This is a genomic window from Evansella clarkii, from assembly GCF_002019695.1.
Lineage (GTDB): Bacteria > Bacillota > Bacilli > Bacillales > Salisediminibacteriaceae > Evansella > Evansella clarkii.
Window position 1 is genome coordinate 1,307,475 of the sequence record NZ_KV917376.1, and the last position, 57,671, is coordinate 1,365,145.

The 57,671-nt window shown below is 44.7% G+C and carries 50 protein-coding genes; 43 read left to right on the forward strand and 7 right to left on the reverse strand.

From position 1 onward, the window contains the following. Positions 1 to 271: 271 nt before the first annotated feature. Positions 272 to 670, reverse strand: coding sequence for an HU family DNA-binding protein (locus tag BK582_RS06185; RefSeq protein ID WP_169910860.1), 399 nt, complete (start codon positions 668 to 670; stop codon positions 272 to 274). A 25-nt stretch (positions 671 to 695) separates the two neighbouring features. Continuing rightward, positions 696 to 836, reverse strand: a complete 141-nt coding sequence (locus tag BK582_RS26820; protein ID WP_169910862.1) for a hypothetical protein — start codon at positions 834 to 836, stop codon at positions 696 to 698. Positions 837 to 1,243: 407 nt separating this feature from the next. On the opposite strand from BK582_RS26820, the gene BK582_RS06190 reads away from it, so the two are divergent. The 3 genes from BK582_RS06190 (at position 1,244) to BK582_RS06200 (ending at position 4,400) form a co-directional block, all read left to right on the forward strand. Next, positions 1,244 to 1,654, forward strand: coding sequence for a YwiB family protein (locus tag BK582_RS06190; protein WP_169910863.1), 411 nt, complete (start codon positions 1,244 to 1,246; stop codon positions 1,652 to 1,654). Then, positions 1,651 to 3,321 (forward strand): arginine--tRNA ligase, encoded by a 1,671-nt coding sequence (argS, locus tag BK582_RS06195; protein ID WP_078593472.1) that lies wholly within the window; start codon positions 1,651 to 1,653, stop codon positions 3,319 to 3,321. Before BK582_RS06190 ends, argS begins: the two co-directional genes overlap by 4 nt. Positions 3,322 to 3,611: 290 nt before the next feature. Then, entirely contained in the window at positions 3,612 to 4,400 is a 789-nt protein-coding gene (locus tag BK582_RS06200; protein WP_078593473.1) for an alpha/beta fold hydrolase, read from the forward strand. A gap of 453 nt (positions 4,401 to 4,853) precedes the next feature. Here BK582_RS06200 and BK582_RS06205 read toward each other — a convergent pair whose 3' ends face one another. Both BK582_RS06205 and cls read right to left on the reverse strand, forming a co-directional pair. Continuing rightward, positions 4,854 to 6,806 carry a heavy metal translocating P-type ATPase gene (locus BK582_RS06205; protein ID WP_078593474.1) on the reverse strand — a complete coding sequence of 651 codons (1,953 nt, stop codon included), beginning with the start codon at positions 6,804 to 6,806 and terminating at the stop codon, positions 4,854 to 4,856. Positions 6,807 to 7,081: 275 nt separating this feature from the next. Further along, complete coding sequence (gene cls, locus BK582_RS06210; RefSeq protein WP_078593475.1) at positions 7,082 to 8,284, reverse strand: cardiolipin synthase; 1,203 nt, start codon at positions 8,282 to 8,284, stop codon at positions 7,082 to 7,084. 345 nt (positions 8,285 to 8,629) lie between these two features. Here cls and BK582_RS06215 point away from each other — a divergent pair, with 345 nt between their 5' ends. The 12 genes from BK582_RS06215 (at position 8,630) to BK582_RS06260 (ending at position 24,198) form a co-directional block, all read left to right on the forward strand. After that, complete coding sequence (locus BK582_RS06215; RefSeq protein ID WP_078593476.1) at positions 8,630 to 10,735, forward strand: (Fe-S)-binding protein; 2,106 nt, start codon at positions 8,630 to 8,632, stop codon at positions 10,733 to 10,735. 380 nt (positions 10,736 to 11,115) lie between these two features. Beyond that, positions 11,116 to 12,297, forward strand: coding sequence for an acetyl-CoA C-acetyltransferase (locus BK582_RS06220; RefSeq protein ID WP_078593477.1), 1,182 nt, complete (start codon positions 11,116 to 11,118; stop codon positions 12,295 to 12,297). Positions 12,298 to 12,375: 78 nt separating this feature from the next. Beyond that, the gene (locus BK582_RS06225) at positions 12,376 to 13,227 is read left to right on the forward strand and encodes a 3-hydroxybutyryl-CoA dehydrogenase (RefSeq protein ID WP_078597822.1); all 852 of its coding nucleotides are present in this window, start codon (positions 12,376 to 12,378) and stop codon (positions 13,225 to 13,227) included. A gap of 73 nt (positions 13,228 to 13,300) precedes the next feature. Further along, complete coding sequence (locus BK582_RS06230; RefSeq protein ID WP_276328228.1) at positions 13,301 to 14,434, forward strand: acyl-CoA dehydrogenase; 1,134 nt, start codon at positions 13,301 to 13,303, stop codon at positions 14,432 to 14,434. Positions 14,435 to 14,497: 63 nt separating this feature from the next. Beyond that, the gene (locus BK582_RS28030) at positions 14,498 to 14,632 is read left to right on the forward strand and encodes a hypothetical protein (RefSeq protein ID WP_276328196.1); all 135 of its coding nucleotides are present in this window, start codon (positions 14,498 to 14,500) and stop codon (positions 14,630 to 14,632) included. A gap of 108 nt (positions 14,633 to 14,740) precedes the next feature. Beyond that, a complete protein-coding gene (locus tag BK582_RS06235) occupies positions 14,741 to 15,883 on the forward strand; it encodes an acyl-CoA dehydrogenase (protein ID WP_078593479.1) in 1,143 nt (380 codons plus the stop codon). 105 nt (positions 15,884 to 15,988) lie between these two features. Beyond that, positions 15,989 to 16,117 carry a hypothetical protein gene (locus tag BK582_RS28035; RefSeq protein WP_276328197.1) on the forward strand — a complete coding sequence of 43 codons (129 nt, stop codon included), beginning with the start codon at positions 15,989 to 15,991 and terminating at the stop codon, positions 16,115 to 16,117. Positions 16,118 to 16,383: 266 nt separating this feature from the next. Next, on the forward strand, positions 16,384 to 17,352 hold the full coding sequence (meaB, locus tag BK582_RS06240) for a methylmalonyl Co-A mutase-associated GTPase MeaB (RefSeq protein WP_078593480.1): 969 nt from the start codon (positions 16,384 to 16,386) through the stop codon (positions 17,350 to 17,352). A gap of 1 nt (position 17,353) precedes the next feature. Then, complete coding sequence (locus BK582_RS06245) at positions 17,354 to 18,001, forward strand: TetR/AcrR family transcriptional regulator (RefSeq protein ID WP_078593481.1); 648 nt, start codon at positions 17,354 to 17,356, stop codon at positions 17,999 to 18,001. A 19-nt stretch (positions 18,002 to 18,020) separates the two neighbouring features. Then, positions 18,021 to 21,272 carry a fused isobutyryl-CoA mutase/GTPase IcmF gene (gene icmF / locus BK582_RS06250; RefSeq protein WP_078593482.1) on the forward strand — a complete coding sequence of 1,084 codons (3,252 nt, stop codon included), beginning with the start codon at positions 18,021 to 18,023 and terminating at the stop codon, positions 21,270 to 21,272. A gap of 369 nt (positions 21,273 to 21,641) precedes the next feature. Then, complete coding sequence (rpoE, locus tag BK582_RS06255) at positions 21,642 to 22,166, forward strand: DNA-directed RNA polymerase subunit delta (RefSeq protein ID WP_078593483.1); 525 nt, start codon at positions 21,642 to 21,644, stop codon at positions 22,164 to 22,166. A 424-nt stretch (positions 22,167 to 22,590) separates the two neighbouring features. Beyond that, a complete protein-coding gene (locus BK582_RS06260; RefSeq protein ID WP_078593484.1) occupies positions 22,591 to 24,198 on the forward strand; it encodes a CTP synthase in 1,608 nt (535 codons plus the stop codon). 224 nt (positions 24,199 to 24,422) lie between these two features. Here BK582_RS06260 and BK582_RS06265 read toward each other — a convergent pair whose 3' ends face one another. Beyond that, entirely contained in the window at positions 24,423 to 24,959 is a 537-nt protein-coding gene (locus tag BK582_RS06265) for a DUF2529 family protein (RefSeq protein ID WP_078593485.1), read from the reverse strand. A 274-nt stretch (positions 24,960 to 25,233) separates the two neighbouring features. Between BK582_RS06265 and BK582_RS06270 the strand changes: the two genes are divergently transcribed. The 11 genes from BK582_RS06270 to htpG all read left to right on the forward strand — a co-directional run bounded on the left by BK582_RS06270 (position 25,234) and on the right by htpG (position 37,799). After that, entirely contained in the window at positions 25,234 to 25,596 is a 363-nt protein-coding gene (locus tag BK582_RS06270; RefSeq protein ID WP_078593486.1) for a response regulator, read from the forward strand. A gap of 399 nt (positions 25,597 to 25,995) precedes the next feature. Then, positions 25,996 to 26,859 (forward strand): class II fructose-bisphosphate aldolase, encoded by an 864-nt coding sequence (locus BK582_RS06275; RefSeq protein WP_078593487.1) that lies wholly within the window; start codon positions 25,996 to 25,998, stop codon positions 26,857 to 26,859. Between the two features lie 180 nt (positions 26,860 to 27,039). Next, complete coding sequence (fsa, locus tag BK582_RS06280) at positions 27,040 to 27,687, forward strand: fructose-6-phosphate aldolase (RefSeq protein WP_078593488.1); 648 nt, start codon at positions 27,040 to 27,042, stop codon at positions 27,685 to 27,687. 339 nt (positions 27,688 to 28,026) lie between these two features. After that, entirely contained in the window at positions 28,027 to 29,313 is a 1,287-nt protein-coding gene (locus BK582_RS06285; protein ID WP_078593489.1) for a UDP-N-acetylglucosamine 1-carboxyvinyltransferase, read from the forward strand. Between the two features lie 49 nt (positions 29,314 to 29,362). Then, positions 29,363 to 30,328: a class II fructose-bisphosphatase gene (gene glpX, locus BK582_RS06290; RefSeq protein WP_078593490.1), complete on the forward strand. Its 966-nt coding sequence runs from the start codon at positions 29,363 to 29,365 to the stop codon at positions 30,326 to 30,328. A gap of 555 nt (positions 30,329 to 30,883) precedes the next feature. Beyond that, positions 30,884 to 32,158, forward strand: a complete 1,275-nt coding sequence (rho, locus tag BK582_RS06295; RefSeq protein ID WP_078593491.1) for a transcription termination factor Rho — start codon at positions 30,884 to 30,886, stop codon at positions 32,156 to 32,158. A gap of 176 nt (positions 32,159 to 32,334) precedes the next feature. Continuing rightward, positions 32,335 to 32,580 carry a type B 50S ribosomal protein L31 gene (locus BK582_RS06300; protein WP_078593492.1) on the forward strand — a complete coding sequence of 82 codons (246 nt, stop codon included), beginning with the start codon at positions 32,335 to 32,337 and terminating at the stop codon, positions 32,578 to 32,580. A 907-nt stretch (positions 32,581 to 33,487) separates the two neighbouring features. Further along, the gene (locus BK582_RS06305; RefSeq protein ID WP_078593493.1) at positions 33,488 to 34,108 is read left to right on the forward strand and encodes a thymidine kinase; all 621 of its coding nucleotides are present in this window, start codon (positions 33,488 to 33,490) and stop codon (positions 34,106 to 34,108) included. Positions 34,109 to 34,319: 211 nt separating this feature from the next. Next, entirely contained in the window at positions 34,320 to 34,793 is a 474-nt protein-coding gene (locus BK582_RS06310; protein ID WP_078593494.1) for a hypothetical protein, read from the forward strand. Positions 34,794 to 35,101: 308 nt separating this feature from the next. After that, positions 35,102 to 35,617 carry a DoxX family membrane protein gene (locus BK582_RS06315; protein WP_078593495.1) on the forward strand — a complete coding sequence of 172 codons (516 nt, stop codon included), beginning with the start codon at positions 35,102 to 35,104 and terminating at the stop codon, positions 35,615 to 35,617. 298 nt (positions 35,618 to 35,915) lie between these two features. Continuing rightward, positions 35,916 to 37,799 (forward strand): molecular chaperone HtpG, encoded by a 1,884-nt coding sequence (htpG, locus tag BK582_RS06320; protein ID WP_078593496.1) that lies wholly within the window; start codon positions 35,916 to 35,918, stop codon positions 37,797 to 37,799. A 996-nt stretch (positions 37,800 to 38,795) separates the two neighbouring features. Here the strand turns inward: htpG and BK582_RS06330 are convergent. Then, positions 38,796 to 40,127 (reverse strand): CoA-disulfide reductase, encoded by a 1,332-nt coding sequence (locus BK582_RS06330; protein ID WP_078593498.1) that lies wholly within the window; start codon positions 40,125 to 40,127, stop codon positions 38,796 to 38,798. 349 nt (positions 40,128 to 40,476) lie between these two features. On the opposite strand from BK582_RS06330, the gene prfA reads away from it, so the two are divergent. From prfA to BK582_RS06395, 14 genes are all read left to right on the forward strand, one after another. Next, positions 40,477 to 41,547 carry a peptide chain release factor 1 gene (gene prfA, locus BK582_RS06335; protein WP_078593499.1) on the forward strand — a complete coding sequence of 357 codons (1,071 nt, stop codon included), beginning with the start codon at positions 40,477 to 40,479 and terminating at the stop codon, positions 41,545 to 41,547. Between the two features lie 6 nt (positions 41,548 to 41,553). Continuing rightward, positions 41,554 to 42,441, forward strand: coding sequence for a peptide chain release factor N(5)-glutamine methyltransferase (gene prmC, locus BK582_RS06340; protein WP_078593500.1), 888 nt, complete (start codon positions 41,554 to 41,556; stop codon positions 42,439 to 42,441). Positions 42,442 to 42,909: 468 nt separating this feature from the next. Continuing rightward, positions 42,910 to 43,527: a stage II sporulation protein R gene (gene spoIIR / locus BK582_RS06345; protein WP_078593501.1), complete on the forward strand. Its 618-nt coding sequence runs from the start codon at positions 42,910 to 42,912 to the stop codon at positions 43,525 to 43,527. Between the two features lie 471 nt (positions 43,528 to 43,998). Continuing rightward, positions 43,999 to 44,436 carry a GNAT family N-acetyltransferase gene (locus BK582_RS06350; protein WP_078593502.1) on the forward strand — a complete coding sequence of 146 codons (438 nt, stop codon included), beginning with the start codon at positions 43,999 to 44,001 and terminating at the stop codon, positions 44,434 to 44,436. 236 nt (positions 44,437 to 44,672) lie between these two features. Beyond that, positions 44,673 to 45,722 (forward strand): L-threonylcarbamoyladenylate synthase, encoded by a 1,050-nt coding sequence (locus BK582_RS06355; protein ID WP_078593503.1) that lies wholly within the window; start codon positions 44,673 to 44,675, stop codon positions 45,720 to 45,722. A gap of 123 nt (positions 45,723 to 45,845) precedes the next feature. Beyond that, a complete protein-coding gene (locus BK582_RS06360) occupies positions 45,846 to 46,376 on the forward strand; it encodes a manganese efflux pump MntP (RefSeq protein WP_078597824.1) in 531 nt (176 codons plus the stop codon). Positions 46,377 to 46,744: 368 nt separating this feature from the next. Beyond that, entirely contained in the window at positions 46,745 to 47,425 is a 681-nt protein-coding gene (locus BK582_RS06365) for a low molecular weight protein arginine phosphatase (RefSeq protein WP_078593504.1), read from the forward strand. A 23-nt stretch (positions 47,426 to 47,448) separates the two neighbouring features. After that, a complete protein-coding gene (locus BK582_RS06370) occupies positions 47,449 to 48,741 on the forward strand; it encodes a methyl-accepting chemotaxis protein (protein WP_078593505.1) in 1,293 nt (430 codons plus the stop codon). 284 nt (positions 48,742 to 49,025) lie between these two features. Next, on the forward strand, positions 49,026 to 49,157 hold the full coding sequence (locus BK582_RS28040) for a hypothetical protein (RefSeq protein ID WP_276328198.1): 132 nt from the start codon (positions 49,026 to 49,028) through the stop codon (positions 49,155 to 49,157). 54 nt (positions 49,158 to 49,211) lie between these two features. Beyond that, positions 49,212 to 49,658, forward strand: a complete 447-nt coding sequence (gene rpiB / locus BK582_RS06375) for a ribose 5-phosphate isomerase B (protein ID WP_078593506.1) — start codon at positions 49,212 to 49,214, stop codon at positions 49,656 to 49,658. 312 nt (positions 49,659 to 49,970) lie between these two features. After that, the gene (locus tag BK582_RS06380) at positions 49,971 to 50,546 is read left to right on the forward strand and encodes a TIGR01440 family protein (protein WP_078593507.1); all 576 of its coding nucleotides are present in this window, start codon (positions 49,971 to 49,973) and stop codon (positions 50,544 to 50,546) included. 313 nt (positions 50,547 to 50,859) lie between these two features. After that, positions 50,860 to 52,125: a serine hydroxymethyltransferase gene (locus tag BK582_RS06385; protein ID WP_078593508.1), complete on the forward strand. Its 1,266-nt coding sequence runs from the start codon at positions 50,860 to 50,862 to the stop codon at positions 52,123 to 52,125. Between the two features lie 141 nt (positions 52,126 to 52,266). After that, a complete protein-coding gene (locus BK582_RS06390; RefSeq protein WP_078593509.1) occupies positions 52,267 to 52,761 on the forward strand; it encodes an RNA polymerase sigma factor in 495 nt (164 codons plus the stop codon). Further along, positions 52,758 to 53,918 carry an anti-sigma factor gene (locus BK582_RS06395; protein ID WP_078593510.1) on the forward strand — a complete coding sequence of 387 codons (1,161 nt, stop codon included), beginning with the start codon at positions 52,758 to 52,760 and terminating at the stop codon, positions 53,916 to 53,918. Before BK582_RS06390 ends, BK582_RS06395 begins: the two co-directional genes overlap by 4 nt. A 611-nt stretch (positions 53,919 to 54,529) precedes the next feature. Here BK582_RS06395 and BK582_RS06400 read toward each other — a convergent pair. Continuing rightward, positions 54,530 to 54,808, reverse strand: coding sequence for a hypothetical protein (locus BK582_RS06400; protein ID WP_078593511.1), 279 nt, complete (start codon positions 54,806 to 54,808; stop codon positions 54,530 to 54,532). Positions 54,809 to 55,075: 267 nt separating this feature from the next. On the opposite strand from BK582_RS06400, the gene BK582_RS27620 reads away from it, so the two are divergent. The 3 genes from BK582_RS27620 to wecB all read left to right on the forward strand — a co-directional run bounded on the left by BK582_RS27620 (position 55,076) and on the right by wecB (position 57,563). Beyond that, positions 55,076 to 55,291 (forward strand): hypothetical protein, encoded by a 216-nt coding sequence (locus BK582_RS27620; protein ID WP_078593512.1) that lies wholly within the window; start codon positions 55,076 to 55,078, stop codon positions 55,289 to 55,291. Continuing rightward, positions 55,258 to 55,887, forward strand: a complete 630-nt coding sequence (gene upp / locus BK582_RS06410) for a uracil phosphoribosyltransferase (RefSeq protein WP_078593513.1) — start codon at positions 55,258 to 55,260, stop codon at positions 55,885 to 55,887. Before BK582_RS27620 ends, upp begins: the two co-directional genes overlap by 34 nt. 521 nt (positions 55,888 to 56,408) lie before the next feature. Beyond that, positions 56,409 to 57,563 carry a non-hydrolyzing UDP-N-acetylglucosamine 2-epimerase gene (gene wecB, locus BK582_RS06415; protein WP_078597826.1) on the forward strand — a complete coding sequence of 385 codons (1,155 nt, stop codon included), beginning with the start codon at positions 56,409 to 56,411 and terminating at the stop codon, positions 57,561 to 57,563. Positions 57,564 to 57,671 lie beyond the last annotated feature (108 nt).

The following is a 57,671-nucleotide window of genomic DNA, read 5'->3' on the forward strand; positions in this document are numbered from 1 at the left end:
AAATTCAATTTAATTTAGCAATAAATGGTATATAATACAAATAAATACCATATTATCACAAATGTTAAATTTTTCTATATAAATGTCGTTTATTCAAATAATGCAAAATAAAACCATATATGTTATAGGGTAGGAGGAGCGAAATACCCCTCCTTCGCCTTATACCTCTCGAAACGTACGAGGTAGAACATTTCAGACCCTTACATTTTAAGTTCCAGACCTAAACGAAAAACACCGCCCCTTTTAAAAAGGAGCGGTGCCATGAGTTTGTTTATTCAGATGGTGCTTCTCTATTCATTCGCTGTTTGGCTATTTCCTTACGACGCTCGCGCAGCCGTTTTGCATACGCAGGACTTGTTCGAAACGCCATCGCTTCTCGCTCCGGCACGTCGTATTCCTCTCCGGTAACGGGGTTTCTGCCGACACGGGGGGATCTCCTTGATAAGTACCAACTACCCTTCCCGTGCATTTTTACCTCATTCCCGTTTTCAAGTTCCTCACATATGCTGTCCCACATGGCATCGAACGCGACCTTGATCGTATCTTTATGAATACCTGAGCGCTCTGAGGCCCGTTCTTCGATGTAATTTTGATTGCGCACATGGCCGCCATCATCTACGAATGGTTTTTCATCACTCTTTTGGGTGTTCTCTCTCTCTTCTGCACTCATGTGCACCACCCTCCTTTCAGCTATATCATAGTTCCGGACCATCATCTTCCAGTTCGACATCCCGCTCATCGAACCCGTAATCATCCCCGGCAGTTGTCTTTTGATACGACTGACCTCGACCTCGGATGTACGTATCATAGGACTTGCCGTAGTTGTTACCTTTCATTTCTTGCGCTGCCAACTCCTCTTGCTTTACTTGCTGATATGATCGGCGAGTAGGCACCTAAGGGCAACTTTAAAAACCCCTTGTCTGGCAAGGGGTTTTTGTTTTTGGGTAAGAAATTAACGTGATGTCACTATGAAGCGTGCCATAGTGACAGTTGGGTGCATGCAACTTTCTCCAAAAATAAAGTAACTTTGCTGTAAAATTGGGTAAAGCTTGATGGAAACAGGCAAAATTAGATATAATACTAAAGTTATCCATTAACTATTCATGGTGAAATGAGGGGCCCCCCATATTTATCAACTTGCTGGCAATGGGGGCACCACATAAAAACTAGAAGCACAACATCTTTTTTAAAAGAAACGGGGGATTACATGGAATCCGCAAAAGGGTTACCCGTTGCAGTATTAATGAACACGACAATAAGGGACAGCGGGAGAAAGGACACCACTGAAATTAAAGCAGAAGGACTGCTTTTTCAGAAAGGTGCTTCTGTATTTCTCCGTTTTCAGGAACCTGACGAAGAAGCAGGAAAAACGGTCCAGACCATTAAAATAAAGAACGAGGAAATGTCCGTTATCCGCAAAGGTGCGGTTACAATGAACCAGCGTTTTATCCAGGGTGCCGAAACGGAAGGGATGTATCACAGTCCGTATGGGCCGATGGAAATGATCACAAAAACTAAAGAAGTTTATTATAACTGGAACAGCACAAGTAAAACAGGAAAGCTCAGGCTGCGCTATAATCTCAGGCTGCAGGGAGGAAATGCAGGGGATTATGATATGCGCGTAACTATAAGGGAGGTATCAGAGCGCTCATGAACCAGGTAGAAAAGCTCAAAGCACAATTGAAGCAGGAAATCGTCAATGCAGTTGTAAAGGCTGGGCTGGCGGAAAAAGAAGAGCTGCCGGAAGCAGTGATTGAAACGCCGAAAGAAAAGGAACACGGGGATTATGCCACGAATATGGCAATGCAGCTTGCAAGGATCGCCAGAAAAGCACCACGGCAAATTGCCGAAGACATAAAGGAACATTTTGATGCAGAAGCAGCGAATGTTACAAAAATTGACATTGCAGGTCCCGGCTTCATTAACTTTTTTGTAAAGAAAGATTATTTAACAGATGTAGTAGCTGAAGTACTGGAAAAAGAAGAGAATTTTGGCAGCAGCGACTTCGGACAGGGTAAGAAAATCCAGGTGGAGTTTGTATCAGCCAACCCGACAGGAACATTGCATCTCGGTCATGCGAGGGGCGCTGCAGTAGGGGATTCCCTCTGCAACATTCTCGAAAAAGCAGGCTATGAAGTTGCCCGGGAATATTATATAAACGATGCAGGCAACCAGATTGACAATCTTGCCCGTTCCATTGATGCAAGATACTTTCAGGCACTTGGCGAAGATAAGCCAATGCCGGAAGACGGTTACCAGGGAAAAGATATCATTGGTTTCGCGGAAGAAATCGTTGATATTTACGGAGACAGATTTAAAGAAGCCGATGAAGAAGGGCGGCTCGAGTTTTTCAAAGAATACGGCCTGAAGCGGGAGCTTGATAAGCTGAAGGAAGACCTTGCTGATTTCCGGGTGAATTTTGATACATGGTATTCAGAGACCTCCCTTTATACTTCACAAAAAGTGGAGGCTGCTCTTGAAGAACTAAAGGATCGTGGCGAAACCTACGAAGAGGGAGGAGCTCTCTGGTTCCAGTCTACGAAATACGGGGACGATAAGGACAGAGTTTTAGTGAAAAGCGACGGCTCTTACACGTACTTAACACCTGATATTTCTTATCATAAAGATAAGTTTGCCAGAGGTTTTGAAGAGCTTATTAATATCTGGGGAGCAGACCACCATGGGTATATACCAAGGATGAAAGCGGCGGTTCAGGCCCTTGGCTATGATCCGGAACAGCTCCAGGTACAGATTATTCAAATGGTAAATCTGTTTGAGAACGGCGAAAAGGTTAAAATGAGCAAACGTACAGGTAAAGCTGTAACAATGCGTGACCTGATGGAAGAAGTAGGGATCGATGCTACCCGTTACTTCTTTGCTATGCGTGCAGCGGACACTCACCTTGATTTTGACATGAGTCTTGCAAAATCCCAGTCCAATGAAAACCCGGTTTATTACGTTCAGTACGCTCATGCGAGAATCTGCAGTATGCTTCGCCAGGCGGAGGAAGCAGGATTTAAGCCTGAAAAAGGGGCGAACCTTGAAAGGCTTACTGCGGAAAAAGAAATCGATCTGATGAAAAAAGTAGGCGAGTATCCGGAAGCGGTAAACGATGCTGCGAAAAAACGGGCTCCGCACCGCATTGCTAATTATGTTTATGAGCTTGCGCAGGCGCTTCACAGCTTCTACAATGCGGAAAAGGTTATTAACGAGAATGATGACGAGCTGACAAAAGCACGTCTTGCCCTCATGGAAGCAGTACGAAGAACGCTCCAGAACGCACTCAAACTTGTAGGCGTGGAAGCACCGGAGAAAATGTAATTTTAAAATAGGCTTTGTGAAAGCCCGGTGTCGAATTTTTACACAGTGTTGATTGTAGCGAAAGGGGGCGAGACGCCTTCGGGAATAGCATTGGCTGAAGATCCCCTCGGAAGCCAAAAAGGCTACCGAGGTAGCTGATGCAATGCCCGAGGCAAGCGAGCGTCCTGAAGTGAAAATCAACATTAAAGTACAGAGCTTAAAATAAAAACCGGCTGAGGCATGCTTCAGCCGGTTTTTCCCATTCATAAACAGTAAAAACAGGCAAACACTAACTGGCAGAGGTGATAACTATGCCAGTGACCCGGAAAAGAATTTACTATGAAACAGCAGGGCAGGGACCAGCAGTTTTATTTATCCACCCGCCAGGAATGGGGCATATAACTTTCCGCCGGCAAAAAGAAGAACTAAGCAGGAGTTTTAAAGTGATTGCTATGGACCTGAGAGGCAATGGGCGAAGCAGCCTATACAACAGCAGGCCTCTGACAATGGAGACAATAGCTGAAGACATTATAAGTGTTCTTGATCACGCGAGGATAAAACAGGCATATATTTGCGGCTACTCCAACGGCGGGTCAATGGTGCTTGAAGCTGCTATCAATTATCCTGATCGTTTGAAAGGAGTTATTCTCCTTGGGGGGTTTCCGGAAGTGAACAGCTTCCTGCTGCGAAATGAGTTTAAGCTTGGAATCTGGGCGGCGGAAAATAAATGGATGGGGTTGTTAGCAGGAGTACTTGCAGGAGCCCATGAATGGAAAAGCCTGAAAAATATGTGGCAGCTTGCTTCCTATGTGAAACGGACCCCTCCGGAGGTGCTGGAAGAATATTACCGGATTGGCCTGGAATATAAAGCTACGGACCGACTTGGAAAAATTCAGTGCCCGATGCTTCTTGTTTACGGCCAGCGGGCAGATTATCTGCATCATTACCGGAAATTATTTTCCAGGAAGATGAGGGCGCCGCTGGATATGATTCTCGTTGGGAATGTAGCTCATCAAACCCCGACCAGAAAAGGTTCAGCAATTAATAAAATAGTGAAAGATTTTATTATAAAGCATGAGGCAACCCCCACCCTCCAGTGAGGAGAGGCGGGGGTTATTGTTTTGTCGGTGATTATTCAGGACAAATTAAAGTAAGAATGATGAGATTTGTCCAGCATTTTTAGTTTGCTGGACAAATTCGAGGGTCGATGGTTAGATTTGTCCAGAGTAATGAATCTGCTGGACAAATTTAAATGGAAAGGGTGAAATTTGTCCAGAAAACCAAGGGAATCAGAGGATTTTATCCATTAAATTCCTTTTTACTGGACAAATATCCCCTATAGTAAAGAGATTTGTCCGGCATTCTTAGTTTGCTGGACAAATTCAAGGGTCGATGGCAAGATTTGTCCAGAGTAATGAATTTCCTGGACAAATTTAAATGGAAAGGGTGAAATTCGTCCAGATTGCCAATACGTCAGTGAAAGCCGGCAGCCAAACAACCGACCTATAACAGCCCCCGCCCTCCAGTGAGAGGAAGCGGGGACGCCGGTCGCATTATACCTTCAGCAACCTTAATCCGTTTAAAATCACAAGGATGGTACTCCCTTCATGGCCGATGACACCAAGTGGCAGAGAGACTTGCTGTGCGAAGTTACCGCTGATCAGCAGCAGAATTACCAGCACTGAAAAAGTAAGGTTCTGAAGAACGATCCTGTTGAGCCTTTTTGAAAGGGATAATGTTAAACGGATTTTGTTCAGCTCGTTTTTCATCAGCACCAGGTCGGCTGTATCAATCGCAACATCACTGCCTGAGCCCATGGCTATTCCAATGTCCGCCTTAGCAAGGGCAGGGGCGTCATTTACACCATCTCCCACCATTATTACAGAATTATATTGATTCTTCAGCCTGTCAACTTCCCGGACTTTATCCTGTGGAAGGCTCTCGGAAATCCAGCTGTCCACTCCTGCCTCCTTAGCGATCGAAGCAGCTGTTGCCTCATGATCTCCTGTTATCATTACAGTCTTAATTCCCAGTTCATGAAGCTCGGCCAGTGTTTCCTTTACCCCCGGCCGAATTGTATCCTTTACAGCAAAGGCTCCGGCAAGCATGCCGCCTTTTGAAACATAAATAACTGTTTTACCATCCCTCTGCCATTGTTTTTCACGGTCGAGCCAGCCCTCTGAAAGCGGCCTCAGCCCTTCCCGGTCCATAAGAGCGACACTCCCAATGAGCCACTGTTCCCCGGCTGCAGTTCCTTCCACTCCGTATCCTGTAATATCGAGGATCGAATCCACCACTGGCAGCGGCGAATTGCTGCCTTGCCTGGAAAAATCACTCAGGGCTTTGGCGAGGGGGTGATTAGACTGCCTTTCCACAGCGTATACAACAGAATAAAACTCCTCTTCCGACAGGGTGTCTTCAATATGGACATTAATTACCTGCGGGTGCCCGGAAGTTATCGTTCCGGTTTTATCAAAAGCAATAACATCCGCTTTAGAAAGCTGCTCAAGGAAGACCCCGCCTTTCATTAGTACACCGTTCCTTGCCCCGGTGGAAATAGCGGAGAGAAGGGCGGGCATCACTGAAGCTACGACTGCGCATGGAGAAGCAACAACGAGGAGAACCATCGCCCGGTAAAAAGTTGTCTCAAAGTCCCAGGCGAAAAAGAAATATGGAATAACAATCATCAGGGCAACTGCTGCCAGTACAGCGATAACGTAAGGTCCTTCCACTTTTTCGATCCATTGCTGGGCAGGCGGGCGTTCTTCCTTTGCCTGCTGGACGAGACGAATCATTTTCTGGAAAAGAGAATCAGAATTTTCCTTCTTTACTTCTACAGTCATCGACCCCTTGCCATTAATTGTACCGTTAAAAACGCTGGCGCCTGAGTTTTTGAAAACCGGCACGGCTTCCCCAGTTAGGGCAGCCTCATCCACCGTTGTTTCTCCGGAAAGGACAATCCCGTCAACAGGAACCCTTTCCCCTGGACGGACCAGCACCTTGTCACCGATACTTATTTCCTCAACAGGGATAGTCCTTGTTTCCCCGTCCGCCCCCAGGACAGCAGCTTCATTTGGAGCAAGCTTGATTAATGAAGACAGGTCTTTCTCGCTTTTTTGCCATGTATAGGTTTCCAGTGCTCCACTTAAAGAAAAAATGAAGATGAGTATGGCACCCTCGCCCCAGTAGCCGATCGAAGCGGCACCAACAGCAGCGAGAATCATGAGGATTTCCACGTTCAGAGAGCGGTCCTGCAGAAGATCGAGGATTCCTTCCTTTGCTTTATAATAACCGCCCACAGCAAAGGAGGTGATGTAGAACAATACAGCAACTGTGGAGTAACCCGACAGATCAATTAAATATCCAGCAAGTAAAAATAATCCGCCAAGCAGCGCGAAAATGAGCTGCTGGTGCTTCTTTACAGTTGATAAGTAACTGTTGGCTCCGGCAGTTTCACCTAATAGGAGTTGCTTCTTTTTTTCAAACGTTCTTTGCTGTTCCATCATAAATTCCCCCTTCATTTTCCTCCAGGAGGCAGCGACTGTCCCGGAAGGTGCTTTATGTTTAACCATCAGGACCCGGCAAAAAGGAGTATTACATGTTGAACAGGGAACAATTGAGAATCAGAATCAAAATCAATACACTCTAAAAAGCAGAAATGCTGCAGCCTGGCGGGCAGGCAGCAGCTATTTTCTTAAGCATATATATAATTACGAAGAGATACAATAAGACTATGCAGAAAGTTGTGAATTCTTTCGTAAGTTTTAAAAATACCCCCCCTTTACATAAAGGGGGATATGGCGGTGGCTAGCGCCTCTTTCGCTTTATCGCCAAAGGTTCGGTTATTCACATGCTCCATCGTAATTTTCTCACTGCTGCCATAAAAGTCTTTTTCAATCTTGCTTTTTACCTCACGGACCCAGTCGCCATCATAAATAATGCAATTGATTTCAAGATTGAGGTGGAAGCTGCGCATATCAAAATTGGCAGTACCGATATCCGCAATTGTGTCATCAATGATCATCGCTTTCGAATGGTAAAAGCCTTCGTAAAACTGCCGGATTTCCACCCCGGCTTTAAGGAGCGGTTCAAAGTAAGGAAACGCGGCGTCTTTTACAAGGGGATGGTCGGGATATTTGGGAATGAGAATCTGCACATTTATTCCTTTTTGTGCCAGTTGAATTAAATGATCCCTCATCTCCACACCTGGAACAAAATATGGTGTGCCTATCAAAACGGAATGTTTCGCCTTACTCAGCATTTTCATCATCGATTCTTTTACATGGGCCCCGTCAGTTGCTACAATCCGGGCCTTTAATTTACCTTCAGGCAGGGGAGGGAAGTAACGTGGATCCTCATGCAGGTCTTCCCCGGAAGATTTTCTCCAGTCACGAATAAATTGTGTCTGGAGGTCGGCTACCGCTTCGCCTGTCAGGTATAAATGATAGTCTCTCCAAGGACCTTTAGAGGGGTCCTTGCCCAAATACTCATCCCCCACATTATAGCCGCCGACGTAGCCGGCTTTGCCATCAATAACAGTAATTTTTCTGTGGTTTCTTTCATTCAGGCTGTAAAATAAATAAGGGAAAGAAGGGGACTGGGTTTTTGCGAACTTTACTCCGGCACTTCTGAGCCTTTTTATTTCTTTCCTGGTGATCGCCAGGCCAACCCAGTCGACCATCAGACGCACTGTAACCCCTTCTCTGGCCTTTTTTTTCAGCCTTGTAAGCATTTCGTAGCCTATTTTGTCATCCCTGAAAATATAGAAATTCACATGAATGTGGTCTTCTGCAGTCTCTATTAACTGAAACATATGCTTAAATAATTCGTCTCCGTGGCCGATAAATACAGCATCAGTACTGCGAACAGGAGCTTCTTTATAAGGCTGGATTTCTGACTGGTGTTTTTTCTGCCCCAGACGCAGGTCAATTACTACCCATAAAATGAAAGCTAGAATTATAGCGAAAAGTATGATAAAAACCACAGCGTGTGTCCTCCTAAATAGAGCGTTTATTGTAAATTGCGTGATTACAGGTATAATATTCAGTTATATTTATTCCCTTAAGTCAAACAAATCAACCTTATGGAATATAACGGAAATAAAGCAGGAAGATTTATTTAGAAAAAAACCATATGAATGAATACTCATTCATATTTTTATGTGTTATAATAGTTTTTGAATTTCACTTATTTTCAGAATAGGGTTATTTTTCACCCCGGCACTGTGGCATGATTGGGGAGGAGCCTTGTTCATATAACATCAGGGGACTGCAAAGGAGGAGTCGGTAGGAATGTTATTACTTAATGCGGACAGGAAGGAGAGGTTTAAATGGAACCGATTATAATCAATTGGATTCTTTTTATCCTTGTAACAGGTTATGCAGTTTATTTATTCGCCTCGCTTGTTAAAACGAGATATGAATATATAAAGCTTGGGAAAAAAGCAGAATTCACCATGGACACAAAGCAGCGCTGGGAGGCTGTGATGGTCAATGTGTTCGGGCAGAAAAAATTATTGAAGGATAAGAAGAGCGGAATCATTCACGTATTGTTTTTCTACGGATTCCTGCTTGTACAGTTCAGTGCTATCGACGTGATCTGGAAAGGGCTTAACCCAGGATCGCATCTGCCTCTTGGGCCAGTGTATCCATTCTTTACATTTTTTCAGGAAATTGTCGTATTGCTGATTCTTGTAGCAGTCGTCTGGGCTTTCCACCGTCGTTATGTGGAAAAACTCGTTCGTCTGAAGCGTAATTTCAAAGCCGGTCTTGTACTTATTTTCATCGGAGGCCTGATGATTTCCAAGCTTTTTGCTAAAGGAATGGAAATGCTCTGGCTCGGTAAGTCAGTAACAATGTGGGAGCCGATTGCGGCCGGGATTGCAACCGTTTTCAGCGATATCAGTCCGACAGCGGCCGGGGCAGCATTCTTCGTTTTCTGGTGGCTGCACCTGTTATTCCTTCTCACTTTCCTTGTTTACATTCCGCAGTCGAAGCATGCTCACTTGATCGCAGGCCCTGCAAACGTCTATGTAGGTCCGACACATAAGAGAGGACAGCTGACTCCAATTAATTTTGAAGACGAGGAAGCTGAGAAGTTCGGGAAAAATGAAATAGAAGACTTTGACCAGAAGCAGCTTCTTGATTTATATGCATGTGTGGAATGCGGTCGCTGTACAAACATGTGTCCTGCAACAGGAACAGGAAAAATGCTTTCTCCAATGGACATCATCGTAAAAATGCGTGACCACCTTACTGAAAAGGGAGCAGCAGTTACTTCACGAAAGCCGTGGATGCCTGAATTCGCATTCAATAATACAAAAGGCAACCAGCTTGCAGCGGCAGGAGCAGGAGGAGCAGAGGCAGCGGCTGCTGTGGACCCTTATGATGTAAGCCTCATTGGCGACGTTATTACGGAGGAAGAGCTTTGGGCTTGTACTACTTGCCGTAACTGTGAGGACCAGTGCCCTGTAGCTAACGAGCACGTAGATAAAATCGTTGATATGCGTCGTTACCTTGTTTTAACAGAAGGTAAGATGGATACAGAAGCACAGCGTACAATGAAGAATATCGAAAAACAAGGCAACCCTTGGGGGATCAACCGTAAAGAGCGTGAAAACTGGCGCGATGGCCGGGATGATATTGATGTACCTACTGTAAAAGAAATGAAAAAGCGGGGAGAAGAATTTGAGTATCTCTACTTTGTAGGTTCCATGGGTTCTTATGACAGCAGAAGCCAGAAAGTGGCCCAGTCCTTCGCAAAAATCATGAATGAAGCCGGCATCAAGTTTGCTATTCTTGGAAACAAAGAAAAGAATTCCGGAGATACACCAAGGCGTATTGGAAACGAATTCTTATTCCAGGAGCTGGCACAGGCCAACATTCAGGAGTTTGAGAAAAACGGTGTGAAAAAGATAATTACAACAGATCCGCATACTTACAATGCATTTAAAAACGAGTATCCGGACTTTGGACTTGAAGCAGAAGTGTACCACCATACAGAACTTATTTTTGAATGGCTGCAGCAAGGGCTGATCAAACCGATAAAGGAAGTAGATGAAACAATCGTCTATCACGACTCCTGCTACCTCGGCCGCTATAACGATGTGTACGATGCGCCTCGTGAGATTCTGAAAGCAATTCCAGGTGTGAATCTTGTGGAGATGGAACGGAACCGGGAAAACGGCATGTGCTGCGGGGCAGGCGGCGGTATGATGTGGATGGAAGAAGATACTGGTACCCGTGTTAACGAAGCACGTACAGAACAGGCTCTCGAAACCTCAGCCTCTGTTATCGGAAGTGCGTGTCCGTACTGTCTGACAATGCTAAGTGACGGGACGAAGGCGAAAGAAGTAGAAGAGAACGTAAAAACACTGGATATTGTAGAAATTTTAGAAAAATCTCTCGATATAAAGAAGGATTCTGAATCTGCGTAACGAAGTATAACAAGTGGTAAGAGACGCGGATAAGTTATTCAGTCAGGCTGCTGCCGGACAGCCTGGAGGATTTACCGGAAAAAATACGGAATGGGGAGGAGCCGAATTTAATTTGCTCTTCCTTTCCGTATCTATACCCGGCAGTCTGAGGCGATAGGGGTCTGCCAGACTCAGTAAGTAAACAGGTGCAGATCGATGCGCCTTATTGAAAGCGCTTTATTTGCTGTGCCTTTTGACTGAGCGAGCGTTCAATCGATTTTTTCAGAGGCATCTGAACTCCCGTCTTTTGAAGAAAAGAGGGGGCGGGCAGTTCTGCGTATCAGGCGAACAGAAAGAGCAGAGGAACCAATTCATAAACAAACCAGCAAGGAGGAGAAATAATGAGCAAAACAGTTATTACTGGAGGGGCAAGGACACCGATTGGAAAAATGGGTGGAAAGCTTTCGGGATTTTCTGCATCACAGCTGGGCGGCAAGGCAATCAAAGCCGCACTGGAACGTTCCGGGATTGACGGTAAAGATGTAGATCATGTAATCATGGGTTCTGTTCTTCAGGGTGGACAGGGGCAGCTCCCGTCACGGCAGGCACAGCATGAAGCCGGTATTCCGTGGGAAACACAGACGGAGACGATTAACAAAGTTTGTGCTTCCGGTATGCGCAGTGTAACCCTGGCCGATATTCTGATTCGTGCAGGAGAACAGGAAACAATCGTAGCCGGTGGTATGGAGTCTATGAGCCAGGCGCCGTTTTTTGTTAAAGGAGCACGATTTGGTTTTAAAATGGGTGAACAGAAGTTCCATGACATGATGATTCACGACGGTCTTACATGTACTTTTACGGGAGTACACATGGGTAATTACGGTAATAACGTCGCGAAAGAGCATGGTTTAACGCGTGAGGCTCAGGATGAATGGTCCTATCAAAGTCATCAGAAAACTGCCCGTGCGATAGAAGAAGGGAAGCTGGCAGAAGAAATTGTCCAGGTAGAAGTTCCCCAGCGAAAAGGTGACCCTCTCGTTGTAAAGGATGATGAATCACCAAGGGCGGATACTTCTGTTGAAAAGCTTGCGAAACTGAAGCCGGTTTTTGGCGCAGACGGAAGTATTACTGCAGGAAATGCCCCAGGGGTTAATGATGGAGCGGCTGCACTCGTACTGATGAGTGAAGAAAAAGCTCAGGAAAGAGGAATCGACCCTTTGGCGACGATTCTCGGTCACACACAGCTTGCTGTCGAGCCGGAAAACTTCCCGAAAACACCAGGGCTTGTTATTAACAGGCTTCTTGAAAAAACAGGCGTGGCCATTGAAGATGTAGATTTGTTTGAAATCAACGAAGCGTTTGCAGCTGTTGCTTTAGCGAGCGGACAGATTGCGAATGTGGACCCTGAAAAAATCAATGTTAACGGTGGGGCGGTAGCCCTTGGGCATCCAATAGGAGCGAGCGGAACGAGAATTATCCTGACTCTGGCTTATGAACTGAAGCGCCGGGGAGGCGGAATCGGTATCGCCTCTATTTGCAGCGGAGGCGGCCAGGGCGATGCAGTAATGATTGAAGTTAAGTAATAAACGGAAAGCAGGCCGCCGGGGGAAAGCATGATAAAAATGATTTCCGGCGGCTGGATTACGGACAGGAGGATTAACATGGATATAAAAAAAGTCATGGTAGTAGGAGCTGGACAGATGGGTTCCGGAATTGCGCAAGTTTGTGCTGCTGCCGGTTATGAAGTTGTCCTGCATGACATCAATGAAGAAGCTGTGGAAAAGGGACTCAGCAGGATTAAAAAACAACTTCAGCGCCAGGTGGATAAAGAACGAATTGAACAGAAAGACATGGATAATACCGTGAATAACCTGGCCACCTCTGTTGATCTGAGCAATGCTGCTAATGTGGATATTGTTATTGAAGCAGCCGTGGAAAATATGGAAGTGAAAAAGGACCTGTTCGCCCAGCTCGATGAAATTGCACCTGACCACGCAATTCTGGCAACAAACACATCATCTCTTCCTATCACTGAGATAGCAGCAGCGACGAACCGTCCTGAAAAAGTAATCGGGATGCACTTTATGAATCCAGTGCCGGTCATGAAGCTTGTGGAAGTTATCCGGGGGCTGGCTACAAGCCAGGAAGTATTTGAGGCAGTGGAAGCAATGTCAGCTTCTTTAAAGAAAACTTCCGTAGAAGTTCAGGATTTCCCTGGTTTTGTCTCCAACCGTGTTTTAATGCCAATGATCAATGAAGCGATTTACACGGTGTATGAAGGAGTGGCATCTCCTGAAGATGTTGACGAAGTCATGAAATTAGGGATGAACCATCCGATGGGGCCGCTGACTTTAGCAGACTTTATCGGGCTGGATACATGCCTCTATATTATGGAAGTGCTCCACGAGGGCTTCGGAGACGATAAATACCGTCCGTGCCCGCTGCTTCGTAAATACGTAAGCGCCGGCTGGCTCGGCAAAAAATCAGGAAGAGGCTTCTACACATACGAGTAACAAAATCAGGATCAGCCTCCGGCAATACCGGGAAACGGCACGATCTACTCCTTAAGAGGTGACATAAATGAACATGTTGTTTTCAGATGAACAGCAGATGATGCAGCGTATGGTCAGGCAGTTCGCGGAAGAAAAAGTGGCTCCGGCAGTTAAGGACATGGAAGAAAAGAACGAGTTTCCTTATGAACTAGTCAAAGAAATGGGCGAACTTGGCCTGATGGGCATTCCGGTTTCGGAAGAATACGGCGGAGCGGGAATGGACTACGCCTCGTATATATTGGCTATCAACGAGCTTTCCAGAGTAAGCCCTGCACTCGGAGTAATTCTTTCTGTCCATACATCCGTAGGAACTTTTCCAATTCTCGATTTCGGGACTGAAGAGCAAAAACAGAAATATGTTCCTAAGCTTGCTTCAGGTGAATATATTGGTGCGTTTGCATTAACAGAACCAGGAGCAGGAAGCGATGCTGCAGGAATGAAAACGACCGCTGTAAAAAAAGGCGGCCATTATATATTAAACGGATCCAAAATTTTTATTACAAACGGCGGAGCAGCGCACACCTATATTGTTTTTGCGAAGACAGACCCTGAAGCTGGAGGAAAAGGTGTCAGCGCATTTATCGTTGAAAAAGATACTCCTGGTTTTTCAACAGGAGCTAAGGAGAAGAAAATGGGGCTCCACGGTTCGAACACTGTCTCCATTTCCTTTGATGACGCGGAAGTGCCGGTGGAAAACCTTCTTGGGAAAGAAGGGGAAGGTTTTAAAATTGCACTTTCTAACTTAAATGCAGGGCGAATCGGCATCGCTGCCCAGTCTTTAGGAATAGCGGAGGGAGCCCTTCAGGCAGCTGTTGAGTATGCGAAGGAAAGAAAGCAGTTCGGCAAACCGATCGGAACCCATCAGGGAATCAGCTTTAAACTGGCTGATATGGCTACTAAGGCAGAGGCGGCAAAACTCCTGACATATCAGGCAGCTGATATGAAACAACGGGGAGTTCCATGCGGAAAAGAAGCTTCCATGGCAAAGATGTTCGCGTCAAACGCTGCAATGGAAGTTTCCACTGAAGCTATCCAGGTTTTCGGAGGCTATGGCTACACGACAGAATATCCCGCCGAAAGATTCTTCAGGGACGCCAAAGTAACACAAATCTATGAAGGCACCAATGAGATTCAGAGAATAGTAATCAGTAAGCATTTATTAAAATAGATTTCAGATTTGAATGAATTTCATATATACGCCTTGTGAAAAAATACGAACATTACTTATCGATTGCAGCGTAAGGCGGCGACTCTTGCGGGAACAGCGCGAGCTGAAAATCCATTTTTGAGGGCGTTCAGCCGTCAAAAATTAGTTGAGGCCGTGCCCGCAGAACGCGTCCGTCTGGAGCGTAAATCGAACAACTAAGTAACATTTTAAGTAATGTTAGTAACAATGATTAAAATCTCGAATTCTGAAATGATTCATTTGAAATGACAGTTTGATTCTACAGGTAAATTGAAGGAGGAAATCCACGTGTTTTTTAAACTAACAGACGAACAGGAAATGATCAGAAAAATGGTGAGGGACTTCGCCGAAAACGAAGTTGCTCCTACAGCTGCAGAACGAGATGAAGAAGAGCGCTTTGACCGCGCCATCTTTGACCAGATGGGCGAGCTCGGCCTTACAGGAATTCCATGGCCGGAAGAATACGGAGGAATCGGAGCAGATTACTTAAGCTATGTAATCGCGGTGGAAGAATTGTCCCGGGTCTGTGCATCTACAGGAGTAACCCTTTCTGCGCATATCTCCCTTGCAGGGTGGCCGATTTACACATTCGGGACAGAAGAACAGAAGCAAAAGTTCCTCCGCCCAATGGCTGAAGGAAAGAAAATGGGTGCGTATGGTCTGACTGAATCAGGTTCAGGAAGCGATGCAGCAAATATGAGGACTACTGCAAAGCGTGATGGCGATGATTATATCCTCGATGGTTCAAAAATATTTATTACAAATGCCGGCGAAGCAGAGATTTACGTTGTTTTCGCTCTTACAGATCCGGAGAAAAAACATAAAGGCTGTACAGCTTTTATTGTGGAAAAAAGCACGCCAGGTTTTACCATGGGTAAGAAGGAAAGCAAACTTGGAATTCGCTCCTCCCCGACGCTGGAAATTATTTTTGACAACTGCCGGGTGCCAGCTGAAAACCGTTTAGGTGAAGAAGGTGAAGGGTTTAAAATTGCGATGATGACTCTCGATGGAGGCCGGAACGGAATTTCCGCCCAGGCTACAGGTATTGCCCAGGGAGCCCTTGATGCATCTGTTGGATATGCGAAAGAGCGTAAACAGTTTGGCAAGCCGATCGGCGCTAACCAGGGGATTGCGTTTAAGCTGGCAGAAATGGCGACGAAGGTGGAAGCTTCAAGACTGTTAACTTACCAGGCAGCATGGCGTGAAAGCGAAGGGCTTCCTTACGGAAAGGAATCAGCGATGTCTAAGCTGTTTGCCGGAGACTCCGCAATGGAAGTGACGATAGAAGCTGTCCAGGTATTCGGCGGTTATGGATATACGAAAGAATATCCGGTGGAACGCTATATGCGTGATGCGAAAATAACTCAGATTTATGAAGGAACGAACGAGGTTCAGAGACTGGTAATTTCAAAAATGCTGTTGAAGGATTGATAGTTGCTGGATTTTCATGGGAACTTACGAAGTTAAGGGCGAATCGCACGCCTTAATAAGGTGTTCGCACAACTTCGAGGGGCATTCGCGCAACTAAAAAATATAATGAATACGTCGTTAGCTCAGAATGACTATATTATTATTCATGTAATAACAGATGTTGATGAGATCGGAGCAAAGGAGACTCCTTCGGGAAAAGCAACGGACCCCGCAGAGACGAGCTTTACCTCATGAAGCCGCTGCGAGTTGTCTCGACGTATACGCTTCGAAGCTGTGCCAGCAAAATTCTTTTTGCGACGAGTAATCGCAGGAGCAGAGGAAGAGACACGTTTTTTCTCGAGGAGGCTGAGGCGTTGCCCGAGGAAAGCGAGTTTTTGGAGATATCATCAACATATCCTTATTTATAGTAATAATGAAATTCTGAGCAAAAGGGATATCAATAAAATTTATTACAAACTATCATCATACTATCATCAAATGAAAGGAGGCGGGACTTCCCCATGGAACTGGCTGAGAAAATACTAAACGGAGATCACCGGGCAATCGCAAGAGCGGTCTCCCTGATTGAAGACAGAAAGCCTGAGCACAGAGAGTTAATGTCCCGTCTCTATCCCCACGGGGGCAAAGCCCATATTATCGGTATTACAGGTTCTCCAGGAGCTGGTAAGAGTTCCCTTGTTAACGGGCTGCTTGGAGAGTGGCGCCGGCAGGGGAAAAAAGTTGCTGTAATTGCAGTAGATCCTACAAGCCCTTTTTCAGGAGGAGCCCTTTTAGGGGACAGGATCAGAATGAGGGACCATGAAGAGGATGACGATGTTTTTATCCGGAGCATGGGGACGAGAGGCAGCCTGGGAGGGTTGTCGGAAGCATGCCAGGACGTTGTAAGGATTATGGATGCTGCAGGTTTCGATCTTGTTATTGTAGAGACAGTGGGGGTAGGACAGTCAGAACTGGACATTATGAAAACGGCTGACACAGTAGTTCTTGTCCTGTATCCGTCTGGCGGGGACGTCATTCAGGCATTTAAAGCCGGAATAATGGAAATAGCCGATTTATTTATTATCAATAAAGCAGATTTGCCGGGAGTAGAGCAGCTGAAAGGGGAGCTTGAGGACCTGCTTCATATAACGGAACGGACAGAAAGCTGGGAACCCCCGGTAATCCAGACTGTTTCCACGACTAAAAAAGGAATGAAGCAAGTAACAGATAAAGCAGCAGCTCATCACGAGTATCTGGTTACCACTGACATGAAAACTGAGCGACGGCTCAGTCAGAAAGAACAGGAAGTGATGAGAAGGCTCAGCGAACGGTTTTTTCAGGATATTAACCCAATAATTAAACAAACGTTTGATCAATTTTCCGGCGGGAGCGGAGAAGCGCAGCTGATCGAGGAAGATCCCTATGATCTTGCTGAACAAATTTACATGATTTGGAGTCAGGGAAAGAGCCGGCAGAGAGGAGAGGGCTGAGTTGAAAAAGAAGCAAGTCCCATCGATGGTAAAAGACCAGAGGCTTGTTAATAAGCGCCGGGAGCAGATTGTAAAAGCAGCAGTAAAGCTTTTCAATGAAAAAGGCTATCATGGCACTACGACGAGGGAGGTCGCTCAGGCTTCCGGGTTTAGTATTGGGACATTGTATGAGTATATCGGTTCCAAGGAAGACATTTTATACCTGGTCTGTGACGCTGTATATGATGAAGTCGTGGAAAAATGGGAAGGCCTGATGGATAAGAAACTGAAAGGCCTTGAGCGTCTGCAGCAGGTTATAAGCTCCTATTTCCAGGTAGTGGATGTTCTTCAGGACGAGGTGCTCGTTATGTATCAGGAAACGAAGTCATTATCGGCAGACGCGCTAAATTATGTGCTTCAGAAAGAATTAAGCATGAAATCAATGTTTGAAAAAGAACTGAGGGCCTGCATGGAAGCAGGACTTATTCAGCTTGAGGAAGAAGAGGTATCTCTGGCGTGCCATAATATTCTCGTAGCCGGGCATATGTGGACTTTCAGGCGCTGGAGCGTTCAGAAGGAATTTAATTTTGACTCATACTGCAAGTGGCAGATGAATCAGCTGTTCAGTGGTTTCCGGCTAAAGGAAAAGGCGTCTGAACTGCATTCTTAATGAATACGGAGGTAGGAAAATGAACCGTTACCAACCGAAAAATTCAGTCCGTTTTGTTACAGCTTCCAGTTTATTTGATGGGCATGATGCATCCATCAATATTATGAGGCGTATGCTTCAGGCATCTGGTGCTGAAGTAATTCACCTTGGTCATAACCGTTCCGTTGACGAAGTTGTTCAGGCGGCGATACAGGAAGACGTACAGGGAATAGCAATTTCCTCCTATCAGGGCGGACATGTGGAATACTTTAAGTATTTATACGATTTACTGCAGGAAAAAGGGGCTTCTCATATTCAAATCTTCGGCGGGGGCGGAGGAGTTATTGTTCCCCCGGAAATTAAGGAGCTCCATGAGTATGGAATCCGGAGAATTTTTTCTCCAGAGGACGGCCGCCAGAAAGGGCTTCAGGGGATGATCGATGAAATGATGGAAGCTTGTGATTTTCCTCTGGATAATGTGGAAGGACTCAATGGAGAAAGTCTTCGCAACAGGGAATTCAGCACTGTAGCCCGCTTAATAAGCATTGCTGAAAGACGCACTTTTGAAGACGAAGTGTCCGAAGCGGCAGCATCCTTGTTTGAAGAGGAAGTGGTAAGCCAGCAGCTCCCTGAAACCCCTGTACTCGGAATCACCGGTACTGGAGGAGCGGGAAAGAGCTCTCTCACTGATGAACTTGTCCGCCGTTACCTTAGAGCTTTTGAAGATAAGTCACTTGCCATTCTTTCCGTTGACCCGACGAAAAAGAAGACTGGCGGTGCGCTGCTCGGGGACCGTATCCGAATGAACGCCATCCATAACCCAAGAGTTTACATGAGGTCACTGGCTACAAGAGACAGCCGCCAGGAGCTTTCCAAAGCAATTGAAGAGGCAATCCGTGTTGTAAAGCGGGCAGGCTACGATTTAATTATTGTGGAAACAAGCGGAATTGGCCAGGGCGATGCGGCAATAACAGAAGTAGCCGATGTTTCTATGTACGTCATGACGAGTGAATTCGGGGCGCCATCCCAGCTTGAAAAAATCGATATGATTGATTTCGCCGATATTGTGGCAATCAACAAATTTGACCGTAAAGGATCCGAGGATGCTCTCCGGGAAGTCAGGAAAGCTTACCAGAGAAGCCATGAGCTATTTAATAAACAGCCTGATGAAATGCCGGTTTACGGCTCGATTGCCAGCCAGTTCAATGATCCTGGCACTAACAGGCTTTTCTATGAGCTTATTCAGGTAATGAACAAAAAACTGGAGACAGGATGGGAAACAGAGCTTGGTAAAGGGGAAGAAATCACTTTAAAGAAAGTCATTATCCCTTCTGAACAAATCCACTACCTGAGGGAAATTTCCCAGTCTCTGAAAAAATACCATAACGAGACTCTTGAAGAAGTACAGAAAGCCCGCAGAGTTTTTCAAATCGAAGGGGCTCTGGAAGCACTGGAAGAGCAGGGAGCAGATGGTGCGACAGACAGCCTTACTGAGCTGAAAACCAAGTATGCGGACAGCATGCAGGAAGAAACGAAACGTGCACTTGAGAACTGGGAGAAGAAGAAAGAGGCTTATAATCAGGACCAGTTTGTCACAAAAATACGTGATAAAGAGATTGTTACCGAGCTGAAAACGCGAAGCCTTTCAGGTCTCGATATACCAAAGGTGGCCCTTCCTAAGTTTGCGGATTACGGGGAGATCATCCGATGGATACGCGGGGAAAATGTACCTGGTGAATTCCCGTATACAGCCGGAGTGTTCCCGTTTAAGCGTAAGGGAGAAGACCCGAAGCGTCAGTTTGCCGGGGAAGGAAGCCCGGCAAGGACGAACCGCCGCTTCCATTATCTATCCAAAGACGATGAGGCAAAACGTTTAAGTACAGCTTTTGACTCTGTAACACTTTACGGTGAGGATCCAGGCTACCGTCCGGATATTTACGGAAAAGTGGGCGAGAGTGGCGTAAGCATCTGTACTCTCGATGATATGAAAATACTTTACGATGGTTTTGATTTGTGCGCGCCATCCACGTCTGTCTCGATGACAATCAACGGTCCTGCGCCAATCATTCTCGCCATGTTTATGAATACGGCGATCGCACAGCAGGTTGAGGCATTCACTTCCCATAACGGAAGGGAGCCAGGTGGAGAGGAACTTGAACAGATTAAGGCTTACACTCTCTCAACTGTGAGAGGTACGGTACAGGCGGATATTTTAAAAGAAGATCAGGGGCAGAATACTTGTATTTTTTCCACAGAATTTGCTCTCAGAATGATGGGAGATATCCAGCAGTACTTTATCGATCATAAAGTGAGAAACTATTACTCCGTTTCTATCAGCGGTTATCATATCGCTGAGGCAGGTGCGAACCCTATCAGCCAGCTTGCCTTTACTCTCGCGAACGGATTTACGTATGTAGAGTATTACCTGAGCCGGGGAATGAATGTAAATGATTTCGCCCCTAACCTGAGCTTCTTCTTCAGTAACGGGCTGGATCCGGAATATACGGTAATCGGGCGTGTTGCAAGAAGAATCTGGGCTGTGGCGATGCGTGAAAAATACGGTGCAAACGAACGAAGCCAGAAGCTGAAGTACCATATCCAGACTTCCGGAAGGTCACTTCATGCGCAGGAAGTGGATTTCAATGATATCAGAACGACACTGCAGGCATTGCTCGCAATTTATGATAACTGTAACTCCCTTCATACGAATGCTTATGATGAAGCAGTGACGACACCGACGGAGGAAAGTGTGCGCCGGGCAATGGCGATCCAGATGATTATCGCGAAGGAGATGGGTCTTGCGAAAAGTGAAAACCCATTCCAGGGATCTTTCATTGTAGAAGAGCTGACAGACCTGGTGGAAGAAGCGGTGCTCCTTGAGCTGGAACGAATGAGCGACAGAGGCGGCGTTTTAGGAGCGATGGAAACCCAGTATCAGCGTGGAAAAATACAGGAAGAATCTCTGCTTTATGAAACGAAAAAGCATAACGGAGAGCTTCCGATCATCGGAGTTAATACGTATTTAAATCCTAATGCTCCTTCAGAAGATGATTTTGAGATGGAACTTGCGCGGGCGACAAAGGAAGAAAAAGAAGGCCAGATTACAAGCCTGAAGCAATTCCAGGAGAAAAACAGCGATAAAGCAACTGAAGCTTTACAAAGGCTGAAAAAGACAGCCCTCAGCGGAGGCAACTTATTTGAAGAGCTTATGGAAACAGTAAAGTACGCAAGTCTCGGCCAGATTACCGAAGCTCTCTATGAAGTTGGCGGCCAGTACCGTCGTAACTTGTAAAACTAATCTTTGTTTGAGAAGGAAGTTAATCCATAACGAAGGTCCCGGACTCGAAGGCGGGCACCATTCATGCATTATAAACTAAAAGTATGTGGAACGGGAAAGGGTGATTATAAGCCCTTTCCCGTTCAACTATGAATGGCTCTTATTACCCCGCCTTTACAGGATACTGGCCGGCGCCGCTAACTTTTCCTATGTTTTGTTGGAATACGCTGGCATATTTTCTGCAGATGTGTTTATAATGAAAGGTATGAATTTGTAAGGATAATCTGGAGACTTTTCCAGCTTATCTTCCTGTTGGCTTATTATGTTATAAATCCTTTTTGGAGTTTAAATTATAGAAAACTTTTGTGAAAGGAAGTGCCGGTTGTGAGCATTAAAGAATTCAGTAAGGCTCAACTTAAAGAAATGGCGATGCTGGAGGTAGCTTACGAGCTTTTAAGGGAGTCCAATAGTCCGGTTGATTATTACACTCTGCTGAAACAGGTAGCGGACGCGAAGGGCCTTTCGGAAGAAAAAACAAAGGAGCGTATTGCCCATTTATATACAGAGATGTCCATTGATGGCCGTTTTGTAAATGTAGGGGACAATCGCTGGGGCCTTCGTGCATGGTACCCGTTTGACCAGACAGAGGAGGAGCTCTCCCTGGAAACGAAGGCTCGTAAAAAGAAACGTAAAGATGAAGAAGAAGATGATTTCTTCGATGCAGAAGATGATTTTGACGAGTTCGAGGATCTGGAAGATGAGCTGGACGAGCTGGCTAATGAGGAAGATGAAGATTTTGAGTCCTCAGATGATGAAAAGATCCCTGAAGATGAGGAGATCGACGACAGCTTTGACTCTGACCTGGATGACGAAGAATCACCTAAAGAGGATGACGACGAATTGCTTTAAACAGTGCTTGACTTTTCAATTAGAAATCGCTACAATCATTTTTGGGCTTCACAATAAGCACATTTATGAAAACACTTTTCAAGTGCCCCTCATTTTGAGGAGGCACTTTTTCTTTTTTTCAGGAGAATAAATTACTAAAGTGATTATCGGGAAAAATAAGGACGGCATACCAGGAGCTGCTTCTTTCAATATGAAGAAGAGCAAATGCATGAAACCGTCTTAAAAGTTTAAGGATAATAGGAAGCAGGTCTCTGCCAGAAATTGCAGCCGCTGCTTTCACTGTCAATATTTATCCCGATTAGTTCAACTAACAATCACCAGGGGATGAACCCCTCCCTGATTGAAGTTTCACTTTATAACTGCTTGCTTTAAGGCAATCATTTTTACCCCATAAAAATAACTAATAAAAGCGAGGGACTCACAGATGGCAACAAAGTATATTTTTGTAACCGGCGGTGTGGTATCGTCATTAGGAAAAGGAATAACAGCCGCATCACTAGGCCGGCTGTTAAAGAACCGCGGACTGAAGGTCACAATTCAGAAATTTGACCCGTACATTAACGTGGATCCAGGCACAATGAGTCCTTATCAGCACGGGGAAGTGTTTGTTACTGGCGACGGTGCGGAAACGGACCTGGATCTGGGGCACTATGAGCGATTCATTGACATTAATCTTAATAAGTACAGCAATGTCACAACTGGTAAAGTTTACTCTTCCGTGCTCAGAAAAGAGCGTCGCGGAGATTACCTGGGCGGGACTGTTCAGGTAATTCCCCATATTACAAATGAAATTAAAGACCGGGTTTTCCGCGCAGCGAGGGAAGGTAACCCAGACGTTGTAATAACGGAAATCGGCGGAACTGTTGGAGATATTGAGAGCCTTCCTTTCCTTGAAGCGATTCGCCAGATCAAAAGTGATGTTGGCGCAGGAAATGTAATGTATATTCACTGTACATTAATTCCATATCTTGCTGCTGCAGGAGAAATGAAATCAAAGCCGACACAGCACAGTGTTAAAGAGCTGCGCAGCCTGGGGATCCAGCCGAATGTAATTGTTGTTCGTACAGAGCGGCCGGTACCGGAAGATATGAAGGATAAGATCGCTTTATTCTGTGATATTGAAAAAGAAGCAGTAATTGAAGCGAGGGATGCTGAGACTCTTTATGAAGTTCCTCTTGAACTTCAGAATCAGCACCTGGATGACTATGTTTGTAAGCATCTTGGTCTCGAGTGTGAAGAGGCAGATATGGAAGAATGGATCGGCCTTGTAGAAAAAGTGAAGAACTTAAACAGAAAAGTGAAGATCGCTCTTGTTGGTAAATATGTAGCGCTTCAGGATGCTTATTTATCAGTTGCAGAAGCGCTGAAGCATGCAGGTTACCGTTTTGACGCTGATGTGGAGATTGAATGGATTCACTCAGAAGATGTGAGGCGTGAAAATGTTTCCGAACTTCTGGCAGGTATGGACGGTATCCTTGTTCCTGGAGGATTCGGTGACCGTGGTGTCGAAGGAAAAATTGCCGCTATTGAATATGCCCGTGTTAATAAAGTTCCATTCCTGGGCATTTGTCTCGGTATGCAGCTTGCTTCTGTGGAATTTGCCCGTAATGTGCTAGGTCTTGAAGGAGCTCATTCTTCCGAGCTTAATCCGGATACGAAATATCCAATTATTGACTTGCTTCCAGAGCAAATTGATATTGAAGATTTCGGCGGCACACTTCGTCTTGGCTTATACCCTTGTAAGCTCCAGGAAGGAACTGCGGCTTACAGAGCTTATGAGGATACTGTTGTTTATGAGCGTCACCGCCATCGCTATGAGTTCAACAACACGTATCGTGAACAAATGGCAGAGGCTGGATTTATTTTCTCAGGAACAAGTCCTGATGGAAGATTGGTGGAAATCATTGAGATAGAAGACCACCCATACTTTGTGGCTTCTCAGTTCCATCCGGAATTTGTTTCCCGTCCGACTCGCCCGCAGCCATTGTTCCGTGACTTTATCGAAGCGAGCCTTGTAAAAAGAGAAGGATAATTAGGTGAAAAAGGCAAACCACCCCGCAGCTTGAGGCAGCGGGGTGGTTTATTTATTGAAAAACTTCGAAAAATTAGCGTTGTCGGCGAAACAGGATAGTCAATCAACGAAATCAAGCTTTTAATTAACGAAAAAGAGCGTTTAATCAACGAAAACAGTTGTTCAATCAACGAAATCAAATTCAGTCAACAAAACCAGTACTTAATCAAATATAAATTATATTTTTACATCTCGTGCTCTTCCAGAAATTCCATAACGTTAAAGAATACAAGGTAATAAAGGTGCAGTGCTGTCAGAAGGTGGGGGGCGCCGATTCGGTTTCCTTCTTCAGTAGGAACCAGGCCTCCTTTAACCCCGGTTGATAAAAACATGCTGCATTCTTCCTGCCAAAGATTACCCTGAACCTCTTCCTCTTTATTTTTATTCAATTCAGAGGTGAACCCGAGAACCTGCGCTCCCGCTTTTTTTGCCGCTGAAGCTATTTTACAGGCGTCCTTACTCAGAGGGTCAGGCGACCAGATGAGTATTGTATCCAGAGAGGAGAAAGCGGAATCGGGAACTGCTTCCATAATCGTCGGCAAAGCATCAGTACCGGAGAGTGCCTGATCAGTAATCCCATGCATTTCTTTCTCGCCGTAAATCCATAACTGCCCGTCACTAATAATCGTCTGGGAGATAATTCGTGCAAAATCTTCCGTCTTATCTTCAAATTCTTCGTATTTATTCAATAGCCCCTGGAGCTGTGTTTGGAAAACCTTCATTCGTTCCCCATCCTTTCTATGAAAGCAGAGTTATTAAATTATTACCCTTAATATGGGCTTCTTAAAAAAATTTTAAGGCAATTCTTATGGTAAGGTGCAGGTAATGTATTGATAATGTTACAATACGCAGCTTTCAGGTGCTAGTTTTTGCTTTTTTGCTGTTTTTCGACAAAAGCTCTCAATACTCGTGGGGATATTGTGCAGGAGTATTTCAGAAGAATCGAGAAATTAATATGTTGAGAATATATTAACATGCTTAGAAAAGGGGTTTAAGATGGGGAAAAAGTTACTCATTGTAGATGACCAGTTTGGAATACGGGTGTTGCTTAACGAGGTTTTTGAGAAGGATGGATATGAAACAATGCAGGCATCTAACGGCAAACAGGCACTGAAAATAATTGAAGAGAAGGAGCCCGACCTTATTCTCCTCGATATGAAGATCCCAGGCATGGATGGTCTGGAAATCCTGAAAGAAATAAAAAAAACGGATGTGAAATCCCACGTAATTATGATGACTGCCTATGGGGAGCTGGAAATGATCAACGAAGCAATGCGCTTAGGAGCCCTGACTCATTTTGCCAAGCCGTTTGATATTGACGAGGTGCGGGCTGAGGTTCGTAAATTTCTTAATGACTAAAAATGGTCTGCCTGGCCGCAGTTATATGTTTTAAAAAATATCAGGATTAGATTTTCGGGAAAAAGGAAAATGAGTGAATAGTAAGATTTAGTGACAATTACGTGAAAATCCTGAGGTGTATGCTATAATAGTTTTGTTAGTCGGCCTGATGGATGGTTTAGCTGTGACCAGTACGAGGTTCATGGCTTTTTTCACGTAAACATGGGCGTCCGGTGAAGAGCTGGGCTGCCACGGTCTGCGTCCTGAAAATAAAATTCGTAATACGTTCGGTCCATACAAACGGTAAGGATAGAAATGCAAAAGAATGGAAATATTATCATTGTCGTTTGTATGCAGTCAGGTAGAAAATCATCTTTAGGTAGACAAATACCGTTCCAAAAGTCAAAGGAGGATTTTAGAATGCCTTTAGTATCAATGAAAGAAATGCTGGAAACAGCTAAAGCAGAAGGATATGCAGTTGGTCAGTTCAACCTGAACAACCTGGAGTTTACTCAGGCGATTCTTCAGGCTGCTGAAGAAGAGCAGTCACCAGTTATATTGGGAGTTTCAGAAGGTGCAGCGCGCTACATGGGTGGTTTTCACACAGTAGTGACAATTGTTGAGGCGCTTATGGCTGAATACGAAACAACAGTACCTGTTGCCATTCATCTTGACCACGGCTCAAGCTTTGAAAAGTGTGTAGAGGCAATGTACGCAGGATTTACTTCTGTAATGATCGACGGCTCACACTTCCCGCTGGAAGAAAACATCGCTTTAACGCAAAAAGTGGTGGATGTAGCACACACACTTGGAGTTTCAGTTGAAGCGGAATTAGGACGCATTGGCGGACAGGAAGATGACTTAATCGTAGACGATGCTGAAGCAGCTTACGCGATCCCTTCAGAATGTGACCAGCTTGTCCGTGAAACAAATGTTGACTGCTTTGCACCAGCATTAGGTTCTGTACACGGGCCATATAAAGGCGAGCCTAACTTAGGTTTCGACCGTATGGAGGAAGTAGGAAAACTTACAGGTATTCCTTTAGTGCTTCACGGTGGTACAGGCATTCCAACTAAAGATATTCAAAAAGCGATCTCTCTTGGAACTGCTAAAATTAACGTAAACACTGAAAACCAAATTTCATCTGCTAAAGCAGTTCGCGAAGCATTAGATGCAAATCCTGATATGTACGATCCACGTAAGTATCTGGGCCCTGCACGCGATGCAATCAAAGAAACTGTTAAAGGCAAAATGAGAGAATTCGGTTCTTCTAATAAAGCATAACAGCCTGATAACTACGGCTTAATGAAGAGGCGAGCTGATTATACGGCAAAAATCTTCGAAAATGAACAGTTGGCGGCTCCATATTATATGGCGCCCGCCAGCTTTCATTTTTAAAATAATTCGACCGAATGTTACGAAAATAGTAAGCGTTAACAGACATACTGGAGAGGTGGACTACTTATGAAATTCTTTATTGATACTGCGAACATTGATGAAATAAAAGAGGCACATGAATTAGGCATTCTTTCAGGGGTAACTACCAACCCTTCATTAGTAGCTAAAGAAGGCGTTGATTTCCACGAGCGCCTTAAAGAGATTACTAACATTGTAAAAGAGGGATCCGTCAGTGCTGAAGTAGTGGCAGAGGACGCAGAAGGAATGATTGAAGAAGGAAAAGAACTTGCTGCGATTGCGCCTAATATTACGGTTAAAGTGCCAATGACACTTGAAGGCTTAAAAGCTGTAAAGGCATTCAGCGATCTTAATATAAAAACGAACGTTACTCTTGTTTTTTCAGCTAACCAGGCACTCCTGGCAGCAAGAGCTGGAGCTACTTATGTATCGCCTTTCCTTGGAAGACTTGATGATATTGGACAGGACGGTCTTGAACTCATATCTAAAATATCCGAAATCTTTTATACCCACGACATTTCTACGGAGCTAATCGCAGCTTCCGTACGCCACCCTGTACACGTTACAGAAGCTGCAGCAAGAGGTGCGCATATTGCTACTATCCCAATGAAGGTCATCCGCCAGCTTGTGGAACATCCGCTGACTGACGCCGGTATTGAAAAATTCCTGAATGACTGGAACAATGCAAATAAATAAACTTAATTTCCTGTAGTCCAAAACTGCTGGCCTTCCACAGTTTTGCACGAGAAACTGAAGGCACCTTCCATAACGAGGTGCCTTCAGCTGTTAGCTGCCCCGTTGATTGGTGTTCAGGCCACGTCCCAGCCAGGAGAAGATCCCGATTTCTTACATAATCTAAGATTAAAATCATTTTTCTCCGTATACAATGGTAGATGATATGAATTTTATGGTAACATTTACATTGAAGGATTTTTACTGGACAAGAGCTGGTCTGACTGACATGGTATCAGGAATTATTACCTGTGCCTGATAATAAAAATGTTCAATCTATGAATAACAGAAGGGAAGCTGGTTATGGAAAAACTATTGATAGAAGGCGGCCATCCTCTGGAAGGAACCGTTCAAATCAGTGGAGCAAAAAACAGTGCAGTGGCACTGATTCCCGCTGCAATTCTGGCGGATTCACCTGTGACAATAGACAATCTCCCCGACATTTCTGACGTTGCAACTCTCGCCGAACTACTGGAAGAAATCGGCGGGCGGACAGAGCTTGATAACGATACACTTGTAATTCATCCTGAGGAAATGTTTGCTATGCCGCTTCCGAACGGCAGGGTAAAAAAACTGAGAGCTTCATACTACATGATGGGTGCGATGCTCGGCAAGTTTAAAAAAGCAGTTATCGGGCTTCCGGGAGGATGTAACCTGGGTCCCCGCCCGATTGATCAGCATATAAAAGGTTTTGAAGCACTGGGTGCAAAAGTTACAAATGAGCAGGGAGCAATTTATCTCCAGGCTGATGAGCTCATCGGGGCAAGAATTTATCTGGACGTAGTAAGTGTAGGCGCTACGATCAATATTATGCTTGCAGCCGTCAGAGCAAAAGGAAGAACGATTATTGAGAATGCAGCGAAAGAACCGGAAATAATTGATGTTGCAACGCTCTTATCCAGCATGGGAGCTAAAATAAAAGGCGCGGGAACAAATGTTATCAGAATCGAAGGTACGGAGCATCTCCACGGATGCAGGCATTCAATTATTCCGGACCGCATCGAGGCAGGCACTTTTATGATTCTCGGTGCAGCCATGGGACAATCAGTATTGATTGATAATGTCATTCCAGACCATCTGGAGTCCCTCACAGCAAAATTAAGAGAAATGGGTATTATGGTGGAAGAGGCAGACGACCAGATTTTCTTGAGAACAAGTGAAAATCTGCGGCCGGTAGATGTTAAAACACTTGTATACCCAGGTTTTCCAACAGACCTGCAGCAGCCGTTTACAAGTCTGCTGACCCAGGCCCATGGTTCATCAATGGTCACCGATACGATTTACAATGCACGCTTTAAACATATTGATGAATTGAGAAGAATGGGAGCAAATATTAAAGTGGAAGGCCGCTCCGCACTTATAAACGGAGGAGCAAAGCTTCAAGGTGCCAAAGTGCGCGCGAGTGACCTCCGGGCGGGAGCATCACTTGTGGTTGCCGGGCTGATGGCAAAAGGTGTAACAGAGATTACTGGTGTAGAGCACATTGACCGTGGCTATTCCAGCCTTGAAAGTAAGCTGAAAGGGCTTGGGGCCAAGATCTGGCGGGAAAAACTTAGTGAAAAAGAGCTTGCTGAACTGAAGAATTCCTGAGTGCCGGAGAGTGAAATCAAAATAATTTAAAAAGCGGGGGGAAACGATTATGGAAAGAAGCTTGTCCATGGAGTTAGTGAGAGTCACCGAAGCAGCTGCCCTGGCTTCTGCCCGGTGGATGGGAAGAGGAAATAAAGAAGCTGCAGACAAGGCAGCAACAGAAGCAATGAGAGACGTATTCGATACTGTGCCTATGAAAGGGACAGTCGTAATTGGCGAAGGTGAAATGGATGAGGCTCCAATGCTTTATATTGGTGAAAAACTGGGCAACGGGTACGGCCCGCGGGTTGACGTGGCGGTAGACCCTCTTGAAGGAACTAATATTGTTGCTAATGGGGATTGGAATGCCCTCGCTGTTCTGGCTGTAGCCGACAATGGAAACCTGCTTCACGCTCCGGACATGTATATGGATAAAATTGCTGTAGGCCCGGAATCAGTAGGCAAGGTCAGCCTTGACGCTCCTGTGATCGATAATCTTAAAGCAGTTGCAGAGGCAAAAAACAAAGACATTTCAGATATAGTAGTAGCAATCTTGAAGAGAGAGCGGCATCAGAAGCTTATTGACGATATCCGCGATGCAGGAGCAAGAATAAAGCTCATGCAGGATGGAGATGTAGCAGCAGCTATCAATACAGCTTTTGAGGATACTGGAGTGGATATTCTTCTCGGTTCCGGCGGGGCTCCTGAAGGTGTCATTGCTGCAGTAGGTTTGAAATGTCTCGGAGGGGAACTGCAAGGCAGGCTTCTTCCGGAGAACGAGGAACAAGTGAAACGATGCGAGAAAATGGGTATTGGTGATATAAACCGTGTCCTTAAAATGGAAGATCTCGTGAGTGGCGATGACGCTATTTTTGCGGCAACAGGTGTAACGGACGGCGAGCTTCTGAAAGGTGTCCGCTACAAAGGCTCTTCAGGATCCACCCAGTCCTTAGTAATGCGGGCGAAGTCAGGAACTGTCCGTTTTATTGATGGAAAACATGTTTTAACAAAAAAACCGGATTTAGTAATCCGCTGAGACAGGGCTTTCCTTGTCTCAGTTCCCTTTTTAAATTGATTTTGTTGTTAATGCTTGATCTAATAGAAATAGTATGCTTTTATTATAATGTAGATGATTTATGTCTATCCTAGCATATAAGCTGTTTTAACATGTTTTTTGCCATGCTTTTTCAAGCCTCAAGTAACTTCTCACAGCTTTCCTAATCTATCCCTAACTAAAAAAGGAACATATACAGGGACAATCCTTTACATTTTCAGGTGTCAAATTAACTTCTGAAAAAATATTACGGTTTACTTAAGCCGGGAAATAATATTTGCATGTCTGCGCTGATTTAAGGACAGGTAGTTTATTGCTGAATAAAACACAAGCCAGAGCCTTTCTGCTGATAGTAACAGCCGGGCTTTTAAGCGTTAATGTCCCCTGAAGATTAATAGAAATGCGGTTAGAAAAGCCGCTTTACCGGTATATATTCACAGTTATTCTCAAAAACAGAACAGGAGTTTTTATGAAATAACTCCGGCATAGAAGGCAAGCTGTAGTTAATATTAATGAAAAAATAAAGGTGTGATCCAAATGGGCGTAATGCTTAATGATTTAGAAAAAATGAAGCTGAAGGAATTATATCAGCTTGCAAAGGAAGTAAAGGTTTCTTACTACAGCCAGTTAACTAAAAAGGAACTGATTTTTGCCATACTTAAGAAACAAGCTGAACAGGAAGAGTTAATGTTCATGGAAGGTGTCCTCGACATTGTCCCTAATGAAGGCTTCGGTTTTCTCCGCTCAACAACATACAAACCAAGCTCCCAGGATATATATATTTCCGCTTCTCAAATCCGCCGTTTCGAACTAAGAAATGGAGACCGTGTTTCCGGTAAAGTCCGAAAACCTAAAGAAAATGAACGGTATTATGGACTGCTGCAGGTGGCAGCCGTTAATGGGGAAGACCCTGAGTCCGCGAGACAGCGTCCGCATTTTCCGCAGCTGACTCCTTTATACCCTGAAAAGAAAATGACACTGGAACACCAGCCGAATAAGGTAGCTTCCCGTGTGATTGATATGATTTCTCCTGTCGGTTATGGGCAGAGGGGACTGATCGTTGCTCCTCCAAAGGCTGGTAAGACACTTCTTCTTAAAGAAGTAGCTAACAGTATCGCCGAAAACCATCCGGAAAGTGAACTCATTGTCCTGCTGATTGATGAGCGCCCGGAAGAAGTAACAGATATGGAGCGTTCCGTAAAAGGGGAGGTCGTCAGTTCCACCTTTGACGAACTGCCGGAAAACCACATTAAAACCGCTGAGCTTGTCCTGGAAAGGGCCATGCGTCTTGTGGAAGCGAAAAAAGACGTTGTTATTTTAATGGATAGTATTACTCGTCTTGCCCGCGCATATAACCTTGTGATTCCCCCGAGCGGAAGAACGCTTTCCGGTGGTATCGACCCTGCAAGCTTCCATCGCCCGAAACGTTTCTTCGGTGCTGCCCGTAACATTGAAGAGGGAGGAAGCCTGACGATTATCGCCACGGCTCTTGTGGAAACTGGTTCCAGGATGGACGATGTTATTTACGAAGAATTTAAAGGGACAGGTAACATGGAACTGCACCTTGACCGCCGTCTTTCTGAGAAACGGATCTTCCCGGCAATCGACATTCGCCGTTCCGGTACACGCCGCGAAGAGCTTCTGCTTCCAAAGGAGCAAATCGAAAATCTGTGGGCCATAAGAAAAACAATGAACGATCAGCCTGAATTTCTGGAACGCTTCCTGAAGAAAGTAAAGGAAACAAAGACGAACGAAGAATTCTTTAAAGCTTTTGAACAGGAAAAATCGGGCAGAAACCAGGTGCGAAGCTAATTTAGCAACACTCTTGAAAAGCTTGAGCAATTGGAAATATTTTTAGCTGAAAAGAGCCCGGCAGCTGTTGCAAATTCCGCTTACAGTTGATATAATTCTTTAATGTGTGAATAGATGTTAAACGCATCCAGATATACTCTGTTTCGAAAGATTCAGGGCGGAAGGAGATGAAAAGAATGAAACCAGAAACTCATCCTGAATATCGTAAGGTTGTATTTAAGGATACAAGTACAGGTTTTACTTTCTTAAGCGGTTCAACTAGATACTCCAGTGAAACAATCGAGTGGGAAGATGGAAACACTTATCCATTAATCAACGTCGAGGTAAGCTCCGACTCTCACCCATTCTATACTGGACGTCAGAAGTTCGCCGATGCTGGCGGACGTGTAGACCGTTTCAAGCGAAAGTACAACATGAAGTAATTGAATTAAAAAACGACAGGCAAGGTTTAATCCTTGCCTGTTTTTTTTCTTAATAATTAGTTTTGTTTTGTTAAATATCCCGCACGCGGGGCTTCTAATCGCGAAATGAGACGGGAGAACTTATTGGGAAGTGGATCTCTTGTTGAAAAGAAGGTGTGTTGTTGCGACTTCCCCCGTCCTTGTTGCGAAAAGAAGGTGCGTTGTTGCGACTTCCCCCGTCCTTGTTGCGAAAAGAAGGTGTGTTGTTGCGACTTCCCCCTCTTGTTGCGAAAAGAAGAGGTGTTGTTGCGACTTCCCCCTCTTGTTGCGAAAAGAAGAGGTGTTGTTGCGACTTCCCCCGTCCTTGTTGCGAAAAGAAGGTGTGTTGTTGCGACTTCCCCCTCTTGTTGCGAAAAGAAGGTGTGTTGTTGCGACTTCCCCCTCTTGTTGCGAAAAGAAGGTGTGTTGTTGCGACTCCCCCCGTCCTTGTTGCGAAAAGAAGGTGTGTTGTTGCGACTTCCCCTCTTGTTGCGAAAAGAATGGTACTTGTTGCGAAACCAGAGGCCTTAAGTGCGACTTCCCCCGTCCCATGTCAATGTGCGTCAAAATATGTAAACAAAATTGGAATTCCTGATTGTTACAAGCAGCTAACATGACTATAATAGATAAAGTATACGTTGCAATTATCCCGATGTAACCGTCCGTAAAACTCCCGCCTCAAAACATGAGTGGAAGCGAAGATGTTCAGGCGGGAGATAACGGACGCTAACATCCCGATTGGTTCAACTAACAATCAGTGGGGGATGAATAAAACCCCCTCTGATTGAAGGTTCACTTTATGTAAAAAAAGGGTAACAGGTTAATACTTACATAATAACCGGATAATCGACAAAATTAGATTTTTATAAATAAAGGGAGAGACTAAGTTATGAACTTAACGAGGAGAGAAGGCTGGCTTGAAGTTGTTTGCGGAAGTATGTTTTCAGGAAAATCTGAGGAGCTGATCCGCCGTGTCCGAAGAGCCAGTTTCGGCCGTCAGAAAGTACAGGTGTTTAAGCCTGAACTGGATAACCGGTACAGTGAAAAAGAAGTTGTATCCCACAACGGCACAAAAGTTTATGCTATGCCTGTAAAAGGAGCGGCAGAAATTCTCGATGTTCTTGAAAAAGATACTCAGGTTGTGGCTATTGATGAAGCTCAGTTTTTTGAAGCGGATATTGTAGACGCGGTCCAGCAGATGGCTGATGACGGCATCCGTGTCATTGTTGCAGGACTTGACCAGGATTTCCGGGGTGAGCCATTTGGTTATATGCCTGTACTTATGGCGCTAGCTGAGACAGTTACGAAGCTTCAGGCGATCTGTCTGTCGTGCGGTTCACCTGCAAGCAGAACGCAGCGCCTGATCGATGGACGTCCGGCTTCTTACAACGACCCGATTATTCTTGTAGGAGCTTCTGAATCATACGAGCCTCGTTGCAGGCACTGCCATGAAGTGCCGGAAAAGCCTTCTTTCACTCATGTAAAAAAAACGATTGAAACAACCCTTTAAGGACATTCTTTGTTGAAGACAAATGTTGATTTTTCAGAAAATCAATATTTACCTTTAACAGAGCTGAAAAATTGCCGTAAGGCCGGACACACAGCTTATTTTCCCAAAAATATGGCTGTGTGTTTTTTTGTGTCCTTAAAGATATTTCTGGTGTAAAACGATTGTATTTAACTGGCCCAATCAGGAGAAGCTATCCGTAGGAGGTGTTTGTATGAAGTATACCTTACTTGGATTTTGTATGCTTCTCCTGTTTATTCCGGCATGTAACAATATAGATACTCCTGATGTAGGAGGGTTCACAACAGATACAAATAAACAGAAGGACTGGAACAGGAGCCTGTTTGGCCCCGGGCCGGCAAACTATGGAATTGTTGAGAGAATGAACGAGCCTTTCGATCCTGTTAATGAGGCGAATAATACCGGCACCAGCTACCGTTCTCCGGCAACGCCGAGGCAGGATCTTGGAGACGACCAGGACAGAATGGAGACGCTCGTTTATCAATTCCCCGGTGTAACCCCAGGAATGGTCATTATTATGGGGAGACGTGCATGGGTAAATATAATGTTTGACGAACCACTTACCGGCCAGGAAGAAGAAGATAAAATCCGGGAACTTGAACAAAAGCTGGCAGATGATAATCCTCGTTATGAATACAGGGTAATTGTAAACGACTTTATGCGGTGAGAGTAATGCCGCATATTCTTTGGAAAGCACATAGGTGAAGCGGGTGTACCGCTTCTGCTTATGTGCTTTTTACATTTGTGAGCTGAAATGGGGCATGTGCAGTTAATCACAGTGCCCGTGTGACTTATGTCACAAATCAGACACCAGTTTGCAACAAAACAGCCACACTTGTGATGATTTTCACAAGCGAACCCGTTATATAATTAACATGTAGAAAAAATAAGTGATCACTCAACTACAGCAAAAACAAAATTGCTTTTATCAGGCGGTAAGCCACTATACTAAAACTAATTTTAGGGGGAATTATCATGTTTATGGATTTTATCAGAAATAACAAAATTGCTGCTGGTATTCTTACATTCGTACGGTTATATCTTGGATGGAGCTGGATGACTGCAGGCTGGGGAAAAATCACGGGGGAAGAGGGTTTTAACGCTGCAGGTTATTTAAACGGAGTTGTCGCTAACGAGATGGTAATGGAGCAGTATCCGACATACCATGCTTTCATTGAGAGCTTTGCGCTTCCGAATGCTGGAATATTCAGCTTTATGGTTGCATGGGGAGAGTTTCTTGTAGGACTTGGCCTTCTCCTTGGAATCCTGACTACAGCTGCTGCTTTCTTCGGAATTATGATGAACTTCGCGTTCATGTTCGCAGGTACAATTTCTTCTAACCCATTTATGATCCTTCTAACTATCTTCATTCTTGCTGCAGGCTATAACGCTGGCAGAATCGGCGGAGACCGCTGGGTAATCCCTTATATCCGCACAGTTCTCTTCAGAGGCAAACTGAAAGGTGCAGGGCTTGAGAGCCAGACGGTATAACAAAACACATTATTTAAGTAAACGAAACGCCTGTATAGCAGTATCCAGGCGTTTTTTTGTTTTATAACAATGAATTTATTTGGATCATCATTCCTTTGTTTCCACTTCGTTGTTTTAAACACGTTTTTAAAAAAGCCTTATTGCACTGACTTCTCCTTTGGTTTTTAATTTTCCAGCCGTGCCTAAACACCCTGTTGACAGAGAAAAATAATTTATGATATATAAAAAATAAAATTAGCACTCGGACGCTTAGAGTGCTAAAATTGTTGCATAAAGGATTTGAAAGGAGAGGTTTTTTATGGCTGTGAGAATGGAGTATAAAGCAGAATCAAAGCGGCTTCTTGAAATGATGATTAACTCTATTTACACCCACAGAGAAATTTTTTTAAGGGAGTTAATTTCCAATGCAAGTGACGCGATTGACAAAATCTATTATAAAGCATTAACAGATGATTCATTGGAGTTTAAACAGGACAACTACTACATAAAGGTTTCTGCCGATAAAGACGCACGCACGCTTAAGATTACCGACACAGGGATCGGGATGGCAAAGGAAGAACTAGAAAACAATCTTGGCGTTATCGCAAAAAGCGGTTCCCTTGCTTTTAAAAATGAAACAGAACTAAAGGACGGGCACGATATTATCGGCCAGTTTGGAGTAGGTTTTTATTCTTCGTTCATGGTCGCTGACAAAGTCACTGTAGTGACAAAAGCGCTGGGCAGCGATACAGCGTATAAATGGGAATCAGAAGGAGCGGACGGCTTCACAATTGATACTGCGGATAAAGACGAGGTAGGAACAGAGATTACGCTTTATATTAAGAAAAATACGGAAGATGACAACTTCGATGACTACCTGGAAGAGCACAGGCTCAGAAGCATTATCAAAAAGTATTCCGATTTCATCCGCTATCCAATCAAGATGGATGTGAAAGTGAGCAAACCTAAAGAAGAGAATGAGAAGGAATTTGAAGAAGTAACAGAGGAACAGACGATCAACAGCATGGTTCCAATCTGGAGAAAAAATAAAAGCGAATTAACAGACGAAGATTACGAGAATTTTTACTCGGAAAAGCATTATGGTTTTGACAAGCCGTTAAAGCATATCCACATTAAAGTTGATGGAACTTTAAGGTATAATGCGATTCTCTATATTCCGGAAAACATTCCGTTCGATTATTACACGAAAGAGTTTGAAAAAGGGCTTGAACTTTATTCCAACGGCGTGCTGATTATGAATAAATGCTCTGATCTCCTGCCAGACTACTTCAGTTTTGTCAAAGGAATGGTGGATTCGGAAGATCTGTCGTTGAATATCTCCCGTGAATTGCTGCAGCAGGACCGGCAGCTCAAGGTCATCGCAAAAAATATTAAGAATAAGATTAAGGGCGAGCTGAAGAAACTGCTGAAAGATGAACGGGAAAAATACGAAAAGTTTTTCGAGGCATTCGGCCGCCAGCTGAAATATGGGGTGTACAGCGACTTTGGGGCGAACAAAGAGGATCTTCAGGACCTGTTAATGTTCTATTCTTCTAAAGAGAAGAAGCTTGTAACACTCGATGAATATGTTTCCCGGATGCCGGAAGATCAGAAATATATTTACTATGCTTCAGGGGAGTCAAGGGAGCGTCTCGATAAGCTGCCTCAGACAGAGCTTGTTGCGGAAAAAGGGTATGAAATCCTTTATTTCACAGATGATATCGACGAGTTCGCTATCCGCATGCTTATGAATTACCAGGAGAAAGAATTCCGTTCTGTTTCCAGCAGTGACCTGGGAATCGAGGAGGATGAGAGCACGGAAACGAAGGCTGAAGAAACCGAGGAAAATAAAGAGCTGTTCGAAAAAATGAAGGAACTTCTCGATAATAAAGTAAAAGAAGTCCGGATTTCTAAAAGGCTCAGATCGCATCCAGTCTGTCTTGCAGCTGACGGGGAAGTGACGATTGAAATGGAAAAAATTCTTCAGTCCATGCCTGATAACCAGAATATTAAGGCGGATAAAGTTCTGGAAATCAACCCAAACCATGAAGTATTCGCATCTCTTAAGGCTGCCTCTGAGAATGATGAAGAAAAGCTGAAGCTTTACACAAATCTTCTATACAACCAGGCGCTCCTCATCGAAGGGCTGCCAGTGGAAGACCCGGTTGAATTTACAAACAATGTGTGCAAAATAATGAAGTAACAATAAAGAGCCTGGGACCATTTTTGATGGCCCCAGGCTCTTTATTTAACAGAGAAGAACTATAAATTTCCAAGACAATGTCCATTCTCAGCGGTGAGCGTGGGATGACCTCTGGTGAAGCACTCCGAACTACTGCATGAAGGGGAAAAAACAGCTATTTAAATTATGCTGTCCGCCGAATCACTCACTCAAGGGATGAGTTGAGGCTGATTCAGGAATTGAAACGAATGAACAACGCCCCTAAACGTACGAAAGCGTCTGATTCAGGAATTCAATCGGTTGAACAACGCCCCTCAACGTATGAAAGAGGTTGATTCAGGAATTGAAACGGTTGAACAAAGCACCTCAACGTACGAAAGCGGCTGATTCAGGAATTGAAACGAATGAACACCGCCCCTAAACGTACGAAAGCGTCTGATTCAGGAATTCAATCGGTTGAACAACGCCCCTCAACGTATGAAAGCGTCTGATTCAGGAATTGAATCGGTTGAACAACGCCCCTCAACGTATGAAAGCGGCTGATTCAGGAATTGAATCGGTTGAACAAAGCACCTCAACGTACGAAAGCGGCTGATTCAGGAATTGAAACGAATGAACACCGCCCCTAAACGTACGAAAGCGTCTGATTCAGGAATTCAATCGGTTGAACAACGCCCCTCAACGTATGAAAGCGTCTGATTCAGGAATTGAATCGGTTGAACAAAGCACCTCAACGTACGAAAGCGGCTGATTCAGGAATTGAAACGAATGAACACCGCCCCTCAACGTACGAAAGCGGCTGATTCAGGAATTGAAACGGTTGAACATCACCCCTCAACGTATGAAAGAGGTTGATTCAGGAATTGAGAAGGGGTTGAACACCGCTCCTCAACGTATGAATGAGGCTGTGCCTGGACCAGCGGTAACTCGTTGCAGATATAGAGCGCCGCTCGTATCCAAGGCGCTTAGGCTTTTCTTTATTTTTCGCATATTGCACCGTAGGCAAGACATTATTCTTTAATACCTTCTGGCAGCCTGCTGCAGAGGGTCCCAAACGCCATTGAACGGCGGGGCGTAGCTAAGGTCCAGGTTTTCCAGATCGGCGATAGTCATCCGGTGGTAAAGTGCTGTCGCAGCTACATCAGTCCGCTTATCCACGCCTTTTTTTCCGGCAACCTGAACACCCAGGAGCATATCCGTTTCCCGGTGGCGGAGAAGCTTTATAATCAGCGGCTCGCTTTCAGGATAGTAACCTGCATGGGAACGACCGGTAAAACTAAGAGGCTCACAGGGAATTCCAAGGTTTTCCGCTTCTCGTTCGCTCAGCCCTGTTTTCCCGACAGACAGATCAAAAAATTTGATAATTGATGTGCCGGTAACACCCTTAAATGTTTTTGGAATACCGGCAATATTGCTCCCTGCAATTCTGCCTTGTTTATTTGCATGTGTCCCTAAAGGCAGATAGTCATCCTTTTCTTTTATCCGGTGATACTGAGTGGCGCAGTCTCCTGCAGCATAAATATTTCTCACGTTTGTTTCCATGTACGGATTAACGATAATGGCTCCACTGGGATGGAGATTAATCCCGGCCTTTTCTGCAAAAGCTGTGTTCGGTTTCACTCCTGTGGCGATGACTACCATATCTGCTCTGTATTCCTGGTTGTTGGTACGGATGGTTTCTACTCTTTTGCTGCCGGACATTTCCTCCACAGTCTCGCCGAAGATAAGCTCAACGTTACTTTTTTCTGCTTCTTCATGGATTTTTTCACTGATTTCCTTGTCATAAATATTTCTGCCGATTCTCTCACCACGGTCGATTACCCGTACCTTTTTTCCTCTGGCAGCGAAGTTTTCCGCGGCTTCAAGACCAATATATCCTCCGCCAATGATCGTGACATTCAGAACATCTTCCTCCATATCTTTAGCGATGGCTTCCGCGTCAGGAATTGTTTTGAGGAAGTGGACTCCCTCCAGTTCCCTGCCTTTAAATGGGGGAATAACAGGGCTTGCTCCTGTTGCGATCAGCAGTTTGTCGTAAGGAACTTCAAAACGGTCACCTGTGTCCAGATTTTTCCCGGCAACCAGTTGTTTTTCCACGTTTATTTCCTGTGCTTCATGAAGAGTGCGGGCATCGATACCGTATTTTTCCTGAAATGTTTCCCGGCTTCTTGCGATGAGCTTGTCCGTATCTTCAATCAGCCCGCCGATATAATAAGGCAGCCCGCACTGGGCATAGGAATAATATTCTCCCTTTTCCAGAACTATGATTTCCGCTTCTTTATTATTCCGGACGATTTGCATCGCTCCGCTCATTCCAGCCGCATCCCCGCCGATAATGACTACTTTCATCCCATTCCCTCCTCATAAATTTCTATTACTTATACCATATCCTAATTTTCATCATACCATGTCATGATTTGAAGGTATTCGAATGAGGATTGGGGTTAGCGTCATAGTGACAGTTGCGTGAGGGAAACTTTGGATGAGGCCTTGTGAATCAAGGGAGAGATGGGGGATTTGGGAGGGATTTACCAGTTGTCATAGTGACACTTGTCATAGTGACAGTTTACTTAAGCCAACAATTTTCCCATCCGCCAAAAGCCCATCTTCTTGCCATTAGGCGAATTGATTTTTACAAATGAATGCCACTATACTATAATAATACTGTTAAGCGTCTATAATTTGAGGTGAAGCGATTATGTTTGATCGGCTTGAAGCTGTAGAAGAACGTTATGAAAAATTAAATGAGCTTTTGATGGATCCTGATGTTATCAGCGATACAAATAAGCTCCGTGAGTATTCGAAAGAACAGGCAGGTATTGAAGAGACGGTCCAGACGTATCGGCAATACAAAGAAATAAAAGGGCAGTATGATGAGGCAAAGGAAATGCTTCGCGAGGATCTGGACAGCGAAATGCGGGAAATGGTGAAGATGGAAGTGGATGAGCTGGAAGATCAGATTCCGCCGCTTGAAGATAAGCTCCGTATCCTCCTTCTACCTAAAGATCCGAATGACGAAAAGAACGTTATTGTTGAGATTCGTGGAGCTGCCGGAGGAGATGAAGCAGCACTATTCGCGGGAGATTTATACCGCATGTATGCCCGGTACGCTGAAGCCCAGGGATGGCGTCCGGAAGTTATCGAGTCCAGCCCTACAGAGCTTGGCGGCTTCAAAGAGATCATCTTTATGATCAACGGAAAGGGCGCTTTTTCAAAAATGAAGTACGAAAATGGAGCGCACCGTGTACAGCGGGTTCCTTCCACAGAGTCCGGCGGCCGTATTCATACGTCCACTGCTACTGTAGCGGTTTTGCCGGAAGCAGAGGAAGTGGAAGTAGATATCAACGAGAAGGATATTCGTGTGGATACATTTGCATCCAGCGGTCCTGGCGGCCAGAGTGTAAACACGACGATGTCCGCTGTCCGGCTGACACACCTTCCTACTGGGGTCGTTGTATCCTGCCAGGATGAAAAATCCCAGATCAAGAACAAGGAAAAGGCGATGAAAGTTCTTCGTGCCCGTGTTTATGATAAATTCCAGAAAGAAGCGGAAGCAGAGTACGCGCAAAACCGTAAGTCTGCTGTTGGAACTGGTGATCGTTCTGAACGGATTCGTACGTACAATTTTCCACAAAGCCGTGTAACTGACCACCGTATCGGGCTCACACTGCAAAAACTTGAGCAGATCCTGCAGGGCAAGCTGGATGAGATCATTGACCAGCTGGTTATGGAAGAACAGTCTCGCGCGATGGAAGAAGCTGGAGAGTAAAGCTCTATGGAAAAAAATAATCCAGGTGAAAAAATGAAAGTGTATGAAGCTCTGAAATGGGCTTCTTCTTTTTTAGAGGAACATGGCTATGAAGCCGTTATAGGAGAGATTTTGCTGCGCCACCATACCGGATGGAGCCGTACACGCCTGTTTAGCGAGTATCAAAGCGAGCTAACTTGGGAAGTAGTGGAGCTTTTTCAGGCGGATGTTAAGGAGTCGGCAGGCGGGGTGCCAGTTCAGCATATTACTGGAGAGGAAAGCTTTTACGGCCGGACTTTCAAAGTTACTTCGGCCACACTGATTCCGCGACCGGAAACAGAAGAGCTTGTGGAGGCGGTCCTTGAAAAGCTTCTTTCTTTGGTCAACATGGAAGAGGGCGGCCCTGTCCGGTTAGTCGATGTTGGAACCGGCAGCGGAATTATTGCTGCAACTCTCGCTCTTGAACTGGAAGGAAAAGCGGAGGTTTCCGCTGTGGATATTTCAGGTGAGGCATTGAAGGTAGCTGAAGCTAACAGCAGGCGGCTCGGGGCCGAAGTTCACTTTTTAAAAGGGGATCTTTTACGTCCGCTGATTGAAGCGGGTGGAAAAGTAAGGGCCGTGGTTTCTAACCCTCCTTATATTCCGGAGGGGGACCGGTACAGCATGAAGGAAAATGTGGTGGCCCATGAACCTGAACTTGCTTTATTTGCTGGGGAAGACGGTCTTTCCGTTTACCGGAAGCTCGTGAAGCAAATACCTGAAGTACTGTTAACGCCAGGGCTGATTGCCTTTGAAATCGGCCACGGCCAGGGAAATGCAGTGAAGAGTTTAATTCTCGAGACATTCCCTGATGCCAGGGCGGAAGTAAGACTGGACATAAACGGCAAAGAAAGAATCGTGCTGGCGGAGATTTAATGGTTTTTTATTAGGATGTCATAGTGACAGTTGCCTGAGGGCAACTTCACTTAACCCTTTGGTAATAAAGGAAAGTGTATGTATTTTAATAGGATTTTAATGTAGTGTCACTATGACTTGGGTCATAGTGACATTTGTCTTTACCCAAAAAAGTTTTCAGCCCTCTAAATTTAACTTGGCTGTCAAGGGGGGAAGGTGCCAGGTTGAGAAGCTCGCCCAATCTCCATTAAACTCCCGATATCTCGATGATTTAACGTGGCACTTAGGTTCCAGGAAGCTGGTTCCAGGAACCAAGCTGCCAGGTTGAGGGCTATGTAGAGTGTGCCCCTCAATATTCCGATCCCACCCCCTTTAACCACCCTCAGCCCCCGTCCTTCCCCACATCTGTCAGAACTTGTCGATAGATTAATAGTTTAATAATCTTCCCATCTGCCAAGAATGGTGACTGAAGGGAAGGTGTCGGCGACAATGAATCGGAGAGTAAAGCTTTATATTATAATGGTATTATCTATTTTAATTTTATCCTGGGAAACTCAGCAAATGCTTCCGGTAGAGGCAGGGGACCAGCATTTTATTCCTGAGGAATCTATCCGCCTCAGAATATTAGCTAATAGCAATGCCCCTCTGGATCAGACGGTTAAAAGGAATATCAGGGATGCAGTAAATACTCAGATTACCACATGGGTTGAGCATTTGCAGGACGTCGACGACGCACGGGAAATTATCGGTGCTAACATGGCTGATCTGAATGAAATAGTTGCCGGTGAACTGGAAGCTGCAGGCAGCAATGAACCGTTCAGTGTAGAGCTGAGAGAAACTGCGTTCCCAACGAAACTATACGGCAGCAGACTTTATCCTGCTGGAGACTATGAAGCGGTTGTAGTTACTTTGGGAGATGGCAAAGGCGACAATTGGTGGTGTGTACTGTTTCCACCTTTATGTTTTCTCGATTTCAGCAACAGTGATGCAAAGGCTCATGAGGCTGAGGGAGAAAACAGTACAGGAGAAGATGACGCGGAAGAAGTACAGGTTTCCTTTTTTATCGTCGATGTATTTACTAACCTGTGGGATAAAATCACATCGTGATTTATAAAACGCGGACAATAACCTAAATTGAGAAACCAGCTGTCCTATCGGCGAAATCCAGAGCTCTATCACGAAAAAGCTCGCGGGGCACCTTCCCATCACTTCGATCAGGACCAGGCAAAAATTCTGCACTATTAACATTGTGTATTTCCCCCTTTATATATATTTCTCAAGCCGGGCGGCAGTTTAGCCCGGTTCTTTCTTTCTTTCTTTAGTGCGCCATCCTGGAAGAGCATACTTTTTTTATCTCAAAGCAGCCTGCTGGAAAGGGACTTCCTTACACTCCATAAAGCAGCCTGCTGGAAAGAGAACGTCTACATTCCAAAGCAGCACCGCTAAAAGCTCTGTTTATTTTTCCAAAAGGAATATTCGTCCCACACCACTCACAGTCTCATAGTTTCTTTGTCATAGTTGCAGGATTACTGCATAAGGATGATAGTACAAGCCTGATCAGAAGAAAGGGTGGATGGTGTGGGTTTCATAGTCAGAAAGGCTGCAGAGGAGGATGCTTTAGCGATCCAGCATTTTGTGGCAAAAACGGGGGTCGCTGCTGTACCCGTTGTGTCAGACTGGACCTCGTTTTTAATTGCAGAGAATATTAAAGGTGATTTTGCGGCAGTAGTAAGGATTCAGAAAGTATCGAACGAGGCAGGGCTTCTTCGTACATTAATTGTAGATCCAAAGAAGATAACAAATCTCTTTATACTCGAGTTTTTAGAGGCAGTCCTCCATTATGCCGAAAAAGAAGGGGTGGAAACACTATGCCTGCTCGCTTCAAAGGAAGGTGTTTTTCTGGAACAGCTTGGTTTTGAAAAAGCAGATAAAAGCTCTCTCCCTGAAGAAGTCTCCGCTCTCAAAGATGTGAAAGAACATATTAACAAGCAACTTCCAGTGTTTATAAAAAAATAAACTGGGGATAACTTATCCATTCGTTCACAGGAAACTAACAGGGTTATCCCCAAATACAAAGTAGTTATCCACTGAATATTGTGGATAACTACTATTTTTGTGGTTAAAAACATAATCAACAATCTCAAAACCCTGTTTTTGAAGCAAAACACAGTAAACTTTCCACAAAAAGGCTGCTTAATATTGACTTTCTTTGCACTCATAAGCAGAATATAAACAGCAAGGAGGCTAGTTATATGAATGAAAAACACACAGAAGTTCTTATTGTGGATAAAGTTGTGGAAAACTTACATAAATCAATGGAGATTCAAGCGGCTGCCGAACAACTGAAAAGCGGAGAAGTGGTGGCCTTCCCTACAGAAACAGTGTATGGACTGGGAGGAAATGCTTTTTCAGACGAAGCGATCGAAAGAATTTTCCAGGCGAAAGGGAGGCCGTCGGATAATCCATTAATTGTCCACATTGCCGACAAAAGCCAGCTTTCTGAATATGTTACCTCTGTTCCTGCGGACGCTGAAAAACTAATGGAGGCATTCTGGCCAGGGCCGCTTACTATAGTGCTTGAGCATTCAGGAAAACTGTCCGGACGGGTTACTGCAGGTCTTACGACAGTTGGAGTAAGGATGCCGGACCATCCCGTGGCCCTGTCTGTTATCAAAGCTTCCGGACTTCCGTTGGCTGCTCCAAGCGCCAACACTTCCGGCCGGCCAAGCCCTACTTCTGCAGGCCATGTTCTTGAGGATCTGAAGGGAAAAATAAGTATGATTATAGATGGAGGCCCAACAGGAGTGGGAGTGGAATCCACAGTTGTGGAGTGTACTGGTGGAAAAACAATTATCCTCAGGCCAGGGGGGATTACAAAGGAAGCGCTGGCTCAGGTTGTGGATAAGGTGGAGACAGACCCTGCTCTTACAGAAAAAAATACGGCCCCCCGTTCCCCAGGCATGAAATATACACATTATGCTCCATCGGCACCTCTTGTCCTAGTGGATGGAGATATAGAATTTTTCAACAGCCAAATCCAGGAGGCTGAAGCACAAGGGAGAAGAATCGGTATTCTTATCACCGAGGAGCTCCAGCACAGAGTGAAAGCCCACGAACAGGTGATTTTAGGCTCAGGGAACGATTTATCCACAGTTGCCCGGTCTTTATACGATTCTCTTCGGACGTTTGATAAAAAAAATGTGGATATTATTTTCAGTGTGGTTTTTCCTGAAACGGAGATTGGCTCTGCGATCATGAACCGGTTGAGAAAGGCTGCCGGAGGAGCCATACGCAAGCAGTAAAAATTCTTCCTCGTTGTGATTCGACCAGCAACTCAAACCAAAAAAGAAGGGAAATAAATCCCCTCGGACCGGCATAGGTTAGAATAGCCAGTCCAAGGGGTGATTTTTTTGCTGGGAGAGCTGATGACCATAGGTTTTATGGCCTTTGCCTTAAGCATGGATGCATTTTCCCTGTCTGTGGGGATGGGAATGGCGGGTCTTCGTTATAAACATATTGCAATTGTTGGTGTGCTGGTAGGGCTTTTTCATGTGCTCATGCCTCTTGCCGGTATTGTTTTAGGTAAACTTTTATCTCAGTATATCGGCATGTTCGCTTTTATTATTGGCGGGACAGTTCTTGTACTGATTGGACTGCAAATGCTTGTTGCTTCCTTTAAGGAAAGCCGCTCAACAGTGTTAGCTCCAACCGGCCTGGGTGTGCTGCTTTTTTCAGTGAGTGTCTCCATCGACAGTTTTACTGCTGGTTTGAGTCTCGGAATGCTTGGGGCGAAAACATGGGTAACTATCGTTAGTTTTGGATTGATGAGCGCTCTTATGACATGGGCAGGTCTTACACTTGGAAGATCGATGGGCAACTGGTTTGGGGGATACAGTGAGTGGTTTGGAGGGATGATTCTTATAGCCTTCGGGCTTAAGATACTTTGGGGTGTGTAGAGACAACAACAGGAACAACAGGGCAAGCCTTTCTTTAAGACTCTTTTTCCGGGGAGTCTCTTTTTATTTTTACCGGCAAAAATTTGCCCTGGCACAACTGTCACTATGACGTGAATGTTTATCCCGATGGAACCGTCCGTAAAACTCCCGCCTTAAAACAGGAATGGAAGCGAAGATGTTCAGGCGGGAGATAACGGACGCTAACATCCCGACTGGTTTAACTAACAATCAGTGGGGGATGATTAAAACCCCACTGATTGAAGGTTCACTTTATGATAAAATAAATTTTGGATAAAGTATTATTTAATATTGGAAGACTAAATGTAAAATTTACGGGAAAAGAGCCGATAGAAGGGGTGTGAGAAAAAATGAAGAAGGTACTATTTGTATGCACCGGAAACACGTGCAGAAGCCCGCTTGCAGAGGCGGTATTTAATAATCAGAAGCCTGATGGCTCATATGAAGCCAGATCAGCAGGAATGATGGCGATGAACGGTATGCCTATGTCGGAAGGGTCGCGGACGGCTCTTACTAAACGAGGGCTGAAAGAAGAACACCTCTCACAAGGACTGACAAGGGACCTTCTCGATTGGGCGGACCTCGTCCTGACGATGACAGAAAGCCATAAGCGTACAGTTATTCAGCAATTCCCGGAAGAAGCAGGGAATATATACACCTTAAAGGAGTTCATTTATGATGACCCTGAAACGAAACAGCTGATTGAAAAGATGGATCATCATATCGCCCAGCTGGAGCTGAAGCGGGCAGAATTTATTAAAAAGCATGAAGATAAAATTAAAAAATATAACGAAGATCAGGATATTAAGCATCAGCAGCAGCTGGAAGAAGAACTGCTTGCCCAGCTGAAGCCAGAGCAGGAAGCTATCGAGTATGCTGCTTCAAAATTACCTTCCTTTGATATATCGGATCCGTTTGGGGCGGCTGATGACGTATATGAAATCACATACAGGGAAATAGAAGAAGCAGTGAAAGCTTTAATTGAAAAAATGAAAAAACACAACGGGGAACAGACAGAAGAAGAATTTTAATTGAACCATAGGGGGAACTGACGGTGGGGGAAAAGAAATATCGGTTCAGTATTCGTAAGAAGATGGTCCTTGGAATATGTGCAGTGGCGGCAGTAACATACGCAACGACTGCTGTTTTTATTTTTTATCTAAGTGGTGTACTTGAAGGTTTACTCGGATTAAGTGAAAACGTATTTATTATACTCACACTCATTCTTGGGGTTATATGGTGTGGTATTCTTGGTTTTTTTGGAGCAGGAGTTATCACCAGACCGCTGAATGAACTGGAAGCTTCGGCTGGCAGGGTAGCAGCGGGAGATATAAATGAAAATGTTAATGTGCCCCGTTCTGATGACGAAATTCGTGCTCTTGCAAAAGCGTACAATGAAATGATAGACAACCTGCGCTACATGGTGAGAGATATAAACGATAATTTCTCAAAAACAAATGAAAAGGCGCTGGCAATCAGGGAAGCTTCAGGCTCTGCGGCAGACCAGTCAGAAAATATCAGCAGGACAGTCGAGGAAATCTCCTCAGGTGCCGAGCACTCCGCAAACGTCATGCAGAAAACAGCGGAGTCTATGGGTGATGTTACTCAAATAGCGTCTAATGTGGCAGTCAATGCAAGGTCAGCCAACGAACTGTCAAAAGAAATGGTTAGTGTCCTCGATAGCAGTAAACAGATCATACAGTCTCTTGTTACCGGGATTCAACGGCTTGTGGAAGAAAATGAGAAGTCTCTTCTCGCGGTAGAACGCCTGGAAAACCATGCGAACAAAGTCGGTGAGATTATTTCACTGGTTGGGGATATTTCCTCTCAGACAAATCTGCTTGCGTTAAATGCATCCATCGAGGCAGCAAGAGCAGGTGAACATGGAAGAGGCTTTGCAGTGGTGGCTGATGAAGTAAGAAAGCTTGCCGATGAAAGTGCCGGGGCAGTCCAGGCAATTTCCCGGCTTGTCAATGATATACAGGAAGAGGTTTCCCATGTTTCCGGGCAGATTACTAACCAGGTAAACGCGGCGAAAAAGGAAGCGGAAAAAGGCTCGGATACGGACGGGGCCATTTCCCAGGTCTCACATTCGGTAAATGAAGCAGCAGCCTCAGTAGAAGAAATTCTGCAGCTGGTTGAGAAGCAAATGGTAAGGATCGAAGAAACGAGCGGGGAAACCCAGGATGTTGCGGCGATTGCTGAGCAGACATCTGCCGGAGCACTCGAAGTCAGCTCCTCGGTTCAGCAGCAGACTGCGGTCATGCAGGAGATAACGGCTTCTGTGGACATGCTGTTAAAACAGGCAGACAGCTTAAAGAAGACAATCAATAAGTTCACCGTATAATACAGCGATGTTACAACGAAGCATAAATGAATGAATTTCATATATAGACTTTGCAAAAAAAGACGAACATTACTTTTCGATTGCAGGGTAAGACGGCGGTGACTGTCTCTTCCTCTGCTCCTGCGGTTACTCGTCGCAAAAAGAGTTTGATCCTGCGGTTACTCGTCGCAAAAAGAGTTTTGCCAGCTTAGCTCCGCAGAATATCCGTCGAGACAACTCGATGCATTTGCGTGAAGAAGATGCTCGTTCTGGCGGGAACAACATGAGAAGCTGAAAATCCATTATTGACAGAGTTAAGCAGTCAAAAATTAGTTGAAGCCGTGGCCGCAGAACGTGTCCGTCTGAAGCGTAAATCGAACAACAAAGTAATATTTAAAGATAATGTTCGTATTAATGAGGAAAATCTTGAATTATGAAATTGATTCAAATTTAATAATTTTATAAATCAGATAAAGTCAGGAGGCAGAAAAATGAAAGTTGCAATCGGCGCCGATCACGGCGGTTATATTTTAAAAGAAGAAATTACTTCACTGCTTGAGGAAATGGGAATTGAATATGAAGATATGGGCTGTAACTGTGAGGATTCAGTAGATTACCCCGACTATGGGCTGCCTGTGGCGGAAAAAGTCGCCAGAGGAGAAGTTGACCGTGGGATTGTAATTTGTGGCACAGGAATCGGTATGTCTATTACGGCAAACAAAGTAAAAGGCATTCGCTGTGCTCTGGTACACGACATGTTTACTGCGAAGGCAACGAGAGAACACAACGATACGAACGTACTGGCGATGGGTGCACGAGTCATCGGCCCGGGTCTTGCAAGAGAGATTGCAAAAATCTGGCTTTCCACCGAATTCGAAGGCGGCAGGCACGCAAAACGTATCGGTAAAATCGCAGAATATGAGCAGAAAGAAGACTGATGTTCGGTTTTAAGTAACAAGGCTTTGAGTAATAGTTACTAGGTTATGTGAAGGCAGATTGCAGCGATGAGCATCACATCTTGAAAACTTGCGAGTTGTCTCGCCCGATGCAGCTTCAAAGTAATACTAGAAGAGGAAGAGACAGTAATCCGAGGTAGCTGAGGCAAAGAAGACACCGTGAGTGCGAACGAAGTGAAGCAGGAACGGATGTCGCACTTGTACCCTTGCGGTGCAAGCGAGCGTCCTGCAGCGCTATCATCGTCAATTTTTTTTAGTTCGTAAAGAAAAACCGCTGACTGGGAGGGCAGAAAAATGACCGTTAATTTTTCCACAGTAAAACAGTCTCTTGCTGATGCTTTAACGGATCTTCAGCAGGCTGCTCAGTTAGAATCCGGGCAGCTGCTCGTTGTAGGTACAAGCACCAGCGAGGTGATGGGCGAGCATATCGGAACTTCAGGAACCCGGGAAGCTGCAGAAGCGATTTGGGAAGCTCTCTCCGAGTTTCAGGAAAAAACAGGTGTGGCTTTAGCTTTTCAATGCTGTGAACATCTGAATCGTGCTCTTGTGGTGAAAAGAGAATATTCTGATTTTAACAGGCTGGAACTTGTGTCAGCTGTCCCTGTTCCCGGCGCTGGAGGGTCCATGGCCGCTCTTGCCTACGAGAAATTGGAAAATGCAGTGCTGGCAGAGGAAATTAAAGCAGATGCAGGGATTGATATAGGCGACACATTAATCGGCATGCACCTGAAAAAAGTGGCTGTACCAGTAAGAAGCAAGGTTAGGCAGGTAGGGGAAGCTCATCTCACCATGGCGAGAACCCGCCCGAAACTCATTGGCGGAGAACGGGCAGTCTACAGAGTGACTCCGGACGACCAGACATGCCACTAATATTGGGTTTCTAAAGGATTTAGATTATTAAAATAAGGTTGAATGAAGCTGAAGGTACGAGACTGTCTGTTCCTCTGCCAGCGCAGCTTCGAAGAATGTCCTTCGAGACAAATCGATGCATTTGTGGAGGAACGGATGTCGCACTTGTACCCCTGCGGTGAAAGCGAGTATCCTGAAGAGAAGTCAACATCAACCCTTGTAACGATTTTTTGGAAAAATTTAATTTACCAGACTATCCACTCAATTAATGTGGAGATAAAATATAATATAAATTATCTGTATAGTTGGTACGCACTTTAGGAGGATTAATGAAATGACGACATTGAAAAACAACGCTTTAGATACGCTGAGAAGGCAGGATGTGGAAGTCTTTTCAGCAATCGATGCAGAACTCAGAAGACAGCAGGCAAACATCGAACTGATCGCATCAGAAAACTTTGTTTCACCAGCTGTAATGGAGGCACAGGGTTCCGTTCTCACAAATAAGTATGCAGAAGGCTATCCTGGAAAACGTTATTATGGCGGCTGTGAACATGTGGATGTAGCGGAAAATATCGCCCGGGAACGAGCGAAAAAGCTGTTCGGCGCAGAACATGCAAACGTCCAGCCCCATTCCGGAGCTCAGGCAAACATGGGAGTGTATTATACGATACTTGACCATGGTGACACAGTTCTCGGAATGAATTTATCCCATGGGGGACATTTAACTCACGGAAGCCCAGTAAACTTTAGCGGAAAGCAGTACAACTTTGTGGAGTATGGTGTTGATGAAAAAACAGGAATGATCGATTATGAGATCGTTCGGGAGAAAGCTATTGAGCACCGGCCGAAACTGATTGTCGCAGGTGCAAGTGCTTACCCGCGGGCGATCGACTTCAGTAAATTCCGTGAAATAGCTGATGAAGTGGAGGCGTATCTCATGGTGGATATGGCTCATATCGCCGGGCTGATTGCCACTGGGCTCCATCAAAATCCGGTCCCATATGCTGACTTCGTGACCACTACAACACACAAGACATTACGGGGTCCACGGGGCGGAATGATTTTATGTAAAGAGGAGTTCGCGAAAAAAATCGACAAAGCGATTTTCCCAGGGCTCCAGGGCGGACCGTTAATGCACACAATTGCTGCCAAAGCAGTGGCATTCGGCGAAGCTTTGACGGATGAATTTAAAGAATATTCCAAGCAGGTGAAGCTGAACGCAGAAGCACTTGGCAAGGCTCTGACGAAAGAGGGAATCGACCTTGTATCCGGAGGTACGGATAACCATCTGCTGCTTCTGGACCTCAGGGCACTTGGCATTACTGGAAAACAAGCAGAAGAAGCTCTCGACAGCGTGGGCATTACAACAAATAAAAACACGATCCCTTATGATCCGGAAAGCCCGTTTGTAACGAGCGGTATTCGTATTGGAACTGCAGCTGTTACTACACGTGGGTTTAAGGAATCAGACATGGAAGAGACAGGAAGAATCATTGCTGCCGTTCTCAAAGGCCTTTCTCATGAGAATGTCCTTGAAGAAGCGAAGAAAGCAGTAGAGAAGCTTACAAAAAGCCTGCCTCTTTATGAAACAAACTAATAATGGCGGCCGGTAAGTGGCTGTGTGTAAGAGGAGACTTAAGGGTCTTCTCTTTTTAATTTCACACAATTTTTTTGGAATTTTTACTCAGGCTGTAACATTATTTGTTCTTATTCGTTTTATTAACGAAGGGAGGGGCAGATGAAAGAAGGTATCGAGGAAGTATACAAACTTTATTTTCATGATATATACCGTTATCTCCTTTTCCTTTGCCACGATCACTACGTGGCGGAAGATCTAGTGCAGGACACATTTTACCGCGCTTATCTATATTTAGAGAATTACAGGGGAGAAAGGGTGAAAACCTGGCTGTTTACTGTCGCCCATAATGCCTATATCGATTATCACAGGAAACAGAAAAGAAATGTAGTGAAGGATCTTAACTTCTTTTTTTCCCAGCCAGACAAGAAAAAAACAGCTGAAGAACATTTAATTATTAAGGAGGAAATTCAGGAAGTTATCACGGATTTGAAGGAGCTGCCGGAAAAGCAGCGGGGGGCAGTCCTGCTCCATGATTTTCATGAACTGTCTTATAAAGAGGCTGCCGGAATAATGGGAATAACGGTCGCGCACTTCAAAGTAGCCTTATTCAGGGGCAGGCAGACAATCAGAAAAAGAAAGGCGGAGGAGAAATGAGCGATGAGTTTAAAAGAAAACTCGAAGCCTATGAGAAAGGGGAACTCTCTGAAGGGGAGGCAGAGGAGTTTGAGAAAGAACTTGAGAAACTGGAAAAATTCAATGAGTTTCTTGAAGAAAAGGAAAGTGGCATGAACGGCACGGTCTATTCAATAGATAATCAGCAACAGCAGAAAATTCTGAAGCGTGGGAAGTGGAGGGCGAGGTTTACTACAGCTGTCACGGCATTGTTACTAGTTCTTGTTTTTACTATTATCTCAGCAATTTTAACCTCGGTGTACTACGCTTGGGGAAGCCCGGACAGGACGAACGTTTACAGGAATGTTATCGACCATACGATGACGATTACGGATCCCCACGGCTGGCTCGGGGGAACGAGCACGAACACGAAGTTTTTTTTCGGTATGGAAGCGACAAGGGACATTAATAAAAGAGTCGGCCATGAAACAATAAAAACTGGTGAAATGGAAGTCGATTTTTTATTTTCCATGATGAGCTATCCGGAACGAAGGTATACAGGCCCGGATTCTCAAAGTTCAGCCATCTTTTTTTATCCTGGAATGGCTGAAGGTAATGAAAGTGAATGGAGAAAGTTAGAAGAACTACATGAAGGCACGGTAGTTTCCGCCTACTTGTCATTTTCTGAGTTGATGGATACAGAAACAGTACTGCAGCTCTTTGGGGGGCGTAATATGGATGTAAACTGGCTGGCAGTTGATACAGGCCTTGAAGGGACAGATGAATGGTATGAAGGAGTAATTCTGGATCCGATTGGTTTTCCTGCCTTCCCGATCTGGCATGATGATGATATGATTCAGGATTTTTATGAGGAAGAAAGAGGCTTGTTCTGGTCAAAGATTGTTTCTGAAGGCTATTCTTCTCCGGATTACAGCAGTGAAGACCAGGGAACGGTTTTGCAGGATCAGTTTCTGAAAACCCTGGAATTCCTGTCAGAACATGAACGGAAGGCAGACCAAGTTTACCGGTACAGGCTGAATCTTGAAGACAGGATTGCTTTTCTGGAATCGGAAGGGATTTGGCATTACGGAGTTGTTGTAACAGGGCCGACAAAAGAGGTGCTGCAGCTGCAGAATGAGGAGTGGGCAGGTTCCATAGAAGTAGAGGAAGTGGCTTTCTGGAACTGGGAAAGCTTTTAAGGAAGCTGCAAAAATAAAGTAATTCTAATCTGCCGCGTGTTACTGGACAAATCGGTGGGGTAGGGAGTGAATTTGTCCAGCAAGCGCTGGAATCTGGCCAAATCTTTCTCTCAGCAGCGAAATTTGTCCAGTAAAAAGAATTTGCTGGACAAATTTCGGTTAAACTGTATAAATTTGTCCAGTAAAGTACCATCTATTGGAAAGTAAACCGATATTATGAATTTAATTTGGACAAATCAATATAAACCAAGCCAGATTTGTCCAGCAAGCGCCGTAATCTGGCCAAATCTCCCTCTCAGCAGCAAGATTTGTCCAGGAAAACGAGTTTGCAGGACAAATTCCAGTTAAACCGTATAAATTTGTTCAATGGAGTACCATTTATTGGAAAGTAAGCCAATATAACGAATTTAATTTGGACAAATTAATATAAACCAAGCCAAATTTGTCCAGCAAGTGCCGTAATCTGGACAAATTCCAGTTAAACCCTATATATTTGTCCAGACTCACGCCACCTGTCACTACACATGCGTCCCCTTCAAGGTTTCCCCGCATAAAAAACATCCTTGCCTTAAGAGGCGACAGCTGCCAGGCTGTCACCCCACAAGAAATAATTAAAAAATAAACACCTGGCTGATCAGAGCTACGGCGAATCCTGTAATGGCTACCTGCTTTTTCGCCCGTTTGTTTTCAGCTTTTCTGAACAGGAAAAACGCTGCGGCAAGTCCGGCAGGCAGGGGTATCATCCAGAACCATAGAATAAAAGTCCCTAAAAAATAGTAGCCCGCTAGTTTTAAAAGCAAAGCCTCTTCTTTTCGGTTTTCTGTATTGCGGCTGGACCAAGCTACAGCAAGTACAATAGGTACAATATATATTAAGAAATATAAGAACATGAGGTCACTCCTGGAGCGGCTGCCGGATAATGCCAGCCTGTGATAGTTAACTTCAAATATATTTTTACATATTATTTAAACTCTTTTCCCTGAGTATAGCATGGAAGGGGGCGACACATAACAGCTATTAAAGTTATCTTCAGTGAAAAGGAAGTAAATAACCGAAAAACTACCCCTTTCCCGCACTTAACGAAACTATTTTTAAAAATAATGCCACTTCTGCTTGAACAGGCGTGTCTTTTTATGTAGAATTTCAAAGAGTGCTGAATGAGAGCTTTTATATTTTTTATTCTAGCCGGGTATTTATTATTATTTGCAGCTTTGTTAAAGCTTAATAAAGTGGCTTTGCGTGTATATGCGCAAAAGCTGGCAGGAAGCCTGAAGGTCATCGTGCAAAGAAAGCTTCCGGGCATAGCAGAGCTAAATTTTATACACAAAGGAGCGGGATCATGGGTAAAGTTTATGTATTTGATCATCCCTTAATTCAACACAAGCTGACTTACATTCGGGATAAAGAAACGGGAACAAAGGAATTTCGTGAGCTTGTGGATGAAGTAGCGAGCCTGATGGCGTTTGAAATCACACGGGAGCTCCCATTACAGGAAGTTGAAGTGGAAACACCTGTGGGGCCTGCAAAAGCGAAGACGCTTGCGGGGAAAAAACTTGGTCTTGTGCCTATTTTACGGGCGGGGCTTGGTATGGTAGACGGGATTCTGAAGCTGATCCCGGCTGCGAAAGTAGGACATGTTGGCTTATATCGTGATCCGGAAACACTGCAGCCGGTTGAGTACTATGTAAAGCTGCCAAAAGATGTGGAAGAGCGGGAACTGATCGTTATTGACCCGATGCTTGCAACAGGAGGTTCTGCTGTAGAAGCAATCCACTCTGTGAAAAAGAGAGGCGCGCGCAATATCAAACTTATGTGCCTTGTGGCAGCTCCTGAAGGTGTGGAGGAAATGCAGAAAGCACATCCTGACGTAGACATTTACCTTGCTGCAATGGACGAAAAACTTAACGAAAAAGGCTACATCGTTCCTGGTCTCGGAGACGCAGGAGACAGACTTTTCGGTACAAAATAAACAAAATTGTACGGGGCCAGACCTTTGCCATCATGTTAACGAATCCTGCTTACGTAATGCGGTCTTTCCCTCTGGGCAGCCGCTTTCTATGGGCTATGCTTCAGCTAATTCGGGAGCGGAAATCGATTCGTTCCCTGAGTGGTGGTGTTGTTTCGAGCGAGGGAACGAATGTTTTGTCCAGTTTACTTAACTTGATAGGTACGGGGCCAGACCCCGTACGATTTTGTGAACAAATGAGGAAGAGCATCTATGCTTTTCCTCATTTTTATTTCACCTATAAGAAAATAGAAAATTTCAGCAAGGGAGCAGTCTTGGCCCAGATATAATTTTCAGGAATATAGTATAAGTGCAGATGAGGCAATCCCCGCCTTTAAAGGCTTGGTTTGCCAAGTTTTCTTTATCGGGTAATACATATATTACGGCCTTTCATTTCATTTTATATCGGCCAGGATATCTGTGCTTTCCCCGGTCCGCAGTTTAATGAGACGGAAAACGGGACTGAAAAGAGAGGAGCGATACAAGTGCCTGAACAAGTTAGAGTGATGATAGTAATCGGAACAAGACAGGAAGCAGTAAAAATGAGTCCTGTTGTCTTGGAGATGAAAAACCAGAGTGAGGACTTTGAAACAGTGGTGGTTACTGCAGGAAAACAGGAAGAATTACTCGGCCAGGTAATGGATGTTTTCCGATTCGGCCCGGACGACCAGATAAATACAGATCCTGAGGAAGGGGAACCAGCAAAGGCCCTTGCAAACTCCCTGAAGGAATTTAATGAATTAATTAAAAAACACGATCCGGATTTAGTCCTTCTTCACGGCAACACTCCTACCTCTGTTGCTGCAGGATTGGCTGCTTATTATAGCCGAAAAAAAACAGGCCTTGTAGAAGCGGGTCTCCGTACGTGGGATAAATTCTCTTCTTTTCCATCGGAGATGCATCGCCAGCTTACCTGTACGGCAAGTGATATCTACTTTGCCCCAACAGACAATGCAATGCTGAACCTTGTCGGTGAAGGAAAAAAAGAAGAACGCATTTTTGTCACCGGAAATACGGCAATTGATGCTCTTAAATGGACAATGACGGAGGATTATAAACATGAACTTCTTGACGATACAGAAAATAAAAGGGTTATCTTACTCACTGCCCACAGAGAAGAAAACCTTGGCCAGCCGATGGAGAATATTTTCAGCGCAGTAACACGGATTGCCGATGAGCATGAAGATGTGAAAGTGATATACCCTGTCCATAAAATAAAGGAACTAAGGGAACAAGCTGAAAAAACACTGGGGGATCATCCCCGCATTGTATTAACCGAACCTTTCGGACTGAAAGATTTCCATAACCTTGCGGCGAAATCCGACCTGATTTTAACTGATTCAGGCGGGGTTCAGGAGGAAGCAGGTTCACTGAACGTCCCTGTGCTTGTACTTCGTGATGCCACGGAGCGTCCGGAAGGAATTGACGGCGGGACAGTGAAACTTACGGGTACAGATGAAGAGCCTCTCTACGATTATATTAATACTTTACTGACAGATTCGGATGCATACATCTCTATGAAAGAGGCTCCTAATCCATTTGGTGATGGGCAGGCAGCCGAACGTATTACAGAGGCGATTAAGTACTTTTTTGAAAAACAGGAAGAACGGCCACAGCCTTTCAAAGTTATAAAACGTTAGATAGCTTCAAAAACAAATGAGTTAGCCGGCGACAGCCCATTCCGAAAACCCTGCAGGAAGCATCTTTCCTCAGGGTTTTATTGCTTTATTCCTGATTTTATCCACAAA

Bases quoted from the DNA above. Each gene is read 5' to 3' on its own strand.
- BK582_RS06265 (WP_078593485.1), bottom strand. From the start codon at position 24,959: ATGAAGGTTTTCCAAACACAGCTCCAGGGGCTATTGAATAAATACGAA.
- BK582_RS06190 (WP_169910863.1), top strand. From the start codon at position 1,244: ATGAACACGACAATAAGGGACAGCGGGAGAAAGGACACCACTGAAATT.
- BK582_RS06365 (WP_078593504.1), top strand. From the start codon at position 46,745: ATGAAGAAGGTACTATTTGTATGCACCGGAAACACGTGCAGAAGCCCG.
- BK582_RS06310 (WP_078593494.1), top strand. From the start codon at position 34,320: ATGAAGTATACCTTACTTGGATTTTGTATGCTTCTCCTGTTTATTCCG.
- BK582_RS06200 (WP_078593473.1), top strand. From the start codon at position 3,612: ATGCCAGTGACCCGGAAAAGAATTTACTATGAAACAGCAGGGCAGGGA.
- BK582_RS28035 (WP_276328197.1), top strand. From the start codon at position 15,989: ATGAATACGTCGTTAGCTCAGAATGACTATATTATTATTCATGTAATA.
- spoIIR (WP_078593501.1), top strand. From the start codon at position 42,910: ATGAATCGGAGAGTAAAGCTTTATATTATAATGGTATTATCTATTTTA.
- BK582_RS06230 (WP_276328228.1), top strand. From the start codon at position 13,301: ATGTTGTTTTCAGATGAACAGCAGATGATGCAGCGTATGGTCAGGCAG.
- upp (WP_078593513.1), top strand. From the start codon at position 55,258: ATGGGTAAAGTTTATGTATTTGATCATCCCTTAATTCAACACAAGCTG.
- BK582_RS06215 (WP_078593476.1), top strand. From the start codon at position 8,630: ATGGAACCGATTATAATCAATTGGATTCTTTTTATCCTTGTAACAGGT.
- prfA (WP_078593499.1), top strand. From the start codon at position 40,477: ATGTTTGATCGGCTTGAAGCTGTAGAAGAACGTTATGAAAAATTAAAT.
- BK582_RS06315 (WP_078593495.1), top strand. From the start codon at position 35,102: ATGTTTATGGATTTTATCAGAAATAACAAAATTGCTGCTGGTATTCTT.
- icmF (WP_078593482.1), top strand. From the start codon at position 18,021: ATGAACCGTTACCAACCGAAAAATTCAGTCCGTTTTGTTACAGCTTCC.
- BK582_RS06400 (WP_078593511.1), bottom strand. From the start codon at position 54,808: ATGTTCTTATATTTCTTAATATATATTGTACCTATTGTACTTGCTGTA.
- BK582_RS06260 (WP_078593484.1), top strand. From the start codon at position 22,591: ATGGCAACAAAGTATATTTTTGTAACCGGCGGTGTGGTATCGTCATTA.
- fsa (WP_078593488.1), top strand. From the start codon at position 27,040: ATGAAATTCTTTATTGATACTGCGAACATTGATGAAATAAAAGAGGCA.
- rpiB (WP_078593506.1), top strand. From the start codon at position 49,212: ATGAAAGTTGCAATCGGCGCCGATCACGGCGGTTATATTTTAAAAGAA.
- BK582_RS06270 (WP_078593486.1), top strand. From the start codon at position 25,234: ATGGGGAAAAAGTTACTCATTGTAGATGACCAGTTTGGAATACGGGTG.
- prmC (WP_078593500.1), top strand. From the start codon at position 41,554: ATGGAAAAAAATAATCCAGGTGAAAAAATGAAAGTGTATGAAGCTCTG.
- BK582_RS27620 (WP_078593512.1), top strand. From the start codon at position 55,076: ATGAGAGCTTTTATATTTTTTATTCTAGCCGGGTATTTATTATTATTT.
- BK582_RS06285 (WP_078593489.1), top strand. From the start codon at position 28,027: ATGGAAAAACTATTGATAGAAGGCGGCCATCCTCTGGAAGGAACCGTT.
- BK582_RS06305 (WP_078593493.1), top strand. From the start codon at position 33,488: ATGAACTTAACGAGGAGAGAAGGCTGGCTTGAAGTTGTTTGCGGAAGT.
- BK582_RS06205 (WP_078593474.1), bottom strand. From the start codon at position 6,806: ATGATGGAACAGCAAAGAACGTTTGAAAAAAAGAAGCAACTCCTATTA.
- argS (WP_078593472.1), top strand. From the start codon at position 1,651: ATGAACCAGGTAGAAAAGCTCAAAGCACAATTGAAGCAGGAAATCGTC.
- BK582_RS06275 (WP_078593487.1), top strand. From the start codon at position 25,996: ATGCCTTTAGTATCAATGAAAGAAATGCTGGAAACAGCTAAAGCAGAA.
- htpG (WP_078593496.1), top strand. From the start codon at position 35,916: ATGGCTGTGAGAATGGAGTATAAAGCAGAATCAAAGCGGCTTCTTGAA.
- BK582_RS06330 (WP_078593498.1), bottom strand. From the start codon at position 40,127: ATGAAAGTAGTCATTATCGGCGGGGATGCGGCTGGAATGAGCGGAGCG.
- BK582_RS06185 (WP_169910860.1), bottom strand. From the start codon at position 670: ATGAGTGCAGAAGAGAGAGAGAACACCCAAAAGAGTGATGAAAAACCA.
- glpX (WP_078593490.1), top strand. From the start codon at position 29,363: ATGGAAAGAAGCTTGTCCATGGAGTTAGTGAGAGTCACCGAAGCAGCT.
- BK582_RS06360 (WP_078597824.1), top strand. From the start codon at position 45,846: ATGACCATAGGTTTTATGGCCTTTGCCTTAAGCATGGATGCATTTTCC.
- BK582_RS26820 (WP_169910862.1), bottom strand. From the start codon at position 836: ATGAAAGGTAACAACTACGGCAAGTCCTATGATACGTACATCCGAGGT.
- BK582_RS06380 (WP_078593507.1), top strand. From the start codon at position 49,971: ATGACCGTTAATTTTTCCACAGTAAAACAGTCTCTTGCTGATGCTTTA.
- BK582_RS06355 (WP_078593503.1), top strand. From the start codon at position 44,673: ATGAATGAAAAACACACAGAAGTTCTTATTGTGGATAAAGTTGTGGAA.
- BK582_RS06395 (WP_078593510.1), top strand. From the start codon at position 52,758: ATGAGCGATGAGTTTAAAAGAAAACTCGAAGCCTATGAGAAAGGGGAA.
- BK582_RS06225 (WP_078597822.1), top strand. From the start codon at position 12,376: ATGGATATAAAAAAAGTCATGGTAGTAGGAGCTGGACAGATGGGTTCC.
- meaB (WP_078593480.1), top strand. From the start codon at position 16,384: ATGGAACTGGCTGAGAAAATACTAAACGGAGATCACCGGGCAATCGCA.
- BK582_RS06220 (WP_078593477.1), top strand. From the start codon at position 11,116: ATGAGCAAAACAGTTATTACTGGAGGGGCAAGGACACCGATTGGAAAA.
- rho (WP_078593491.1), top strand. From the start codon at position 30,884: ATGGGCGTAATGCTTAATGATTTAGAAAAAATGAAGCTGAAGGAATTA.
- BK582_RS06300 (WP_078593492.1), top strand. From the start codon at position 32,335: ATGAAACCAGAAACTCATCCTGAATATCGTAAGGTTGTATTTAAGGAT.
- BK582_RS06385 (WP_078593508.1), top strand. From the start codon at position 50,860: ATGACGACATTGAAAAACAACGCTTTAGATACGCTGAGAAGGCAGGAT.
- BK582_RS06390 (WP_078593509.1), top strand. From the start codon at position 52,267: ATGAAAGAAGGTATCGAGGAAGTATACAAACTTTATTTTCATGATATA.